40 protein-coding genes and 18 pseudogenes (2 of these 58 running past the window's edge) are annotated in these 57671 nt (G+C 61.2%); 43 read left to right on the forward strand and 15 right to left on the reverse strand.

The window, feature by feature from the left end; genetic code table 11:
* Together NKH29_RS19005 and NKH29_RS19010 are read left to right on the forward strand one after the other, a co-directional pair.
* Positions 1-138, forward strand: a pseudogene (locus tag NKH29_RS19005) (tyrosine-type recombinase/integrase) (it extends 468 nt beyond the left edge of the window).
* 3 nt (positions 139-141) lie between these two features.
* Positions 142-704 (forward strand): annotated as a pseudogene (locus NKH29_RS19010) (IS91 family transposase); the annotation flags it as partial.
* A gap of 157 nt (positions 705-861) precedes the next feature.
* Here NKH29_RS19010 and NKH29_RS19015 read toward each other — a convergent pair.
* From NKH29_RS19015 to NKH29_RS19030, 4 genes are all read right to left on the reverse strand, one after another.
* Positions 862-1482 (reverse strand): hypothetical protein, encoded by a 621-nt coding sequence (locus tag NKH29_RS19015; RefSeq protein ID WP_353000342.1) that lies wholly within the window; start codon positions 1480-1482, stop codon positions 862-864.
* A complete protein-coding gene (locus tag NKH29_RS19020; protein ID WP_353000344.1) occupies positions 1418-2086 on the reverse strand; it encodes a hypothetical protein in 669 nt (222 codons plus the stop codon). The genes NKH29_RS19015 and NKH29_RS19020 overlap by 65 nt, the downstream gene beginning before the upstream one ends.
* 185 nt (positions 2087-2271) lie before the next feature.
* The gene (locus tag NKH29_RS19025) at positions 2272-2667 is read right to left on the reverse strand and encodes an XRE family transcriptional regulator (RefSeq protein WP_352921927.1); all 396 of its coding nucleotides are present in this window, start codon (positions 2665-2667) and stop codon (positions 2272-2274) included.
* Positions 2667-3038 (reverse strand): type II toxin-antitoxin system RelE/ParE family toxin, encoded by a 372-nt coding sequence (locus NKH29_RS19030; protein ID WP_353000346.1) that lies wholly within the window; start codon positions 3036-3038, stop codon positions 2667-2669. Before NKH29_RS19030 ends, NKH29_RS19025 begins: the two co-directional genes overlap by 1 nt.
* Before the next feature lie 63 nt (positions 3039-3101).
* Between NKH29_RS19030 and NKH29_RS19035 the strand changes: the two genes are divergently transcribed.
* On the forward strand, positions 3102-3293 hold the full coding sequence (locus tag NKH29_RS19035; RefSeq protein WP_352921925.1) for a group II intron maturase-specific domain-containing protein: 192 nt from the start codon (positions 3102-3104) through the stop codon (positions 3291-3293).
* Between the two features lie 365 nt (positions 3294-3658).
* On the opposite strand, the gene NKH29_RS19045 is transcribed toward NKH29_RS19035, so the two are convergent.
* From NKH29_RS19045 to NKH29_RS19055, 3 genes are all read right to left on the reverse strand, one after another.
* Entirely contained in the window at positions 3659-4876 is a 1218-nt protein-coding gene (locus NKH29_RS19045; RefSeq protein ID WP_353000347.1) for an MFS transporter, read from the reverse strand.
* Positions 4877-4933: 57 nt separating this feature from the next.
* Entirely contained in the window at positions 4934-6370 is a 1437-nt protein-coding gene (gene rpoN, locus NKH29_RS19050) for an RNA polymerase factor sigma-54 (RefSeq protein ID WP_352921921.1), read from the reverse strand.
* Positions 6371-6440: 70 nt separating this feature from the next.
* Positions 6441-6974, reverse strand: coding sequence for a peroxiredoxin (locus NKH29_RS19055; protein WP_352781647.1), 534 nt, complete (start codon positions 6972-6974; stop codon positions 6441-6443).
* Between the two features lie 1332 nt (positions 6975-8306).
* Here NKH29_RS19055 and nifH (NKH29_RS19060) point away from each other — a divergent pair.
* From nifH (NKH29_RS19060) to NKH29_RS19165, 22 genes and pseudogenes are all read left to right on the forward strand, one after another.
* A pseudogene (gene nifH / locus NKH29_RS19060) lies at positions 8307-8497 on the forward strand (nitrogenase reductase); the annotation flags it as partial.
* 154 nt (positions 8498-8651) lie between these two features.
* Positions 8652-9854, forward strand: coding sequence for a cytochrome P450 (locus NKH29_RS19065; protein WP_353000349.1), 1203 nt, complete (start codon positions 8652-8654; stop codon positions 9852-9854).
* A 94-nt stretch (positions 9855-9948) separates the two neighbouring features.
* Positions 9949-11238: a cytochrome P450 gene (locus NKH29_RS19070; protein ID WP_353000351.1), complete on the forward strand. Its 1290-nt coding sequence runs from the start codon at positions 9949-9951 to the stop codon at positions 11236-11238.
* Between the two features lies 1 nt (position 11239).
* Positions 11240-11365: pseudogene (locus NKH29_RS19075) on the forward strand (ferredoxin); the annotation flags it as partial.
* Between the two features lie 168 nt (positions 11366-11533).
* Positions 11534-12376 (forward strand): SDR family oxidoreductase, encoded by an 843-nt coding sequence (locus NKH29_RS19080; RefSeq protein WP_352472457.1) that lies wholly within the window; start codon positions 11534-11536, stop codon positions 12374-12376.
* Positions 12376-13719, forward strand: a complete 1344-nt coding sequence (locus NKH29_RS19085) for a cytochrome P450 (protein ID WP_353000352.1) — start codon at positions 12376-12378, stop codon at positions 13717-13719. The genes NKH29_RS19080 and NKH29_RS19085 overlap by 1 nt, the downstream gene beginning before the upstream one ends.
* A 154-nt stretch (positions 13720-13873) precedes the next feature.
* On the forward strand, positions 13874-14866 hold the full coding sequence (locus NKH29_RS19090) for a polyprenyl synthetase family protein (protein ID WP_353000422.1): 993 nt from the start codon (positions 13874-13876) through the stop codon (positions 14864-14866).
* Positions 14867-15013: 147 nt separating this feature from the next.
* Positions 15014-16564, forward strand: coding sequence for a hypothetical protein (locus tag NKH29_RS19095; protein WP_353000353.1), 1551 nt, complete (start codon positions 15014-15016; stop codon positions 16562-16564).
* A complete protein-coding gene (locus tag NKH29_RS19100; RefSeq protein WP_353000355.1) occupies positions 16561-17463 on the forward strand; it encodes a terpene synthase family protein in 903 nt (300 codons plus the stop codon). Before NKH29_RS19095 ends, NKH29_RS19100 begins: the two co-directional genes overlap by 4 nt.
* Before the next feature lie 70 nt (positions 17464-17533).
* Positions 17534-18598: a type 2 isopentenyl-diphosphate Delta-isomerase gene (fni, locus tag NKH29_RS19105; RefSeq protein WP_502911286.1), complete on the forward strand. Its 1065-nt coding sequence runs from the start codon at positions 17534-17536 to the stop codon at positions 18596-18598.
* Between the two features lie 54 nt (positions 18599-18652).
* Positions 18653-19819, forward strand: coding sequence for an NAD(P)/FAD-dependent oxidoreductase (locus NKH29_RS19110; RefSeq protein ID WP_353000358.1), 1167 nt, complete (start codon positions 18653-18655; stop codon positions 19817-19819).
* 384 nt (positions 19820-20203) lie between these two features.
* Positions 20204-20539, forward strand: a complete 336-nt coding sequence (locus NKH29_RS32670; protein WP_502911283.1) for a hypothetical protein — start codon at positions 20204-20206, stop codon at positions 20537-20539.
* Positions 20540-20660: 121 nt separating this feature from the next.
* Positions 20661-20990 carry a helix-turn-helix domain-containing protein gene (locus NKH29_RS19120; RefSeq protein ID WP_353000360.1) on the forward strand — a complete coding sequence of 110 codons (330 nt, stop codon included), beginning with the start codon at positions 20661-20663 and terminating at the stop codon, positions 20988-20990.
* A complete protein-coding gene (locus NKH29_RS19125; protein WP_353000361.1) occupies positions 20965-22221 on the forward strand; it encodes a type II toxin-antitoxin system HipA family toxin in 1257 nt (418 codons plus the stop codon). Before NKH29_RS19120 ends, NKH29_RS19125 begins: the two co-directional genes overlap by 26 nt.
* A gap of 478 nt (positions 22222-22699) precedes the next feature.
* A complete protein-coding gene (gene nifH, locus NKH29_RS19130; RefSeq protein ID WP_352571098.1) occupies positions 22700-23593 on the forward strand; it encodes a nitrogenase iron protein in 894 nt (297 codons plus the stop codon).
* Positions 23594-23691: 98 nt separating this feature from the next.
* Positions 23692-25194: a nitrogenase molybdenum-iron protein alpha chain gene (gene nifD, locus NKH29_RS19135; protein ID WP_352706817.1), complete on the forward strand. Its 1503-nt coding sequence runs from the start codon at positions 23692-23694 to the stop codon at positions 25192-25194.
* Positions 25195-25323: 129 nt separating this feature from the next.
* Positions 25324-26865 carry a nitrogenase molybdenum-iron protein subunit beta gene (gene nifK, locus NKH29_RS19140; protein WP_353000362.1) on the forward strand — a complete coding sequence of 514 codons (1542 nt, stop codon included), beginning with the start codon at positions 25324-25326 and terminating at the stop codon, positions 26863-26865.
* Positions 26866-26928: 63 nt separating this feature from the next.
* On the forward strand, positions 26929-28419 hold the full coding sequence (nifE, locus tag NKH29_RS19145) for a nitrogenase iron-molybdenum cofactor biosynthesis protein NifE (protein ID WP_353000363.1): 1491 nt from the start codon (positions 26929-26931) through the stop codon (positions 28417-28419).
* Between the two features lie 8 nt (positions 28420-28427).
* On the forward strand, positions 28428-29810 hold the full coding sequence (gene nifN / locus NKH29_RS19150) for a nitrogenase iron-molybdenum cofactor biosynthesis protein NifN (RefSeq protein ID WP_353000365.1): 1383 nt from the start codon (positions 28428-28430) through the stop codon (positions 29808-29810).
* The gene (gene nifX, locus NKH29_RS19155) at positions 29776-30270 is read left to right on the forward strand and encodes a nitrogen fixation protein NifX (RefSeq protein ID WP_353000366.1); all 495 of its coding nucleotides are present in this window, start codon (positions 29776-29778) and stop codon (positions 30268-30270) included. Before nifN ends, nifX begins: the two co-directional genes overlap by 35 nt.
* Before the next feature lie 17 nt (positions 30271-30287).
* Positions 30288-30767: a NifX-associated nitrogen fixation protein gene (locus NKH29_RS19160; protein ID WP_353000368.1), complete on the forward strand. Its 480-nt coding sequence runs from the start codon at positions 30288-30290 to the stop codon at positions 30765-30767.
* 27 nt (positions 30768-30794) lie between these two features.
* Positions 30795-31580 carry a response regulator transcription factor gene (locus NKH29_RS19165; RefSeq protein WP_353000370.1) on the forward strand — a complete coding sequence of 262 codons (786 nt, stop codon included), beginning with the start codon at positions 30795-30797 and terminating at the stop codon, positions 31578-31580.
* A gap of 767 nt (positions 31581-32347) precedes the next feature.
* Here NKH29_RS19165 and NKH29_RS19170 read toward each other — a convergent pair.
* A pseudogene (locus NKH29_RS19170) lies at positions 32348-33010 on the reverse strand (transposase); the annotation flags it as partial.
* A gap of 677 nt (positions 33011-33687) precedes the next feature.
* Here NKH29_RS19170 and NKH29_RS19175 point away from each other — a divergent pair.
* The 6 genes and pseudogenes from NKH29_RS19175 to NKH29_RS19200 all read left to right on the forward strand — a co-directional run bounded on the left by NKH29_RS19175 (position 33688) and on the right by NKH29_RS19200 (position 41802).
* Positions 33688-33942, forward strand: a complete 255-nt coding sequence (locus NKH29_RS19175; protein WP_353000424.1) for an Lrp/AsnC ligand binding domain-containing protein — start codon at positions 33688-33690, stop codon at positions 33940-33942.
* 582 nt (positions 33943-34524) lie between these two features.
* Positions 34525-35526 (forward strand): GHMP family kinase ATP-binding protein, encoded by a 1002-nt coding sequence (locus NKH29_RS19180; RefSeq protein ID WP_353000371.1) that lies wholly within the window; start codon positions 34525-34527, stop codon positions 35524-35526.
* A 10-nt stretch (positions 35527-35536) separates the two neighbouring features.
* The gene (locus tag NKH29_RS19185; RefSeq protein ID WP_353000373.1) at positions 35537-36592 is read left to right on the forward strand and encodes a cysteine synthase family protein; all 1056 of its coding nucleotides are present in this window, start codon (positions 35537-35539) and stop codon (positions 36590-36592) included.
* Positions 36526-39294, forward strand: coding sequence for a lyase family protein (locus tag NKH29_RS19190; protein ID WP_353000375.1), 2769 nt, complete (start codon positions 36526-36528; stop codon positions 39292-39294). The genes NKH29_RS19185 and NKH29_RS19190 overlap by 67 nt, the downstream gene beginning before the upstream one ends.
* 335 nt (positions 39295-39629) lie before the next feature.
* A pseudogene (locus NKH29_RS19195) lies at positions 39630-40731 on the forward strand (IS110 family RNA-guided transposase).
* Between the two features lie 522 nt (positions 40732-41253).
* Positions 41254-41802, forward strand: a complete 549-nt coding sequence (locus NKH29_RS19200) for a GNAT family N-acetyltransferase (protein WP_353000426.1) — start codon at positions 41254-41256, stop codon at positions 41800-41802.
* 405 nt (positions 41803-42207) lie between these two features.
* Here the strand turns inward: NKH29_RS19200 and NKH29_RS19205 are convergent.
* Positions 42208-43253 (reverse strand): annotated as a pseudogene (locus NKH29_RS19205) (transposase); the annotation flags it as partial.
* Positions 43254-43593: 340 nt separating this feature from the next.
* On the opposite strand from NKH29_RS19205, the pseudogene istA reads away from it, so the two are divergent.
* The 3 pseudogenes from istA to NKH29_RS19220 all read left to right on the forward strand — a co-directional run.
* Positions 43594-44879: pseudogene (istA, locus tag NKH29_RS19210) on the forward strand (IS21 family transposase).
* Positions 44880-44896: 17 nt separating this feature from the next.
* Positions 44897-45438, forward strand: a pseudogene (locus NKH29_RS19215) (ATP-binding protein); the annotation flags it as partial.
* Positions 45439-45647: 209 nt separating this feature from the next.
* A pseudogene (locus tag NKH29_RS19220) lies at positions 45648-45807 on the forward strand (transposase); the annotation flags it as partial.
* Positions 45808-45858: 51 nt separating this feature from the next.
* Here NKH29_RS19220 and NKH29_RS19225 read toward each other — a convergent pair.
* From NKH29_RS19225 to NKH29_RS19240, 4 genes and pseudogenes are all read right to left on the reverse strand, one after another.
* Positions 45859-47148 carry an ATP-grasp domain-containing protein gene (locus tag NKH29_RS19225; protein WP_353000376.1) on the reverse strand — a complete coding sequence of 430 codons (1290 nt, stop codon included), beginning with the start codon at positions 47146-47148 and terminating at the stop codon, positions 45859-45861.
* A gap of 333 nt (positions 47149-47481) precedes the next feature.
* Positions 47482-47966, reverse strand: a pseudogene (locus tag NKH29_RS19230) (transposase); the annotation flags it as partial.
* Between the two features lie 228 nt (positions 47967-48194).
* Positions 48195-48692, reverse strand: a complete 498-nt coding sequence (locus NKH29_RS19235) for a reverse transcriptase/maturase family protein (protein WP_502911287.1) — start codon at positions 48690-48692, stop codon at positions 48195-48197.
* A pseudogene (locus NKH29_RS19240) lies at positions 48586-49514 on the reverse strand (DDE-type integrase/transposase/recombinase). Before NKH29_RS19240 ends, NKH29_RS19235 begins: the two are co-directional and overlap by 107 nt.
* A 238-nt stretch (positions 49515-49752) precedes the next feature.
* On the opposite strand from NKH29_RS19240, the pseudogene NKH29_RS19245 reads away from it, so the two are divergent.
* Positions 49753-49940 (forward strand): annotated as a pseudogene (locus NKH29_RS19245) (transposase); the annotation flags it as partial.
* A 3-nt stretch (positions 49941-49943) separates the two neighbouring features.
* Here NKH29_RS19245 and NKH29_RS32675 read toward each other — a convergent pair.
* Complete coding sequence (locus NKH29_RS32675; protein WP_502911285.1) at positions 49944-50153, reverse strand: hypothetical protein; 210 nt, start codon at positions 50151-50153, stop codon at positions 49944-49946.
* 304 nt (positions 50154-50457) lie between these two features.
* Between NKH29_RS32675 and NKH29_RS19255 the strand changes: the two are divergent.
* The 5 genes and pseudogenes from NKH29_RS19255 to NKH29_RS19275 all read left to right on the forward strand — a co-directional run.
* Positions 50458-50517: pseudogene (locus tag NKH29_RS19255) on the forward strand (hypothetical protein); the annotation flags it as partial.
* A 793-nt stretch (positions 50518-51310) separates the two neighbouring features.
* Positions 51311-52684, forward strand: coding sequence for a hypothetical protein (locus NKH29_RS19260; protein WP_353000380.1), 1374 nt, complete (start codon positions 51311-51313; stop codon positions 52682-52684).
* A gap of 71 nt (positions 52685-52755) precedes the next feature.
* Positions 52756-53028, forward strand: a complete 273-nt coding sequence (locus NKH29_RS19265) for a hypothetical protein (RefSeq protein WP_353000428.1) — start codon at positions 52756-52758, stop codon at positions 53026-53028.
* Between the two features lie 182 nt (positions 53029-53210).
* A pseudogene (locus tag NKH29_RS19270) lies at positions 53211-54312 on the forward strand (IS110 family RNA-guided transposase).
* Between the two features lie 300 nt (positions 54313-54612).
* Positions 54613-54915 (forward strand): annotated as a pseudogene (locus NKH29_RS19275) (transposase); the annotation flags it as partial.
* 249 nt (positions 54916-55164) lie between these two features.
* Here NKH29_RS19275 and NKH29_RS19285 read toward each other — a convergent pair.
* Positions 55165-55840, reverse strand: a pseudogene (locus NKH29_RS19285) (transposase family protein); the annotation flags it as partial.
* 273 nt (positions 55841-56113) lie between these two features.
* On the opposite strand from NKH29_RS19285, the pseudogene NKH29_RS19290 reads away from it, so the two are divergent.
* The 3 genes and pseudogenes from NKH29_RS19290 to NKH29_RS19300 form a co-directional block, all read left to right on the forward strand.
* Positions 56114-56416, forward strand: a pseudogene (locus NKH29_RS19290) (leucine zipper domain-containing protein); the annotation flags it as partial.
* Between the two features lie 305 nt (positions 56417-56721).
* A complete protein-coding gene (locus NKH29_RS19295; RefSeq protein WP_353000381.1) occupies positions 56722-56928 on the forward strand; it encodes a hypothetical protein in 207 nt (68 codons plus the stop codon).
* Positions 56929-57343: 415 nt separating this feature from the next.
* Positions 57344-57671, forward strand: partial view of a hydantoinase/carbamoylase family amidase gene (locus NKH29_RS19300; protein WP_353000383.1) — the 5' portion only. The gene runs 905 nt beyond the window's last position; the window shows 328 of its 1233 coding nt (coding positions 1-328); its start codon is at positions 57344-57346; its stop codon lies beyond the right edge, outside the window.

The raw sequence follows: 57671 nt of genomic DNA on the forward strand, positions 1-57671 counted from the left end.
ATCCAGGTGCTGCTCGGGCACAGCAAGCTCCATACGACCGCGCTCTACACCAAGGTCTCGACCCGGACGATCCACGCGGTCGCAGGGCCGCTCGACCGGCTGATGGCGCTAATGGAAGGCAAGACGCCGCCCGGCTGAGCCGTGCACATCTCTGTTGAGGTCGCCGACATCTTCCGTGCTGCCGGCCCCGCCTATCGGGCCGCCCATGCAGGTCACCTGAGCCTCATCCAGCTCAAGGTGATGTCGGCGATCGAGCATTGCCGCACCGCGGCGCTCGGCGGTCACGTCGAGGCCTGCGAAGACTGCGGCCAGTGGCGCATCGCCTCGCGGCCGCGCGTATATGGCTCGCCGAGCGGGAGGCCGACCTGCTGCCGGTCGGCTACTTCCATGTCGTGTTCACGCTGCCCGCCGAGGTCGCCGCCATCGCGTTCGGCAACAAGGCGCTGGTCTATGACCTGCTGTTCAAGGCGGCATCGGAGACGATGCTGACGATCGCGGCGGATCCCAAGCACCTCGGCGCGCGCATCGGCATCACTGCCGTGCTCCACATATCGGGATCTGACCCACCATCCCCATATCCACATGATCGTGCCGGGCGGCGGCATTGCGCCGGACGGACGCCGGTGGATATCGTCGCGGCGGCCTTCCTTCTCCCAGTGAGAGTACTGGGCAAGCTGTTCCGCCGTCTGTTCCTGACCCGGCTGGTCGCGGACAAGAAGGCCGACGCCTTGGCGACGGGATCTGATCCCGGGGGTTCTTCCTCGTTCAACCTCGCCGTCCTCTTTTTGCGAACCAGCGGGTTGCCGGTCACCTACATACAGTAGTCCAGGGGCGAAACAGGGTCAGCGGGAACGCAGCGAATCAAGGCTTAGGAACCCATTTTGCGTAAAGGCTCTTCGAGGCCGTGGGAACCGTCTTGGCGTCAACGAGAGCGACGAGCGAGCGGAACCGCTTCTCGCAGCCGCTGTTCGAGTTGATGCGACTTGCGACGAGGGTCGAGGCCTTCGGTAGATCCAGCATCAGCTTGACCTCGTTTGGCGAGAACGACTTGACCATCTCATTGTAGGATGGCGACGCCGCGTTCGAGACGCCGTATGAGTTGCCAGTCGCTGCCGTCACGACTGCCTCCACAAAAGTGGCCTGCGCTGTTTCCGGAACGCGGTTTTTCCGCGACAGCTTGAGGAGCCGATCGGCGAAGGGCGGCTCGTTGTGGAAGTTATCCCAGCCATTGCGCACACTTAAGAGCTTCCTACTCGCTGATGTGAAGATACTGTGAACCTCGGCTTCGCTCAGCAGCGACAACTGGCCCAGCGTCTCGAAGAACTGCAGCGAAGCCTTCTGACGGGCTTCGTCGCCTTTTGCCTTATAGTCCTGGTGTCGATCCACCAGCGCCGACCTGGTCCGGGGGCTAAGGTCGTTACTGAACGATTCGCAGATTGCGATGGCGTTCAGGCGGGCTTCCTCTCCCGACGCTGGGGTCACAGTAGATGCCGTGTAACATGACGAAGATCAGCTCGCGCTGGGCCTCGAATGTTTCCTGGATACGGCGTTCCCATTCTTGTCGTTGATCCTTCTTGAACTTCGTTGCTTTCAGCGCGGCGAGCAGGGACTTTGTGTCCACCCCCTTAGGCTTGTGGGCGCTCGAGAGCGCATGCTTCTGGCAGCGGCTTAGGAAACTCAGGAACTCGTCTTCGTCGACCGTCCCCGCAGCTGGGTGTGCGATAGAGAAACTGTTGCGTGTGGCCCTGCACTGGTCGAGGAAAAAGAAGTCGTCGTCACCGATCAGGTTGAGCTTACGGCAGAGGTCGAGCAGCTCGGCGTCCTTGAGGTCGAGGAGCGTGTCCTCGTCGAAGGACTTGTCGTCGAGGATCTGAGGGACGACGTTGATGCCGAACCGTCGCACCTTGTCACGCAGTTCCACCACGGCCGCGTTCCAAACGTAGTTGATGGCTGCGTCGAACAGACCGCTGGCGACGGCGACACACATTTTGACGATCCGCTCATCGCGCAGGTGCGGAGGGATCTTCTTGATCAGGCGTGGGAGCTGGGACCAAGCATGGGCGATCTGGTGGTCCTCGGCGAGCACATTGCGGGAGACTCCCAACGCGGCGGTCAGTTGGGCTAGCATGGGCGAGGAGAGAGGGGTCACGTCGGGCAGTGTGGGGCGGGCAGGTCGGTCTTTGGCTTAACTAGGACGTTGCTCATACCTACTCCTTGCATCGACGAGACCATCTCGCACCATCGGTAGTCTTTAGCCGAAACAGAGTGAGGTCAGCCGGCGCGTGCGGCCTTTGTGCGATTACGTCCACCTGCCGCTCTTTTAACGCTACGCACGGAGACGGCTTTGGGAGCCACGACGTCGCCGAGCCGCTCTATACGGAGGGGCGCGCGCGAGGGAAGGCGAACGACGAGTTCGAGTTGCCCCCCGATCGCCTCGACGTAGCTTTTAAGAGTAGACAAGTACATGTCGGCTTGTTTCTCGATCTTCGAGACCGAAGGCTGCTTGATCTTGAGGACCGAAGCGATTTCGGCCTGGGCCTTTCCAGCGGCACGCCGCAAATCGCCGAGACTCTCCACTTCTCCCCTTAAGTCTTCGAAACGCGCGTCGACCCGCTCCCGACGATCCTCGGGGAGCGCAGCGATTAGGTCGTCAAGCTTGCGTCCCATCACTTCTTCTCCTTCTTCGCCGCCGCCAAACGGTCGAGATGCCCTTGATAGCGCTTGCCCGCCTTGGCGATCAGACTTTTATAGAAGCGCTTCTCACTCACGCCCGACTTATCGCCGGCGACGAGCAGGATCGCCTTCCGCTTCCGGTCGAATGCGAAGGCAACCCGCCAGACACCATCATCAGCGTCGAAGCGAAGTTCTTTCATGTTCGCGAACGACGAGTCATTCAAGGTATCCGCATGCGGTCGCACCAGCTGGGGCCCGAACACACCGAGCAGCTTAGCCGAGGCCAATAGGTCATCTTGGACTGTCTGGGGCAACGCCTCGAACTCCCCATCGAACTCATCGCCAAAAACGACTTCCCAAGTCATATATAGCTCCTAGGCTATGTGGTCAACATCACACCAGCGGTCAGTTCCTCGGCGCTGAAAGCAATGCGGGAAAAGATCAGGGACTTGCACATCCGCCGACAGACGCAGCTCTCGTTGAACGACATCGCCCGGCTGATCAATCCGCTCCTCAGGGGGTGGATCAGAGGCGCGCAAGCGTTTCCGCTACTCGCCAACAGCATCAAGCTGCCGAACGATAGTCTGCGGCCGAAACAAGGTACGCGCGGTCGACGATAATCCGGCCGCCGTTGACACGACTGGCAATTCGCGACCTGTCTGCGCTATCGAGCGGCATCGTCACCGGCGTTCTGACGGGCATGGCCGGCGCGTAGCTGTCGCTTGCCCAGAATCCCGGCTTGTCGTGAAGGATATGACCGCCAGCAAGGGTTCCATCGCGCCGGCAGCGCTCATCGTCGCCAAATAGAAACCGGTGCCGGCGAGGTTCGCGTGTCTGACGGCGAAGGTCGCCATCCGCCCGGAGGTGAAGCCGGCGAGGCGCTGGCGCTGGTCGATACGTAATCATGCGGAGGATCGCGCCGCGCCGTGCATGCGACTGCATCTCTCGTCCCGCTGCGCTGCTGAGGCCTCTTCTGTCAGGCGGTCTAGGTTTCGCGCTTCGGGCCGAGCAGGAACACTGTCAGGGCGGCGAGGAACGTGGCAACAGCACTGTAGGCAATGGCACTGGTAATCCCGGCATTGTCCACCAATAGTCCGCCGAAAATCGCGCCGGCTGCGATTGCCACTTGGAACGCTACGACCATCAGCACACCGGCGCTTTCGGCGTGCTCGGGGACGGCCCGCCGCACCATCCACGTCTGCAATCCTACCGGCACCGCGCCGAAGGCAAAGCCCCACGCGGCAACCGCAATCGCCGAGGCCAAAGCCGATGCTCCCGCCGTCAGCAGCGAAACAGCGGCTATCGCTATGAGCAGCGGTGCAAGGGCCGCGACTGCCTTGAGACTGTACTCGGCCAGAAGCCCGCCGGCCAAATTGCCGAAGAATCCGCCGATGCCGAAAGCAAGCAACACAAGCGAGATCGTTTCGACATCCAGTGCGGGAATCTTCTCGAGGAAGGCGCGAATATAGGTGATTCCGGCGAAGTGGCCGGAAGCGACCAACAGGACGACCAAAAGCGCAACTTTGACCATCGGAATCTTAGCCACATCCAGCAGGCTGCGGACGCTAGCCACTCCAATCGGAGGCAGCCTCGGAATGGTTATGAGTTGCACCAGCAGTGTAGCGGCGCCGCCGGCTGCGGCGAGCATGAAGGCGCTTCGCCATCCCCAGATATCGCCCACATAAGCGCCAATTGGAGCTGCGCAAACGGTAGCCACGGAAACGCCGGTGAGGATGACCGACATGGCGCGCGGCAGGAGGTGGCTTGGAACGAGCCGCATCGCCAGTGCTGCCGACATCGACCAGAAGCCGCCGAGCGCTATGCCGAGCACAACGCGTGCAGTGAGGAGAACCGTCAGCGACCACGCGCCGGCCGCCAGAACGTCCGACAGTATCAGCAGCAGTGTCATCGTCCACATGACGATCCTGCGGTCCAGGCGCTTTGTGATGATGGCCACCGTCGGCGCCGAAATGGCCCCGACGATAGCGGTAGCCGTCATCGCCTGTCCAGCCGCTCCCTCGGTGATACCGAGATCATGCGCGAGCGGCGTGAGCAGGCTGACAGGAAGAAACTCTGCCGTCACCAGACCGAAGGTACCCAAGGAAAGCGAAATGACCGCACCCCATGCGGGACCAGACGGTGGGACGGGCCTTTCTGGGTCGTGCAGAACAGCGTCCATAACGCCTGCTGCGGATTGGGTCATGAACGAAGTCTCCACTTTGATGCAATGCAACGTGATGTTGGCTGCCTTGACCCAAATCTAAAAACACAAGCGCATTTCCCGGCGGCGTTGCACGGAGGAGGGGATGTTCATTGCTTCGCGATATTTTGTGACGGTGCGGCGCGCAACATGGATGCCGGTTTCCTTCAGCCGGACAGCGATGTCATCGTCGGAAAGCACGTCGCCGGGAGATTCTGCGGCAATCATCGCTTTGATCCGATGGCGGACAGCTTCGGCGGAGTGCGCATCGCCGCCTTGGCAGGACGCGATCGCGACGGTGAAAAAATACTTCAGTTCAAAGACTCCGCGCGGGGTAAGCATGTACTTGTTCGAGGTCACCCGGCTTACCGTCGACTCGTGCACGCCGATCGCGTCAGCGACGGTTCTGAGATTGAGAGGCCGCAGGTGGGCGACGCCATGTTCCAAAAAGGCATCCTGCTGGCGCACGATTTCAGCCGCAACCTTAACAATCGTCTTGGCGCGCTGATCGAGGCTGCGGATTAGCCAGTTCGCGTTTTGCAAGCATTCGTTGAGAAATGCTTGATCTTTCGGATTTTGGACAGTTTGACGCGACACTTCGGCATAGTAGGTTTGGTTGATCAGCAGCTTGGGCAGTGTGGCCGGATCAAGTTCGATCTGCCACCCGCCTTCCGGCGAGGGCGTGACCCAGACGTCGGGTATGATTGATTCAGACGCACCGGATTGGAATCGGTTTCCAGGCTTCGGATCGAGCGCCCGAATCTCATGCATCATGTCGAGAAGGTCGTCTTCATCGACGCCGCAATGCTGCTTCAGTGCCTGAAAATCGCGTCGCGCAAGCATTTCAAGATTGGCAACCAAAGCTGCCATTGCCGGGTCGAACCGGTCTCGCTGGCGTAACTGGATTTCGAGGCATTCTCCGAGAGTTCGCGCAAAAATTCCCGGTGGATCAAAGTGCTGCAAGGTTCCGAGAACCCGTTCCACATCAGCCTCCCGGACATTCAGGCTCTCGGCCAACTCCAAAAGGTTTGCCCGAAGATAGCCAGTGTCTTCCAGATCGGCGGCAAGCTGGCCAGCGATCAGCCGCTCCTGTGGTGTGAACGCAGTGAGGGCGATCTGACGAGCGACATGGTCGTGCAATGTCTCGGCGAGGCTGGCAAACTCGTCGAGGGAAGGGCCATTACCCGGCGGGTTGTTGGTCGTGTTGCGAAGTGATTTCCATTGCCCGAGCCGTTCAGGCGACCCGGCCCCGGTCGGTCCGTCAACGGCGTTTGCGCGTGGGCCGACAGGCTGATCCGCTCCCGAAATCGAAACATCGCCAAAAGGCCCGCCATCGTTTGGCGCAGGTTCCAAGAGCGGGTTCTTTTCGATTTCCCGCTCCACGAACTGATGCAGTTCAGTATGCGCCAGTTGCAGCAAGCGAATCGACTCAATGAGTTGAGGCGATGCGACCATCGATTGCTTCTGGCGCTGAAGCAGGCTTGCTGAGGATTGCATGGTGAGCGCGATAATCCTGTCGAGGGAGCCTCTTGGGGCGGGCAATGGCACCAGTGAGACGTATTCTAGGTCATGCGGCGGCTTTCAGCGTTTCGAGAACGTTTTGCGGGGACGAGACGCCATAGGGGTCGGCCTCGCAGTTGTCGGAGAAACCTTCCTCCTCGAACCACTGCTCCACCACGCCATTGTTGATCAGGGCGGCGTAGCGCCAGGAGCGCATCCCGAAGCCGAGATTGTCCTTGGCGACCAGCATGCCCATCTTGCGTGTGAACTCGCCCGAGCCATCGGGGATGAGCTCGACCTGCTTTAGGCCCAAGGACTTCCCCCACGCATTCATGACGAAGGCATCGTTGACTGAGAGGCAGTAAATCGCGTCAATTCCCTGCTTCACAAACTCATCATAGAGCTCTTCGAACTTGGGCAGTTGGTAGGTGGAGCAGGTCGGGGTGAAGGCGCCAGGCAGCGAGAACAGGATGACCCGCTTGCCGGCAAAGTAGTCGTCAGATGTCTTTTCTTGCCAGCGATATGGATTTGGCCCCTGGACTGACCTATCGTGAACACGCGTGAGAAAGGTGACGAAGGGAACTTTCTTTTGAACTGTCATCAAGTTGCTCCTAAAGAAGAAAACTGGCGCTGAATTCTGGCAGAGGCTGGCGCAATACCGAGCAAAGGCTCGGATGCCCGGCACGGAATGAGGACCTTGCGGCTCGCAACCTCCGTTTTCCCTCCCGATGTATGGGAACGTCTTGGCGGCTGCTCTTGGCCACCCGAACGCAATCGATCTGAGCGAGCTTGAGACCGTCGAGCTGCTTGCTTTCCACGGCTATGGCGCCGGAAGCGGGATCGGTCACTCGCGATCGTGCGTTTGGAAAAGGGATAGCGGCCGGAAGTAGCCAATATCGCAAGCATGTGGAGGCCTCAAATGTGACTTCACGCAACAGACCCGCGTCACTGAACTGGTTCAGCGTGTTGCCGATGTGTGGCAGTGACCCGCCGACCTTGGCTTGGGTGACCCTTTGATGGGGCTCTTGGGCACTCACACGCTGAACAGAACCGGTAGACGGCAATTGCGTGAGCGCCACGTGTTGGCGTGCCGGCATCGGACCAGCCATGCGCAAAGCGGCTGCCGAGCACGGACCTCCGGAGGAGACGATGTCCCGATGTTCAGCGGGAACGGGCACCGTCTCCTCAGGCCACGGTCTAGAGCTTCGCGTGTCGGGCATCGTGCAAGTCGCTTTCATCGTGATTTGATGGGCTCTAACCAGGAGCAGCAAGCGGCGTGCCATTTCAAATAGGAGATGCTTTTGGACCGCTCCCTTTCTCTCGGAGGCCGTGTCTTCGCCGAGATCGGGCGCGCGCTATAACTGCCTCGTCACCACACTTGACGACGGTGCTGTATGGTGCGGAGATTCGGCGCTTCCGCACCGGCTGGGCAAAGACGAACCGGAAGCCGAGCCGATGCACTACTCACACCGGCGGGGACTGCAGCGATTGCGTAGCGTCTGCCCGCTAGCGTGTTCTTGGGTGCGCAGGCACGCTTATCGCGAACACGCGCCTGTCGCAGCAACCATGAGCGTGCGGTCTTGGGCAAGCGCCCTGGTTCCGAGAGGATCGCATTCCCCAAGCATGTCTATTTGCAACTGTCTATGTTTGAAACTGGACCAGAATGTCGCAAGCCCGACCGAAAGGTCGCCCAGCGCGTACTATCCGATACTGTTCTGTCGCCTTTGTTGGTCCGCGACACCGGCCTATTTCGCCGAGCTCTTGTCCGGCGTCAGGCTAATCCACTGAAAAGCAATCATAATTCTTTTTCTTCTGCTGGTTCGGCCAAATTGGCACGAGTTTTGATGCTCCTTCGTTGCGGGCCGGGAGCTGCCGACCGACCTTCGTTTCGTGGATGACACCGCGATCGATGGAACGAAGAAAGAAAAGCAAAATGTCAAATCCGCGTCAGATAGCATTCTGTGGGAAGGGGGCCTCGGCGAAACCCCCTACCAAACAGGCTCGCCGCCCTTGTCGACCCTTGCGCAGGAAATCTTGATGGCCGGCTGCGACTCAAAGGCCCGCCACACTCGCCTTATCCTGAACTCGAAGGCGCAGGATAACGTTCTGCATCTCGCTGCGCGGTATGCCTAGGCAGTTAGACGTTGGCCGATCTTGATAATCGAGTCGGGCTACGCCGCGGAGGACGTCGTCTACATGCCGTCTTACGTCATTCGCTGCCCGCAGCGCCTGCCGGTCACCTTCCGCTCTTCCATCGCTTAGAGAGTGAAGTGCCACCATGTCTGAACATCCCTTGCCAACGCTGCCGATGTGGCGCGTCGATCACATCGAGCCCTCGCCAGAGATGTTGGCGCAACGCGCCAACGGTCCGATCCACCGCGTGCGCTTCCCGTCCGGGCACGAAGGCTGGTGGGTGACAGGCTACGATGAAGCCAAGGCGGTGCTGTCCGACGCGGCGTTCCGGCCCTCGGGAATGCCGCCGGCCACATTCACCCCGGATTCGGTGATTCTCGGCTCGCCGGGGTGGCTGGTCTCGCACGAGGGGGGCGAGCATGCCCGGTTACGCACGATCGTGGCGCCGGCCTTCACCAACCGCAGGGTGAAGCTGCTCGAGCAGCAAGTCGAGGTGATCGCCGCGCAGTTGTTCGAGACACTGGCGGCCCAGCCCCAGCCCGCCGACCTGCGGCGCCACCTCTCCTTTCCGCTTCCGGCCATGGTCATCAGCGCGCTGATGGGCGTGCTCTACGAGGATCACGCCTTTTTCGCCGGGCTGTCCGACGAGGTGATGACGCATCAGCATGAAAGCGGCCCGCGCAGCGCATCGCGCCTGGCCTGGGAAGAACTGCGCGCCTACATTCGCGGCAAGATGCGGGACAAGCGCCAGGATCCTGGCGACAACCTGCTGACGGATCTGCTCGCGGCGGTCGAACAGGGCCAGGCGACCGAGGAAGAGGCGATCGGCCTGGCCGCGGGCATGCTGGTGGCGGGGCACGAGAGCACCGTGGCGCAGATCGAATTCGGCCTGCTGGCCATGTTCCGCCACCCGCAACAGCGCGAACGCCTGGTCGGCGATCCATCCCTGGTGAACAAGGCGGTGGAGGAAATCCTGCGCATGTACCCGCCGGGCGCCGGCTGGGACGGCATCATGCGTTATCCGAGGACCGACGTGACCATCGCGGGCGTGCATGTTCCCGCGGAGAGCAAGGTGCTGGTCGGCCTGCCGGCGACGTCGTTCGATCCGCGCCATTTCGACGACCCGGAAATCTTCGACATCGGACGTGACGAAAACCCGCACCTGGCGTTCTCCTACGGGCCGCACTACTGCATCGGCGCGGCGCTGGCCAGGCTGGAACTCAAGGTGGTGTTCGGTTCGATCTTCCAGCGCTTTCCCGCGCTGCGCCTGGCCTTGGCGCCCGAAGAACTGAAGTTGCGCAAGGAGATCATCACTGGCGGGTTCGAGGAGTTCCCGGTGCTCTGGTGATCCGCGGACACCGCCGGGAATCGCGATCTTCTCCGCAATTTGCCGGCGCGCCTGGCGCGCGCCGGTCAGATCAGCCAGCCAACAGGTGACCAAGATGGACGTGCAAGAAACCACGGCAGCATGCCGGGACGCCTTCGCCGAACTGGCCTCGCCAGCGTGCATTCAGGACCCGTACCCATTCATGCGGTGGTTGCGCGAGCACGATCCGGTACATCGCGCGGCGTCGGGCCTCTTTCTGTTGAGCCGCCACGCCGACATATACTGGGCGCTCAAGGCCACGGGCGATGCTTTTCGGGGGCCGGCACCAGGCGAACTGGCACGCTATTTCCCGCGTGCGGCGACCAGCCTGTCGCTAAGTTTGCTGGCGTCCACTTTAGCGATGAAGGAACCTCCAACGCATACGCGTCTGCGCCGGCTGATCTCGCGCGATTTCACCATCGGCCAGATCGACAACCTGAGGCCGACCATCGCTCGCATTGTCGCAGCGCGCCTGGACGGCATGGCGCCCGCACTGGAGCGCGGGGAGGCAGTGGACCTGCATCAGGAATTCGCGCTTGCCTTGCCCATGCTGGTTTTCGGCGAACTGTTCGGCATGCCCCGGGACGACATGTTCGCGCTCGTCGCCGGAATCAGCGCCATTCTGGAAGGTCTAAGCCCGCACGCCAGCGATCCCCAACTCGCTGCGGGGGACGCGGCCAGCGCCAGGGTGCAGGCCTACTTCGGCGACCTCATACAGCGCAAGCGCACCGATGCTCGCCACGACATCGTGTCAATGCTGGTTGGCGCACACGACGACGATGCCGAGATGCTGTCGGATGCGGAATTGGTCAGCATGCTCTGGGGCATGCTGCTGGGCGGCTTCGCCACCTCTGCCGCGGCCATCGGCCATGCGGTCCTGGCGATGCTGGCGTATCCCGAACAGCGGCACTGGCTGAAGGGAGATGCCGTGGGGGTGAAGGCATTCGTCGAAGAAGCCCTGCGCTACGACGCGCCCGCCATGTTCAGCTCCATTCCGCGTATCGCCCAGCGCGACATCGAACTGGGCGGCGTGGTGATCCCGAAGAACGCGGACGTGCGCGTGCTGATCGCGGCCGGCAATCGCGACCCGGACGCCTTCGCCGATCCCGACCGCTTCGATCCCGTGCGGTTCTACGGCACCAGTCCTGGCATGTCGATCGACGGGAAGATCATGCTGACCTTCGGCCACGGCATCCACTTCTGCCTGGGTGCGCAACTGGCCCGAGTGCAGTTGGCCGAGAGCCTGCCGCGGATCCAGGCGCGCTTCCCCGCGCTGGCATTGGCCGAGCAGCCGACCCGGGAGCCCTCCGCGTTCCTTAGGACGTTCCGCGCGCTGCCGGTGCGGCTGCATGGGCAGGAGGGCTGAGATGCGCGTCCTGGTCGATCAGGATCTGTGCGGAACTACCGGGCAGTGCGTGCTGACGCTGCCGGGCACCTTTCGCCAGCGCGAACCGGACGGCGTGGCCGAAGTGTGCGTGGCGACGGTCCCGCAGGCGCTGCACGCCGCCGTGCGGCTTGCGGCCAACCAGTGCCCGGTCGGCGCCATTCGGGTCATCGAAAGCGACGCTGGCCATGACGAGCGCGCCGGCGCCGACCCTGCGCCCTCTCCGGCGGATGCCGAGCGGCATGCCGCGAAAGACCAATGCAATTCAGGAGACACGATGGGACGGTTTGAAGGCAAGGTGGCCGTGGTGACCGGCGCCGGCGCCGGCATCGGCAAGGCATGCGCTCTCGCCATCGCGCGGGAGGGGGGCAGAGTGGTGGTGGCCGACATTGATGGCTCGGCGGCCATCGCCTGCACCGCGCAGATCGCGGCCGAAGCAGGCCACGCGCTGCCCATAGCCATGGATATCGCCGATGAGCAGGCGGTGGCAGCGCTGTTCGAGACGGCGGAGCGGCACTTCGGGGGGGTCGACCTGCTGGTGAACAATGCGAGCGCCATGCATCTGACCCCGCGCGACCGCGCGATCCTCGACCTGGACCTGGCAGTCTGGGACCAGACCATGGCGACCAATCTGCGCGGCACGCTGCTCTGCTGCCGGCAGGCCATCCCACGGATGATCGCCCGCGGCGGTGGCGCGATCGTCAACATGTCGTCGTGCCAGGGGCTCAGCGGTGACACGGCGCAGACGTCCTACGCCGCGTCGAAGGCGGCGATGAACATGCTCTCGGCTTCGCTCGCCACCCAATACGGTCATGCGCAGATCCGCTGCAACGCCGTTGCGCCGGGTCTCGTCATGACCGAGCGTCTCCTCGCCAAGCTGGACGAGTGCATGCAACGGCATCTGCGCCGGCACCAGCTCCTGCAGCGCGTCGGCCGCCCCGAGGACGTGGCCGCGCTCGTGGCGTTCCTGCTCTCCGACGATGCTGCGTTTATCACAGGCCAGGTCGTGTGCATCGATGGCGGCATGCTGGCGCATGTGCCGACATACGCCGACGGTGGCAACAGCTGCGCCGCGCGCCCTGCCGGCGACACCGAATCGGCGGCGGCGGCGCGCTGCTGATGGACATGCTGCTCAACCCACTCAACCGTCGGCACCGGCTGCGATGCGACATCCCGGTCATGCCTGGCGCTTTCCCCCTGGTCGGGCATCTTCCCGCCATTGTCTGCGACCTGCCGCGCCTGCTGCAGCGCGCAGAACGGACGCTGGGCAGCCACTTCTGGCTGGATTTCGGCCCTGCCGGACATCTGATGACCTGCGTGGATCCGGACGCATTCTCACTGCTCAAGCACAAGGACGTGTCCTCGGCGCTGATCGAAGAGATCGCGCCCGAATTGCTTGGCGGAACGTTGGTTGCCCAGGACGGCGGCGCACACCGGCAGGCGCGCGATGCGATCAAGGCGGCGTTCCTGCCCAAGGGGCTGACCCAGGCCGGCATCGGCGACCTGTTCGCGCCCGTCATCTGTGCGCGGGTGCAGGCGTGGCGCGACCGCGGCGACGTAACCATCCTGCGCGAAACCGGCGACCTGATGCTCAAGCTCATCTTCAGCCTCATGGGAATCCGCGCGCAGGACCTGCCGGGATGGCATCGCAAGTACCGGCAACTGCTGCAGTTGATCGTCGCGCCCCCGGTCGACCTGCCCGGACTGCCCTTGCGGCGGGGCCGCGCCGCCCGAGACTGGATCGACGCGCAGTTGCGCCAGTTCGTCCGCGACGCGCGCGCGCATGCCGCGCGCACCGGGTTGATCAACGACATGGTGAGCGCCTTCGACCGCAGCGACGATGCGCTTTCCGATGACGTCCTGGTCGCCAATATCCGCTTGCTGCTGCTTGCCGGTCACGACACCACTGCCTCGACGATGGCCTGGATGGTGATCGAGCTGGCGCGGCAGCCTGTGCTGTGGGACGCCCTGGTCGAGGAGGCGCAACGCGTGGGCGCGGTGCCGACCCGGCACGCGGACTTGGCGGAGTGTCCGGTCGCCGAGGCGCTGTTCCGCGAGACACTGCGCCTGCATCCGGCGACCACGCTCCTGCCGCGTCGCGCGCTGCAGGAATTGCAACTCGGCCAACGGCGCATTCCCGCGGGCACCAATCTATGCATCCCGCTGCTGCATTTCTCGACCTCGGCGCTGCTGCACGAGGCGCCTGATCAGTTCCGCCTGGCGCGGTGGCTGCAACGTACGCAGCCGATCCGGCCCGTGGACATGCTGCAGTTCGGTACCGGCCCACACGTCTGCATCGGCTACCACCTGGTATGGCTGGAAATGGTGCAGTTCTGCATCGCCTTGGCGCTGACCATGCACAAGGCCGGGGTGCGGCCGCGGTTGCTGAGCGACGTCGAAAAAGGCCGGCGCTATTACCCGACCGCACATCCGTCCATGGCAATCCGCATAGGCTTCTCATGAGCTGGCATCGCATGCCCCGTCTTGCGAGGCAGCGGCGCCGGCGACGCGCGGCATTGCTGCACTCGGCGCGCGCGCTCGGTGCGACGCCGGCAACACTGCGGCGGCTTGGCGCTCGCCGTGGCCATCTCGTGTCAGGTACAAGGACATGAAGAACATGCAGACCGGTTCCACGCTACACGACGACCGAACTGGCGTTTCCGCCCTCGGCGGATTGGGTGCGCAGGCGCGCGGCGCATCCGGCAGGCTGCTGCCGGAGATCTGGATGCAGGACGGCGCAAAGCGGGTCGAACAGGCGCTGGCGCGTCTTCTCTGCGCCGAATACGACGGTGAGACTGAGCTGATGGCGGCGATGCGCTACGCCACCTTGCATGGCGGGAAGCGCACCCGCGCCTTGCTCTGTTTGGCTGCCGGCGCACTGGCCGATACGCCGGCGCACATGCTCGACGACGTCGGCGCCGCCATCGAGATGATGCACGCCTGTACCCTGGTTCACGACGACCTGCCCGCGATGGACGACGACGTGCTTCGCCGCGGCCTTCCGACCGTGCACGTCAAGTTCGGCGAAGCCACTGCGATCCTGGTCGGCGATGCGCTGCAGGCGCACGCCTTCCTGACCCTGGCGAGCCTGGATGCGCCGGGCGACAACCGTATCGCGCTCGTGCGCGAACTGGCGCAGGCGGTGTCCGCTGAGGGTGCCGCAGGCGGGCAGGCCATGGATCTGTCACTGGTCGGAAAACACGTCGAGCTGGACAGGATCGTGGCGATGCACCGGAAGAAGAGCGGAGCGCTAGTGCGCGCGTCCGTTCGCATGGGCGCGCTATACTCCATCGCGGAGGATGCCGCGCACGCTGCGCTGTACTGTGCGCTCGATCGCTACACCGCCTGTTTCGGCCTGGCGTTGCAGGTGGTCGACGACATTCTCGACGCGACAGCGGATACCGCGACGCTGGGCAAGACCCCCGGCAAGGACGCGGCGGCGCAGAAGCCGACCTGCGCGTCGATCATGGGGCTGCAGGCAGCGCGCCAGTTCGCGCTGGATTTGTTGCGCGACGCCGGGGAGGCCATCGTCCCGCTGGGGCCGCGTGCGGAACGGTTGGCGCAGATGCTGCAGCGGGCCAACGTGTATCTGTCCGCGCCATACGCATGAGCGCGCCCGTCCGCATGGACTCGCCCCTGTGGCCGTGCGGTCGGCCGGCGGGCGGTGCATGCTGCACTGTGTCCGAGTCGGCGGGGACGTGCGCGGCGTCTGCCGGATCCTGGTTCTCGTTAATCCTCTGCAGAAGGAACATCCCGCGTGAACGCGCTGTCCGAACAGATCCTTTCCGAATTGCGCCACCTGCTGAGCGAGATGAGCGACGGCGGCAGCGTCGGTCCGTCCGTCTACGACACGGCGCGAGCTCTGCATTTCCACGGCAACGGCACCGGTCGGCAGGACGCATACGGGTGGCTCATCGCGCAGCAACAGGCCGATGGCGGGTGGGGAAGTGCGGACTTCCCGCTGTTCCGCCATGCGCCCACGTGGGCGGCGTTGCTTGCATTGCAGCGTGCCGATCCCCTTCCCGGCGCTGCCGACGCAGTCGAGGCTGCAACCCGGTTCATCGAGCGCCAGCCCGATCCCTACGCGCATGCGGTGCCAGAAGACGCGCCCATCGGCGCGGAGCTGATCCTGCCGCAGTTGTGCGACGAGGCCGCATCCTTGCTGGGCGGCTTAGCGTTTCCGCGCCACCCGGCGCTGTTGCCGTTGCGGCAAGCACGCCTGGTCAAGCTGGGGGCTGTGGCGAGGTTGCCGAGAGGCCATCCGTTGCTGCACTCCTGGGAAGCCTGGGGGACGTCGCCGGCCACCGCATGCCCGGACGACGACGGCAGCATCGGCATCAGTCCGGCGGCCACCGCCGCGTGGCGTGCGCACGCCGTGACACAGGGAAGAACGCCGCAGGTCGGGCGCACCGACGGGTATCTGCAGGCGGCATCGCGGGCGACGCGCACCGGCATTGAAGGTGTCGTTCCCAATGTCTGGCCGATCAATGTGTTCGAGCCATGCTGGTCGCTGTACACCCTGCATCTGGCGGGTCTGTTCGCGCATCCCGCGCTCGCCGAGGCGGTGCAAGTGATCGTCGCGCAGCTCGACGCCCGCCTCGGCGTGCGCGGTCTGGGCCCGGCCTTGCACTTCGCGGCCGATGCGGACGACACCGCCGTTGCGTTGTGCGTCCTTCGCCTTGCAGGCCGCGACCCGGCGGTCGATGCATTGCGCCATTTCGAAATCGGCGAGCTGTTCGTCACCTTCCCCGGCGAGCGCAATGCCTCGGTGTCGACCAACATCCATGCCCTGCATGCGTTGCGACTGTTGGGAAGGCCCGCAATTGGGACCAGCGCCTACGTCGAGGCCAATCGCAACCCGCACGGTCTATGGGACAACGAAAAATGGCACGTTTCGTGGCTGTATCCCACCGCGCATGCGGTCGCTGCGCTGGCGCAAGGCAAGCCCCAGTGGCGCGACGAGCGCGCGCTGGCGGCGCTGCTGCAGGCGCAGCGCGGCGACGGCGGCTGGGGCGCCGGTCGCGCGTCCACATTCGAGGAAACCGCCTATGCGCTGTTCGCGTTGCACGTCATGGATGGGAGCGAAGAGCCGACAGGGCGCCGGCGCATCGCGCAGGCGGTGGCGCGTGCGCTGGAGTGGATGCTCGCCCGCCATGCGGCGCATGCATTGCCGCAGACGCCGCTGTGGATCGGCAAGGAACTGTATTGCCCCACCCGGGTGGTGCGCGTGGCCGAACTCGCCGGGTTGTGGCTGGCGGTTCGTTGGAGGCGGCGCGTCCTGGCCGAGGGAGCAGGAGCGGCGCCATGATCCAGACCGAACGCGCGCTGCAGCAGGTGCTGGAGTGGGGGCGTTCCCTGACCGGGTTCGCCGACGAGCATGCCGTGGAAGCGGTCAGGGGCGGCCAGTACATCCTGCAGCGCATCTACCCGAGCCTGCGCGACACCAGCGCCCGCACCGGCCGCGATCCGCAGGACGAAACGCTGATCGTGGCGTTCTATCGCGAACTGGCGCTGCTGTTCTGGCTCGACGATTGCAACGATCTTGGCCTGATCGCGCCGGAGCAGCTCGCCGCGGTGGAGCAGGCGCTGGCGCAGAGCGAGCCGGGCGCGCTCCCCGGATTCGAGGGCTGCGCTGTGCTGCGCGCTTCGCTGGCCGCGCTTGCCTACGATCGTCGCGACTATGCTCAGCTTCTCGACGATACCCGGTGCTACTGCGCGGCGCTGCGCGCCGGACACGCGCAGGCGGCAGGGGCGGAACGCTGGTCCTACGCCGAGTACCTGAACAACGGCATCGATTCGATCGCCTACACGAACGTGTTCTGTTGCCTGTCGTTGCTGTGGGGGCTGGACATGGCGACATTGCGCGCGCGTCCGGCGTTTCGCCAGGTCCTGCGGCTCATCTCCGCGATAGGGCGCCTGCAGAACGATCTGCATGGACGCGACAAGGACAGGTCGGCCGGCGAGGCCGACAACGCGGCGATCCTGCTGCTGCAGCGCTATCCGGCTATGCCTGTGGTGGAGTTCCTTAACGACGAGCTGGCCGGCCATACGCGCATGCTGCACCAGGTAATGGCGAAAGAACGCTTTCCCGCGCCGTGGGAACCGTTGATCGAGGCCATGGCGGCCATCCGCGCGCAGTACTACCAGACCTCGACCAGCCGCTACCGCAGCGGCGCTGCGGGGGGAGGCCAGCGTGCGCCGGCCTGAACGCGCGGGAGGCGGCGGCGTGCGCGCGCTGCAGTCGGTCCGATCCGACGCAACGCCGTCGCCCGATGCGATGGATGGAGCGAGCATGAGCGACACCAACCTGAGCCGGCGCAAGGACGACCACCTGGACATCGTGCTGGATCGGCGAACGGCGCCGGCCAAGGCCGCCGCCGGCTGGGAGTACATCCGTTTCGAACACTGCGCATTGCCCGAGTTGGACCTGACGCAGATCGACCTGCGCGCCTCGCTGCTGGGCAAGACCGTGCGCGCGCCGCTGCTGATCAGCTCCATGACCGGCGGCATGCCACGCGCCGAGGCCATCAACCGGCATCTGAGCGAGGCAGCGCAAGCCTTGGGGATCGCCATGTGCGTCGGTTCGCAGCGCGTGAGCCTGCAATCCCGCAACTCCCAGGGGCTGACGCGCGCGCTGCGCCGCCTGGCCCCAGACATTCCCTTGCTGGCCAATATCGGCGCCGCGCAACTGCGCGAGGCCGACGGCCTGGACCTCGCGCGCCGGGCGGTGGATGCGCTGGAGGCCGATGGACTCATCGTCCATCTCAATCCGCTGCAGGAAGCGGTACAGCCGGAGGGCGACCGCGACTGGCGCGGCGTCCTGGCGCAGATCGCTCGCGCCGCGCGAAGCGTGGGCGTGCCGATCGTGGCCAAGGAAGTAGGGTCGGGCCTGTCCGCCTCGGTGGCCTGTGCGCTCGTTGAGACGGGCGTGGCGGCGATCGATGTCGCCGGCGCCGGCGGCACCAGTTGGGCCGCGGTGGAGGGCGAGCGCGCCCGCGATGCCGCCGACCGCGCAGTGGCGATGGCGTTCGCCGATTGGGGGATTCCGACCCCGGCCAGCGTGCAGGCGGTACGTCGGGCGCTGCCAAGGGTGAAGCTGATCGCGTCGGGCGGGATCCGCGACGGCGTCGACGTGGCCAAGGCCATCCGCCTGGGCGCGGACATCGCCGGGCAGGCGGCCGGCGTGCTGTGCGCGGCTACGGTATCCACCGAGGCGGTTGTCGCGCATTTCGAGATCGTCATCCGCCAGTTGGCCGTCGCCTGCTTCTGCACCGGCTCGGCTGATCTGGCGGCGTTGCGTCAGGCGCGCTTGTTGCCCTCCGCACATCTGCCCGCCGGTTGATGCCGGCGTCGCCCGCACGTGGCGGCGGGCACCTAGAACTGGAGAAGCGAAAAAGTGCGCTACGACATCATCATCATCGGCGGAGCCATCGTCGGCTCCTCGGTCGCCTGTTATCTGCGCGAGGAAGCATTTTCGGGCTCAATCGCGCTGATCGAGCGCGACCCGCAATTTTCCCGCGCCGCGACCACGCTGTCCTGCGCCTCCATCCGCCAGCAGTTTTCGATCCCGGAAAACATCCGTCTGTCGCAGTTCACGCTGAAACTGTTCCGGCGGCTCAGGGAAGAGTTTGGCGCGGACGCCGATATCGGCTTTCGCGAAGGCGGTTATCTCATCCTTGCCGGCGAAAACGGGCTGCCTATCCTGCGGGCCAACCACGAAGCGCAGATGGCCGAGGGCGCCGACATCCTGCTCGAGGATGCGGAGGCGCTCGTCCGCCGCTTTCCGTGGCTGTCGGTCGAGGGCATTTCTGCCGGCGCCTATGGCCGCAGCGGCGAAGGCTGGTTCGACGCGCATGCGATGCTGATGCTGTTCCGCAAGGCACTGCGGACGAAGAACGTCGACTTTATCACGGCGTCGGTGACCGGTATCGAGCGGCTAGGCGGCCGCGTCACTGGTGTATTTCTGGACAATGGCGAGCGGCTCGAGGCCGGCACCGTCGTCAACGCCGCCGGGCCGAATGCCGGCAAGGTGGCGGCAATGGCCGGGCTGGCGCTGCCAGTGGAGCCGCGCAAGCGCAACGTCTTCGTCTTCGAGGCGCGAGAGAAATATGAGGACATGCCGCTGCTGGTCGACCCGAGCGGCATCTATGTCCGGCCGGAGGGCTCGGTCTACATCACCGGCGGCGCCGAGCCGGAAGAGGGCGAAGGACCGGCCGATCCCGCCGACTTCGACCCCGACTGGCCGCTGTTCGAAGAGGTGATCTGGCCGGTGCTGGCGACCCGCATTCCAGCCTTCGAGGCGATCAAGCCGACGCGCGCCTGGGTCGGCCATTACGACTACAACACGCTCGACCAGAACGCGGTGATCGGTTCGCATCCGGAGGTCGGCAATTTCCTCTTCGCCAACGGTTTTTCCGGCCATGGCTTGCAGCAGGCTCCGGCGGTCGGCAAGGCGCTGGCCGAACTGATCGTGCATGGCGGCTATCGCACGGTGGATTGCTCGGCGTTCGGGTACAGCCGGATCGCCGACGGGCGGCCGTTTCGGGAACTGAATGTGATTTGAGCAGGAAGGGCGGGTGCGCCGCGACCGTCCTTTTGATGCTGGAGGGACAGAGGGGCGCGAAGGAACGCGACAGGCGGTCGATGGCCCAAAGCTGGCGAAAACAGCCGGCCAGGGCCTGCCGCGAACGGAATGATTTTGTGATGATCGTGGCGCTCGATCCGCCGCATTTCCGGACGATCAGCGACTTCCCCAAGCGGCATTTGAAGGCGCTCGAGGCGCTGTTCGTGCAGGTTCTGAAGCTGTGTGAGACGGCAGGATTGGTCAAACTCGGCCATGTCGCGCTGGATGGCAAGAAGATCAAGGCGAACGCGTCGAAACACAAGGCGATGAGTTATGAGCGCATGAAGAAGCGCGAGCTGGAATTGGAAAGCCGAGGTCGCTCGCATGCTGACGGCGGCCGAGGCCGCGGATGCCGAGGAGGACGTGACTTTCGGCAAGGACAAGCGCGGCGACGAGATGCCGGATTGGGCCGGCGACAAGCAGAACCGGCTGGCCAAGATCCAGCAGGTGTCGCTGGAAGCCGAGGCCAAGCTGGCGGCGCAAGAAGAGCGCCGGACCGAGGCCGAAAAAGAAGAGCAGCGCCAGGCCGCAGGCCGCAAGAAGCCGGGCAAACCGGCGGCAGCGCCATCAGAGGAGCCCGGTGGCCATAGCAGCTGGTCTCGGAGGAACGCCGTTCGCTGTGCGGCGCTAAAGCCTGAGAGATCCTCCAAGAAGGATTGATCTCTTTGCATATCATTATCTTCATATATGATACGCGAACAGATCATAAAAGTTTTGACTTGCTCGCTGGATGAGGTACCTTTGCGTATCATCGCGCATTGGAATGGATCGTATAGGTCTCATGATCGACTCTGAGTCGGAAATTCTGCGCGAAATCGGTGGGCTTTTCAGGCAGGCGAGGCTGGCCGCTGCCATGACGCAGGAGCAGGTCGCTGACTTGGCGGGTATATCCCGTCCCCGCTATCGCGACATCGAAAAGGGAGCCGCAGCGGCGCGTGCGACGACGCTCATGAATATCGCTCGCGCACTCGGTCTGGAAATGATGATGGTTCCGCAAGTCATGGTGCCGGCTGTCCAGGCTCTATTGCGTCCGAATGATGATGACGATCGACCCGCTTTTGTTCCTCAACCTGACGATGACGATCATGGCTCCAGTTTTTCGCGCACCTAAGACGATCCCGTCGCTGGACGTGCTCTTGAACGCACTGAAGGTCGGCACAATCGTTAGGACGCCGGGCGATTTCAATGCCTTCAACTTCGATGAGGCCTACCGCGCGACGGGCGGCTTTCCGGTTTTCAGCCTGTCGTTCCGGGCAGCGACGGGAGGATTGCGGAAAGATCCGAAGCCTCTGGCGGGCGCCTTGCCCGCTTTCTTCGCGAACCTCCTGCCGGAGGAGAAATTGCGCGAGGCGATGGAAAAGCACCACGAAGGCAATGTTCGGCCAGGCAATGATTTCGATCTTTTAGCGGCGCTGGGCGCCGATCTGCCGGGAGCCGTACGGGCGTTGCCCAGTGACGGCGCGATAGCGGTTTCGCAGGATGCTTCAAAAGATAAGCCCAAGGCACGGTTCTCACTTGCCGGCGTGCAGATGAAGCTGTCGGTCATGAAGAACACTGGAAAAGGCGGTGGCCTTACCTTGCCGATGGACGACGAGCAGGGCCGGTACATCGCCAAGTTCCCTTCGGCGGCGTTTCCGGGCGTTTCCGAGAACGAATTCGCCAACCTGGCGCTGGCTGCAGCGATCGGCATGGAGGTTCCTGAATGCGAACTGGTCGAGAAGTCCGATTTTGAGGGCGTTCCCGAAGAATTCAACACGCTGTCGGAGGGCAAGGTCCTTCTCGTCAAACGCTTCGATCGCGGCGCCGATGGCGAGAGGATACACATCGAGGATTTCGCTCAGGTCTTCGGTGTCTATCCCTCGCGCAAAAATGAGGGGGCCGCTTATCACGACATAGCCTTGGCCCTTGGCGTAGCCGTCTCGCCTACGGCGGCTCTCGAATTCGTCCGCCGCCTGGCGCTGACGGTCATCACCGGCCATGGCGACATGCACCTGAAGAACTGGTCTTTGATTTATCCCGGCAACGGCGACAAGCCGGTGCTTGCACCAATCTACGACGTTCTGTCGACCGTGCCATATATTCCCGCCGACGCCATGGCGCTTTCGCTTGGAGGGGAGCGCTCGTTCAAGGCGCTAGCAGCACCGCGATGGAAAGCATTCGCGAACCGTGCAAGGCTTCCGGAGCCGGCAGTCCTGAAGGCAGTGGTCGAGACCGTCGAACTCGTCAACGAGCATTGGTGGCATCTGCCTGAGCGCGACGTTGTCGCGGCGAAAGTGCTCGAGCGGATCGACGAACATGTGAAGGCGATGACGCCGATACTGAACTCCTGCGCCAATAAGTGAGCCGAGCCTCTTGGGTTGATGATATTGCGGATGATCGCCCGCAGCCCCGAATTGATGGCGGTGGCTCGCAGGTATGCCAGCGTGGCGCAAGATTCCGCGCACTGTCGATGAGGGCACGCGAGACCAAGCACGTCAGCTCGCCGGAACAGGAGAGTTCGCAGCATCCCGCAAAAACGCAAGAGGGTCGAGATGCTGTTCGCCCACCTCAACACAACGATGCGGTTCGAACGAATGCGTGACTGGGGATCGCGATCCGCGCTTTGTGTCGCCATTGTCGGGTCCGCTACACGGCTTGTTCCGACGATCCTTTCTGCAGCTTCAAGCTAAATACCTGAAAAACAACCACAAAATTATTCTTCGATTCGACGAGCCAAATTGGCACGAGTCTTGAAACCTTGAGTGCGAGGCGGCGACAGCTGCCCGACCGGCATTCGTGTCGCGGCAGCCGCGATGAATGGAACGAAGGAAGGAAAGCTACATGTCAGGTTTGCGTCAGATCGCCTTTTACGGCAAGGGCGGCATCGGCAAGTCCACCACCTCCCAAAATACCCTCGCCGCCCTTGTCGACCTCGGGCAGAGAATCCTCATCGTCGGCTGCGACCCCAAAGCCGACTCCACCCGCCTGATCCTGAACGCGAAGGCGCAGGATACGGTCCTGCACCTCGCGGCAGAGGAAGGTTCGGTGGAAGACCTCGAACTCCAGGATGTGCTCAAGGTCGGCTACAAAGGCATCAAATGCGTGGAGTCGGGCGGCCCCGAGCCGGGTGTCGGCTGCGCCGGTCGCGGCGTGATCACCTCGATCAACTTCCTCGAGGAGAACGGCGCCTATGACGATGTCGACTATGTCTCCTACGACGTGCTCGGGGATGTAGTGTGCGGCGGTTTCGCGATGCCGATCCGCGAGAACAAGGCTCAGGAAATCTACATCGTCATGTCCGGCGAGATGATGGCGCTCTATGCCGCCAACAACATTGCCAAGGGTATCCTGAAATACGCTCATTCGGGTGGCGTGCGGCTCGGCGGCCTGATCTGCAACGAGCGCCAAACCGACCGCGAGCTCGACCTCGCCGAAGCGCTGGCTTCCAGGCTCAATTCCAAGCTCATCCACTTCGTGCCGCGCGACAACATCGTCCAGCACGCCGAGCTCAGGAAGATGTCTGTGATCCAGTATGCGCCGGACTCCAAGCAGGCCGGGGAATACAGAGCGCTGGCCGAGAAGATCCATAACAATTCGGGCCAGGGCACCATCCCCACCCCGATCACCATGGAGGAGCTCGAGGACATGCTGCTCGACTTCGGCATCATGAAGACGGACGAGCAGATGCTTGCCGAGCTTCAGGTCAAGGAAGCGGCGAAGGCGGCCGCACAGTAACGACCGCTACTGACTGGTGGCGCGGCCTGACGTGGCGCGCCTTTCAAAGAACGGCGCCTCGTTGGTGAGGCGTCACCCTGAACCTTGAAAGGGGTCTCATGAGCCTGGAATACGAGAATGACGGCGCCCTACATGCGAAGCTTATCGAGGAGGTGCTGTCGCAATATCCTGACAAGGCGGCGAAGCGCCGCAAAAAGCACCTCAGCGTCGCAAAGAGCGGCGACGAGGCTGGCGAGGAAAGCGAGGTCCTTTCCGAATGCGAGGTCAAATCGAATATCAAGTCCATCCCCGGAGTAATGACGATTCGCGGCTGCGCCTATGCCGGCTCGAAAGGCGTGGTCTGGGGTCCAGTCAAGGATATGGTCCATATCTCGCACGGCCCGGTCGGCTGCGGGCAATATTCCTGGTCGCAACGCCGCAACTACTACGTCGGCACGACCGGCATCGACACGTTCGTCACGATGCAGTTCACCTCCGATTTCCAGGAGAAGGACATTGTTTTCGGCGGCGACAAGAAGCTGGAACGGATCATCGACGAGATCGAGGAACTGTTTCCGCTGAACAAGGGCATGAGTGTGCAATCCGAATGCCCGATCGGCCTGATTGGCGACGACACCGAAGCGGTGTCCCGCAACAAGGCCAAGGAGCACGAAAAGACGATCGTGCCGGTGCGCTGCGAGGGCTTCCGCGGCGTCTCGCAATCACTCGGCCACCACATCGCCAACGACGCGATCCGCGACTGGGTGTTCGAGAAGAAGGACGTCGAGTTCGAGGCCAGCCCGTACGATGTCAATGTGATCGGCGACTACAATATCGGGGGCGACGCCTGGGCTTCGCGCATCCTGCTCGAGGAGATGGGCCTGCGCGTGGTCGGCAACTGGTCGGGCGACGCTACGCTGGCCGAAATAGAGCGAGCGCCAAAGGCCAAGCTCAATCTCATCCATTGCTACAGGTCGATGAACTACATCTGCCGGCATATGGAGGAAAAGTATGGCATCGCCTGGATGGAGTACAATTTCTTCGGCCCCTCCCAGACTGAAGCCTCTCTGCGCAAGATAGCCAAGCATTTCGGACCGGAAATCGAGGCCAAGGCCGAGGCGGTCATCGCCAAATACCGGCCCCTGGTCGATGCGGTCATAGCCAAGTACCGGCCGCGCCTCGAAGGCAGGACGGTGATGCTCTATGTCGGCGGGCTGCGCCCCCGTCACGTTGTCACGGCATATGAGGACCTGGGCATGGTTATTGTCGGCACTGGCTACGAATTTGGCCATAACGACGATTATCAGCGCACCGGCCATTACGTGAAGAAGGGCACGCTGATCTATGACGACGTGACTGGTTACGAGCTGGAGAAGTTCATCGAGGGGATCCGTCCTGATCTCGTGGGCTCCGGCATCAAAGAGAAGTACCCGGTCCAGAAGATGGGCATACCGTTCCGTCAAATGCATTCCTGGGATTATTCCGGCCCGTATCACGGCTACGACGGCTTCGCCATCTTCGCCCGCGACATGGATCTGGCCATCAACAACCCGGTCTGGGGCCTCTACGACGCTCCCTGGAAGAAAAAAGCCGAGCCGTCGGCGGCGATCGCAGCCGAATGAAAAACCTGGCCTCCCGGAAGCCGGGAGGCCGTTGAACGCCTGTGGCCCTTTGTCCGCGGGAGACCTGAAACGTTTCGACGTCCCTGTGCCGCCGTATGGCGCGGCCAGATGGAGAAGAGGTAACCACCCATGCCGCAGTCGGCTGAAAAAGTTCTCGACCACGCGCCCCTGTTCCGCGAGTCGGAATACAGGCAGATGCTCGCCGAGAAGAGGCTGAATTTCGAATGTCCGCACCCGGACCAGGTCGTTACCGACCAACGCGAATTCACCAAGACGTGGGAATACCGCGAAAAGAACCTTGCTCGCGAAGCGCTTGTCGTGAACCCCGCCAAAGCTTGCCAGCCGCTCGGCGCGGTGTTCGCGGCTGCGGGCTTCGAGCGAACGATGTCCTTCGTCCACGGCAGCCAGGGCTGCGTGGCCTATTACCGCTCGCACCTGTCGCGCCATTTCAAGGAGCCTGCTTCGGCAGTTTCCTCCTCGATGACCGAGGACGCGGCAGTGTTCGGCGGACTGAAGAACATGGTCGACGGGCTCGCCAACACGTACCAACTCTACGACCCGAAGATGATCGCCGTCTCGACCACTTGTATGGCGGAGGTCATTGGCGACGACCTGCACAGCTTCATCGAGAATGCCAAGGACCAAGGCTCGGTCCCACGCGATTTCCACGTGCCTTTCGCCCACACGCCGGCCTTCGTCGGCAGCCATGTCGACGGCTACGACGTCACAGTCAAGGGCATTTTGGAGCATTTCTGGAAAGGCGAGGAGCGAACGGAAGCCGAGGGGACCATCAACGTCATTCCGGGTTTCGACGGCTTCTGTGTTGGCAACAACCGGGAACTCAAGCGCCTGCTTGATCTGATAGGCGTGTCCTATACCTTCATCCAAGACGCCTCTGACCAGTTCGACACGCCGTCCGACGGCGAATACCGCATGTATGACGGCGGCACGAAGATCGAAGACGTGAGGGAGGCACTCAACGCCGAGGCGACGCTGTCGCTGCAGCATTACAACACCCGCAAAACATTGGAGTATTGCGAGGGAGTGGGGCAGGCGACTGCCTCGTTCCATTACCCGCTCGGAGTCAAGGCTACCGACGACTTCCTGATGGAGGTCTCCGCGATTTCCGGCAAGCAAATCCCCGAGGCACTCCGCCTCGAACGCGGCCGACTTGTTGACGCCATGGCGGACAGCCAATCCTGGTTGCACGGTAAGAAATACGCCATCTACGGCGATCCGGACTTTGTCTACGGCATGGCCCGCTTCATCATGGAGACGGGCGGCGAGCCGACCCATTGCCTCGCCACCAACGGCACCTCGGCATGGGAAGCCGAGTTGAAGGAACTGCTTGCATCATCGCCCTTCGGCAAGGATGCTCAAGTCTGGGCGGGCAAGGACCTCTGGGCGATGCGCTCGCTGCTCTTCACCGAGCCGGTGGACCTGCTGATCGGCAACTCCTATGGCAAGTATCTGGAGCGCGACACCGGCACGCCGCTGATCCGGCTGACGTTTCCGATCTTCGACCGCCACCATCACCATCGCTTTGCGCTCATGGGCTACCAAGGCGGGTTGCGCGTCCTGACGACCATCCTCGACAAGATCTTCGACAAGCTCGATCGCGAGACAAGCGAGACGGGCGTGACGGACTATTCGTATGACCTCACCCGCTAAGCGTGGCGGCCGGCTCTTCGGTGAGGCCGGTCGTCTTCTCGAGGGACTTTGGAGACCGACGCAATGTCCTCGCTCAGAGCCAAAATCCAAGATGTCTTCAACGAGCCCGCCTGCGAGCAGAACCGCGGCAAGGATGCCAAGGCGCGCAAAAAGGGCTGTTCGAAGCCACTGACCCCCGGGGCGGCGGCCGGCGGCTGTGCCTTCGATGGTGCCAAGATCGTGCTGCAGCCGATCACCGACGTTGCGCATTTGATCCATGCGCCGCTCGCCTGCGAGGGCAATTCCTGGGACAACCGCGGTGCGGCTTCGTCCGGGCCAACGCTGTGGCGCACTAGCTTCACCACCGATCTCAGCGAACTCGATGTTGTGATGGGGCAGGGCGAGCGGAAGCTCTTCAAAGCGATCCGCGAGATCAAGGAAGCGTATGGGCCGCCGGCTATCTTCGTCTATCCGACCTGCGTGACGGCGCTGATCGGCGACGACATCGAGGCCGTGTGCAAGCGCGCTGCGGAAAAGTTCGGCCTACCGGTGGTGCCGGTCAATGCGCCGGGCTTCGTCGGCTCCAAGAATCTCGGCAACAAGCTTGCCGGCGAGGCGTTGCTCGAGCATGTCATCGGCGCGGTGGAGCCCGGCGATGCCGGCCCTTACGACATCAACATTCTTGGCGAATTCAACCTCTCGGGCGAATTTTGGCTGGTGAAGCCGCTGCTGGATCGGCTCGGCATCCGGGTGCGCGCCTGCATTCCGGGCGACGCGCGTTACTTCGACATTGCCTGCGCGCACCGCGCCCGGGCGGCTATGATGGTGTGCTCGACCGCGCTCATCAATCTCGCCCGCAAGATGGAGCAGCGCTGGGACATCCCGTTCTTCGAGGGCTCCTTCTACGGCATCACCGACACCTCGGAAGCACTCCGGCAGATCTCTCAGCTGCTCGTGAAGAAGGGTGCCGATCCGGAGATCCTCGGCCGCACCGAGGCATTGATTGCAGAGGAGGAGGCGATCGCTTGGAAGAAGCTCGCGGCCTACCGGCCGAGGCTCGAAGGCAAGCGCGTGCTGCTCAACACCGGCGGTGTGAAGTCCTGGTCGGTTGTCCATGCGCTGATGGAGATCGGCATCGAGATCGTCGGCACCTCTGTCAAGAAGTCGACCGTCGAAGACAAGGAGCGCATCAAGCAGATACTCAAGGACGACAACCACATATTCGAGCAGATGGCGCCGCGCGAGCTTTACGCCATGCTCTCAGAACACAAGGCCGATATCATGCTGTCGGGCGGGCGCACGCAGTTCATCGCGCTGAAGGCCAAGACACCCTGGCTCGATATCAACCAGGAGCGCCAACATCCTTACGCCGGCTATGACGGCATGGTGGAACTCGTACGCCAGATCGACCTCGCCATTCATAACCCGATCTGGCGCCAGGTGCGGGAACCGGCACCATGGGATCGCCAGCCTGCGGTGAGGGAGGAACTGCCGAGCACGAAAAGCGAGACCGCGACCTTGCATGTTGTCCAGGAATTCGCCGGCACGACGGCCGACGATTTCGGCGAGTGTTGAGGAAGCCGATGGTCCGCATCCTTCCCCAGACCAAAGCGGCGGCGGTCAATCCGCTGAAGTCATCGCAGCCGCTGGGTGCCGCCTTGGCCTTTCTTGGCGTCGACGGCGCGATGCCGTTGTTCCACGGCAGCCAGGGGTGCACCAGCTTCGCGCTCGTGCTCTTCGTGCGGCATTTCAAGGAAGCCATCCCCTTGCAGACAACTGCGATGGACGAGGTGGCGACGATTCTCGGCGGGGCAGACCATCTGGAAGAGGCGGTCCTCAACCTCAAGGCCCGCGCAAAGCCAACGCTGATCGGGGTCTGCACGACGGCGCTGGTGGAAACCCGGGGCGAAGACTGCGCAGGAGATATCGCCAATATCAGGCTGAAGCGCACGGAAGAACTCGCGGGTACGGAGGTGGTGCTAGCCAACACACCGGATTTCGACGGCGCGATCGAAGAGGGCTGGGCCAAGGCTGTCACCGCGATGATCGAAAGGATTACGCGTCCCGGCGAGCAGGCGCGGCAGTCGAAGAAGATCGTGATCCTGCCTGGCTGGAACCTCACTGTGGCTGATATCGAGCATTTGCGTGAGATGGTTGAAAGCTTTGGACTGAAGCCCGTGATCCTGCCGGACATCTCCGGCTCGCTCGACGGTACGGTGCCCGACCGCTGGGTCACGACCACCTATGGCGGCACCAGTGTCGAGGACATCCGCGAGCTTGGCACGGCCGAGCAATGCATCGTCATCGGTGAGCATATGCGCCGCCCGGCCGAGCTGCTGCAGAGGCTGACTGGCGTGCCTTACGTGCTGTTCCGGTCGCTGACTGGATTGAAGGACGCCGACCGCTTCGTCTCGCTGCTGTCCGCGGTTTCGGGCGCGGCGGCCCCGGCTGGGGTGCGCCGTCGGCGGGCGCAGTTGCAGGACGCGTTGCTCGACGGACATTTCCACTTTGGAGGCAAGAAAATTGCGATCGCTGCTGAACCAGACCAACTCTACCAACTCGCGAGCTTCTTCATCGGAATGGGCTCCGAAATCGCGGCGGCGGTCACCACGACCGATATGTCGAAAATTTTGGAGGAAGTACCGGCGCAGTCGGTTCAAATCGGGGATCTCGGCGATTTGGAAGCTCTCGGCGCCAGCGCTGATCTTTTCGTTACTCATTCCCACGGCCGCCAGGCGACGCAGCGCCTCGGCATTCCGCTCATGCGGGTCGGCTTCCCGATCTTCGACCGGCTCGGGGGCCAGCACAAGCTCACAATCCTCTACCAGGGGACCCGCGACCTGATCTTCGAGGTTGCCAACATTTTTGAAGCCGACCGGCACGCGCCGACGCCTGAGGCACTTGACCCACTCCGTAAGCGAGAAATCCCAGATGAGCTCCGTCCGTCGCCTCTCGCTCGTCACTGACGAGGTTCACGCACCGACGCCGGAACGCCAAGCCGGCGCAGTGCGCGTGGCGATCGCCACGCAGGACATGAAGAACCTCAACGCCCATTTCGGTTCGGCCAGGCGCTTTGCTGTCTACGACGTGGGACGCGAGGAGTGGAATCTCATCGAAGCCGTAGCCTTCGATGACTTTTCCGACGAGAGCGGAAAGCACCCTGAGGGCGATGACCGCATCACCGCGAAGGTGGAGGCGCTGAAGGGTTGTCATCTGCTGTTTTGTCTGGCGATCGGCGGACCTTCGGCAGCCAAACTTGTTTCCGCAAAGATCCATCCGATCAGAGTGCCGCAGCCCCAGACCATCCAAGAGGTGCTGGTGCGCACGCAGATGATGCTCAGGAGGTGTCCTCCCCCTTGGCTGCTCAAGGTGCTGGCGCAGGCAGGTATCGCCGAACAGAAACCGTCCTTCGAGGACGAGGACTGAAATGAGGAGTGGGCGAAATGTCTGACGCCGTGGTTAGCCCTGCTGTCGCGGAAGAGGAGGCGGCCCTTGCCACCCCGTTCGTCAAATGCCTCGTGCGGCTGGTCCGGGCTCATGATTCCCACGGGTCTTGGGAAGGCAAATCGGACGTCGAGCTGCTGGGCGACTTCATCATCACCAGGGAACAGCGCCGTGCGATCCCGATCATCGGCGATCCCGATCCGGACGTGCTGTGGAGGCTCCAGATGTTTTACACCGCCGTCGGGCTTGCGATCGAGGAGCGCTCCGGCTTGATGGCATCGCCGATGATGGAGATGAGCCATGAGGGCTTCGGGCGCGTGCTTCTCACGGCCGGGCGGTTGGTCGTTCTGTCGAAGACCCTGCGCGACGTCCATCGGTTCGGCTTCGAGACGTTCTGGAAACTCGCCGCGGCAGGTACCCAACTGGCCGGCGATGCCACCGCAGCCATTGAGGCTTATCCCAAGGTGGCGCGGGCGTGATGAAACCTATTTTCGATCAAGGGGATCATGTCAGGCCTTGAGGACATGCGATGGCCAGCCCTCTCAATCGAGGCGGTCGAGGCCGATGTGGCTCTTGGGGTAGCGCTGATGAAGCCACTGGTACTGATCTGTTCGCAAGATGCTGAGTTGTATCTGTTCCTCAGCCACATTCTGGGAGTGGACGGCTTCACGAGTGAGCCGGCAGGCGGCGTGAAGGAAGCACTTGCATTGGCCGATGAACGGGAGCTCCAGGCGGTAGTGCTGGACTGCGGGCCAGCAAGCGCGACAGGCTCCACAATCTGCGCCCGGTTCAAGGGGGAGCCCCGGACCGGCGGCCTGCCCGTCATTGCGTTGATCGCGCCCGGCGCCGAGAACCAGCACCTCGATCTCTTGAAGGCAGGTATTGACGAGAGCTTTGTGCGGCCCTTCGCGCCGGCCAAGCTGCTTGACTGTCTACGCACGAAGCTGGCGCTGCCACAGCCGGGTTCAAACGGGATAGAAAACGGCAGCTGGCTCTGCTGCGGCACGCTTGAGATGAAGCTCGATGCTCACCGGGTTCGAGGTAATGGCCACGACATCCATCTCGGACCTCTCGAATTCAACCTGCTGCGGCAATTTCTTGAGGCTCCCGGCAAGGTCTTCAGCCGAGACGAGCTGATCGACGCGGCCTGGCCGAACAATATCCATATCGGTGAACGCACTGTCGACGTCCATATCAGCCGGATCAGAAAGGCGCTGAAGGCGGCCTCGCCAGGTAGCGTCATCCGCACCGTCAGGTCGGCCGGCTACTCGCTGGAGAAGCCGGACGACTAGATTGGGCAGGGGGGGTGCCACTCCCTATCTGCGTCGTGGTGCAGGTCGTGCGGCTTCGAAACCCGCTAAGGGCGCGACATACTCAGGGAGAAGCAGTCAGATGGCCTTCAAAAGCCTACTCAGTGTAGCAGGACCTGACCACTCCGATCGGGACGTCAGAACAGCTGCCGGCTTGTGCGCCGAGGTCGGCGCATATCTGTCCGTCCTGATTATGTCGCCTCCGCTGGTCGTTATGTCGCCTCCGCCCGCTAGGCGATGGCATCCCCGAATGGCTTGAACAATACGCAAAAGGCGATTGCCAGATTTGAAAAACGGTACAGGCAAATCGAGACATTTTCACAGGACACAGCCAGCCTGGAAAAAACATCCAGGGAAATTCACAAACTGCTGAGAGCCACGTGGCGGTGCTATGATGTCGATATTGTCAAGTGCGATCAGGCCAGCGTCGGTGACGCGGTGCAACAGCGGGCGATCTGCAACGACCTGACAATCGTCGGCCCCGCACTGTCGCAAAGAACACTCCCCGGACGGCTCTAACGCGCGCTCGGGGGTCTGCTCGCCGGACGATCCGTAACGCGCAGACCAACGGCCCGGCAAAGGCCCAGGCGTCCTCAATGCGCTCAAAACACCGATACTCGAGCCGGCGTCAGGTCGAGGAAGAGAGTCGTTTCAGCGCGGCAGGCCGCGTTCGGACCGAAGCCGCATCGTATCACGATTCCCTCACCACTGGCCGGGAGCTGAACACCGCAACTGCGCGCTGGTTTGCCGGCGATCCATTTCTGGTTTGGCGCCGATGCCTCGAAGGCGCGGTTAAGGAGGTTGTCCGACACTGCCGAGCGCTCGCCAGTATCTTTCGGCAGTCCGCGGCCTCGCGGCCGGGCACGTAGCCCATTCTCCCGCATGAGCCGCTCAATGCGATGCAGGCCGCAGGACAGACCCTCGGCCAGCACGTCATGCCAGACGCGCTTGGCGCCGTAGGTTCGGTCGCTGCTCTTGAAACTGCGGTCGATCCTGGACACGAGGATCTCGTCGTGCCGGGAACGAGCGCTGGGACTGCGGTTGGAGCCAAGCAGGAAGCCTGAGCGCGACACATCCAGAGCCTCGCACAGCCATGCCACCGGCCAGATGTTCCGGTGCCTCGCGATAAAAGCGAACCTCATGTCACTTCCCTCGCGAAGTAGGCTGCGGCCTTTTTTAGAATGTCGCTCCGCCTGCCTTGCGCAGCCGATCGATCTCGATCTGCTCAGGCTTCATCTGCCCATGACCGGGAAACCCATGCTGCGGATCGGCCGATAGCTGGCGCACCCATTTACGCAGCACATTCTCGTGGACATCGAGATCGCGAGCAGCCTAACCCACAGCAACGCCCCGATCCTTGATCAATCTCACCGCTCAAGCTTGAACTCGCGGCTGAACTTCCTTCTTTGCATTCCCACTCTCCAATTCCGTCAAACACCTTATCTCGGTCTCCACGAAACCGGCAGCAGGCCACTTCTTCGTCCGGAACACTCTCGGAGACCCCACCGAACTGGAACACCACGCCGATTGAGCCTTCCGGGGCAGGGGACTCTTCGAGGAGAGTTTTTGCGAAGAAGTAGCCCGCTTCGATAAGGATTCACGTTAGGTGCTAGCGGGAAGCTGAAGAACGTCTGCCGAATAGGCCAGGAGTGTTCGCGCTAAAGCCCATCAGCCATTGTCCGGAGCTCGACAGCTTTATCAGAGATCCTACCAACATTGTTTGTCTCAAGTCTTACCCAAGACGAAATTCAAGAGCTGTCTGCTCGGCACGGTACTTGCATATCCCCCCGACTGAAACACGTCCGATGTAGTGCGCAGGCGGTTGAACTGACTTGCATTTCGCTTTTGACGCGCGCTAGCCAGCAGCGGCGCGCCTCCAACTGGAAGGAGCATCAGGTGAGCGCATGGCTCTCCGGGGCCGCCACGGTTTGATGATCGCCCAAACGATCCCCGTGTTACGGTCTGCCATGCCGACCTAGCTTGAGGCGTTGGGGCGGCAAAGATCTTGAGCTTCCTGCAACGTCGCTTCTGAAATCGGCAAGCTTTGGTCCTAGGTCGAAAGGTTCGTTGTAAATTGATCACGGTTATAGTGCTCGTAGAGCTTGATCGAATATGTCTCGAGCTTGTCGAAAGATTCAAGCGCTTGATGCAAGCCGCTACGGAGGTGACCGAGTGCTACCTGACCACGGGCAGCGCCGATTTCGTCCTAGTCCTGGCTGTGGATGACGTCGAGGCTTTCAAGGCGTTTGTTAATACGAAGCTAAACACCGATTCGAACGTGCGGAAATTCAAGAGCATGATTGCGCTTGACCTTGTCAAAGTAAAGCGACGGGCCACGCCATAGCTTTCGCCGGACTGCGCTGACGTAACCGCTCATGCAGAAGGCACACGTAGCCAACCATGACCAAATCGCGTCTGATGAGCAAAATGGCCGTTTCGCCTTGCCGACGCGACAGAGCGTAAGCTGACGTAATCCGGGGTAGCTTCTAACCCTTTCACCGGCTGTCTCCGAAGTCTGCCTCCTTCGGCGAAGGAGGCAGACCTGCACGTTGGATAGGCTCTTCAGAACTTGGTGCACCGTTGCCGATCAGATTAAGGGCAAAGCAGGACCACTGATTGGTTGAAGCGGCGCCCCCGCGGGCGCCCAACGCGTTTCGTCGGTTGCTCCATGCCTCGCCCGCTGACAATAAAGCGCAACAGATCTTACAAGTGATTTCACAGAAGCTTTGCGAACAAAACGCGCTGCCAATGCTACGTTCACCGAACGGGCCGTAGGTGCCTAGGTAATCAAAGTATCCGAACCGAAACGCGCGCCAATTCTGATGAGTTTCGGCCGTGCCATGCTAGACGCACATTCAATGCACCTGACAAGAATATGACAAACCAAAAGTCTACATATGCCATCCCTTCTGGAAGCGACCCAAGCATGTCGACGAGAGAACTTCTCGAAGCGGCCGCCGATGAAGTCTGGGGCCCATATATGTGTCACCAGACGTTCGATGGCGCAGACGCAGCCCAGATTATCGCCGAGGATGCGCAGCGGCCGAGGGTTCGTTCCGGCGAGGCTCTTTGTTGCGGCACATTCGGCGAGTTGCTGCAAGGCCAGCTGCCAGCGGGCTCCGTTCCCCGGGACCCTCACTTCCTGGTCACGATGCCGATCGCACTCTTTGCGAGGGCACACTTCATGCCGATTGCGGGCACAAAATCAGTGACCGTTTATCCGTCACATAAAGTCAAAGCAAAACGACTGGCTGAGAATCTTGTGATTGCGCTCGAGGCCTCAGGAGGAATTCTGCTTTTGCAATCGGAACTCCCCGAAGGCAAAGGACTGGCGAGTTCGTCTGCGGATCTTGTTGCGACGGCACGGTCAATCGCGCGCTGCTTTAAGCGTAGGATTCGCACTTCATTGATCGAAAAACTGATGTCGGAGATCGAGCCTTCGGACGGGGTGATGTACCCAGGGGTGGTTGCATATCAGCAGCGATCATGTCGCCTTCTCTCCTTCCTTGGGCAAATGCCGCCGCTTGCAGTCGTAGGTATCGATGAAGGAGGGACGGTCGAGACCGTGGACTATGATCAACGGCGAGGTGAAATCTCCGCCAATCAACGGGCAGAATATCACGAATTACTCGACCGCGCACGGACAGCGATTCCACAGGGTGACACGGCCACAATAGGCAAAATAGCCACGGCCAGCGCGCTCCTGCATCAGGAGCGGGCTCCGAAGCAGCGTCTGAACTCCATGCTGAAAGCATCCGAGGCTACTGACGCTCTCGGGGTCATAGTCGCCCACAGCGGCACAATGATCGGAATTCTGCTTGATCGAATGGCGGCTGACTTTCCACTCAAACTCCAGTCCGTGCTCGCCGATGTATCGGTGTTCGACGAGTCGGCAAAAATACATCTGACCATGGCTGGCTGTCAGTGAGGTGAGCAGGATGAACGCTTTCCGCAAACGCGTGCCATTCTCCGGCTATTCTGATGCCTATGTTCTTCCCAGCGTCATAAGGTGTGAAACAAACCTATATGTTGCGCAGTTCGCGTTCATGAAGCTTCTTCCCGCCAAGTACATCATTGAGCATGCCCTGGCCCGCGGGACTTTGACGCACGGCATGAAAGTGCTCGAGACTTCCAGCGGAACCTTCGCACTGGGCTTAGCGGTAGTGTGCCGCGAACGTGGATTCCAACTTGAGATCTTCACAGACCCAGTGATGGACAAGGGTCTGGAAAACAGGCTGAATTCGTTGGGGGTCAAAGTCTTCATAATAACCGAAAAGGCGAAGCAGGGTGGCTATCAAAGAAGCCGTCTTGATGCGTTAGAGGCCAGGATGAGACAGTCGGGCCGCTCCTGTTTCTGGCCCCGGCAGTACGAAACACCGGATAACCCAGCAGCCTATAAGCTCTTCGCCGACCAAATATCGGAGATGTTGGGCCCGGACATAACATTGGTCGGGTCTGTAGGGTCAGGCGGTTCTACTTGCGGGACGATAGAGCGACTCCGCCAAAAGGCGCCTGGCGCACGCCTGATCGGAGTGGACACCTTCAATAGCGTAATTTTCGGCCAAACGGATGGCGAACGGAAACTGCGGGGGCTGGGGAACAGTCTTGTCCCCAAGAATGTGAAGCATGAACTTTATGACGAGGTGCATCTCATCTCGGCTCCTCTCGCATTTGCTGCCACACGAACCCTCCACGAGCGGCACGCCGTCTTCGCCGGTCCGACGTCCGGGGCGAGTTACATCGTGGGGCGGTGGCGCGCTCGGCAGTATCCAGAAGAGACCATAGTCGTCATTTGTCCGGATGAAGGCCACCGCTACGTCGAAGCTGCGTACGACCGCGAGTGGCTCAAGCAGAACGGATGTCTAAACGAAGGTGATCCGCTGGATGCGCCGGCGACCGAAAATCATCCGTCGACGGCTCTCCCACCATGGAACCGATATCTTTGGAGACGGAAAAGCCGGGAAGCTGTCTTAAACGTTCTGGAGCAAGTTTGATGAGCCGAGGTAGCTTCCTTTTCGTAGAAAGCAACACGACGGGCACTGGCGAATTATTATTGAAGCGGGCCCGAGCCTTGGGTTTTGAACCGTATCTCGTTGTACGCAATCGAGCGCGCTACCCGTTTCTAAAAGACTCCGCGGCGCCTCAAGTGATCGAAGCTGAAACTCGCAATCCGGATGACGTTATCGGGGTGGCTAGCAAAATAGCAAGGCTGAAGGGAATATACTCATCGTCGGATTATTTCATGGAAACTACGTCACGTGCCGCGACCGCAATGGGGTTACCAGCAGTCAGTCCAGAGGCCATAGTCACATGCCGAAATAAATGGAAGCAAGCGCTCGAGTTGCAGCGACAATCATTCGCGATTCCTGCAACTCGGCTAGCCACATCCATCTCAGACATTGAGAACATTCTTACCCAAGTCACTCTGCCCGTCGTCGTGAAACCAGTCTCCGGAAGCGGTAGTAGCGGCGTGCGGCTGTGCCATAGTGCCACAGCCGCCATCAAAGCGTTTGAGGGCGCAAAGAACGCACTCTTAGATCAAGTGGAGCTCACCAGTCCCGACATACTCATTCAGCAATACGTGGAAGGGAAAGAATACTCTGCAGAGATAATTGCCCACGACAGGGAGCTGCACTGCCTTGGAATTCTTGCAAAGCACAAGGGGCCCACTCCCTGCTTCGTCGAAGTAGGGCACGACTTCCCGGCTCCCCTTCCTGAGCCATCCCTTAAAGAACTGGCCTCTTTTGCGGCGGGCGCCGTGTCGGCCCTGGGCCTGGAGTTCGGACCGGCTCATGTAGAGTTCGTGATAGCAGAGTCGGGCCCAATCATCATCGAGGTCAATCCCAGGCTGGCCGGAGGAATGATCCCAGTCATGCTCTCGCACGCGGTGGGTACGTCAGTCCTGGACATGGTAATCGAACTTTACGCAGGGCAAGCGTTCACGCCCCTCCGAGCGAGCACAAGAGCGGGAGCCATCCGTTTCCGCCTTGCTGATAAGCCCGGCAGGCTCAAATACCTTAGCTTTTCGCAAGATCCAGATGCGACAGTCCCTGAGGCGGGACTTTTGAAATCTGAAGGAGAGGAACTTCAAATAAATGGCGATTTTAGAGACCGAGTAGCCTACGCCATAGGGGTTGCGGATGAACTCAATGCCGCCGCAATGGCGGCTGAACGGATGATCGATTCCATTGTGATCGATATTGAGGCGGCTGCTTGCGAAGCGGACAACGACAAAGTCGTTGGGTCAAGCCAGAGCAAGTGGAACCTGCATCCCGAAGCGATGAAGTTGCTCGCTCCGCCGATCGAAATCGCGCGGGACGGCCGCCTTCTGCGGCACCAAGCGTCCATAGACGAAGCACATCTGGTGATGCTTGCCGACCAGGGCTTGGTCAGCCAAGCAGTGGCTGCCGATCTCCTCAAGCATATCTTGGCACTTCAGGACGAGCGCTTTCAGTGTTTGGAGGGCCGCGTTGCTCCCCGTGGTGTCTATCTAGCTTATGAGGCAGAACTTACCGCGAGAGCTGGCCCCGAAAGGGCCGGCTGGCTGCACCTTGCGAGATCCCGCAACGACTTGAACGCGGCCATTTCTCTCCTGGTGCTTCGGGAAGCTGCGTGTTCCATCTCGCAACAGATAGGAACTGTGCAAGATGTCATGCTTCAACGAGTGGAGGAAGCATCGAGACTTGTGGCTCCGTTGTACAGTCAGTACCAGATCGCACTTCCTGGATCGCCAGGGCACTATCTGCTTGGCGTGTTCTTCGCTCTGGGGCGCGAGCGCCAGCGCCTCCATTGCCTGCTGGAAGACATCCGGAACTGCCCTATGGGGGCAGGTGCCGGCGGAGGCACCAGCATGGCTATAGATCCCACAAAGACAGCAAATCTTCTGGGATTCGAACTGCCATCAATCAACTCACTTGATGCTGTTGCGAGCCGTGACCATCACCTACAAGCGCTTTCGCTCTTCGCTGGTATTTCGATTTTGCTCAGCCGTGTGGCCCAGGACCTGCAAGTTTGGACAACGCGGGAGTTTGCGCTTATCGACATCCCTAACAATCTTGCTGGCGGCTCTTCCATGCTGCCGCAAAAAAAGAACCCATTTCTGCTTGAACACATCAAAGGGTCGGCAAGCACCGTAATTGGCGCGTACGTTTCTGCAGCGACGGCAACATCCAAAGCACCTTTCAGTAACTCAATCGAGGTAAGCAACTACGGATGCTCTTCACTGAGCCTTGCAGAAGAAGCGCTGAAGCGATCCGTAACCCTCACGTCGCTAATCTTGAAGTTTATGTCGTTCAACATTCGGTCGATGCGTGACAATCTGGAAGACGGCTCAGCGATGACGACCGTTGCTGCCGAACGGATGGCGTCGCGAGGCATTCCTTTCAGGAGTGCCCACACACTAATTGGCGAGATCGCGGAACGCCTGGCTCAGGATGGCTGCGTGGCGGAGCGCCGAAGTGAGCTGGCTAGGCATCTCGCTGATGCGTTGCCGGCGAGTCTTGAAGAGTGCAGGGACGTTCTGCGGTTCGGAGGAGGGCCCGCTAAAAGATCAACCGACGACCAGATTTCAGTAGCAAAAACGCTGTTTCGGGACACGGATCTGGCATGCGCGGACATACGGCAACGCTGGATGCGCGCCGAGATGCACCGCAAACTGAGAGTGAAGGAACTTATTGATGGGCACTTGTTTGCCTGAAGAAGTCTATGTGAGGACAAAGTCAATGGTGTTGGCGCGTTGATTTGGCAATGTGTCGGTCCTGGGGTAGTGCTCGAAGCGAGCAGCGATGGTTTAGGGTCGTGTCCCATCAGGTGGTGTAGCTCGGCGGTTACGAAGCCGCTCGCGAGCGCGCCGTTAGTAGCGCTGTAGCGAGCGAGCGGCGTGTCGGTGGTCATCGGCGCTTTCCGGTAGGGCAGGTGCCAGGCGGCAACGATCAAACTGGCGAACTGTTCAGATCCTATGAGGAGGGTGGATAGCGACCTGGGCTGTGGCAAAGTGAGGTCGCGTAATCAACACCTTACCCTGGAGGCAGCATGCCCGTAGCAGCTTACGAATCCAAAGCGCCGACCGCTATCCGCACCGATCTTGGCGCAATTTTCGTCTCGTTGAAATTGAGTCGCTCGAAATGGTTGATCACCTCGCTGTCGCCGGGTGGCGGCGAGAAGATGTCGAGACATGCGGTGGCGGCCGGCGATGTCGCCGGCATGCTGGCGCGATTTGCCGAGCTCAACAGGAAGGCGCAAGCGCGGACCGGGCGGCACTTTCCGATCATCGTGATCCAAGAGGTCGGGCTCGACGGCTTCTGGATCCATCGCGTGCTGCAGGCCGAAGGAATCAAAAGTCACGTCCTCGATCCGGCCTCGATTGCGACCTCGCGCCGGCGGCGCCGGGCAAAGACCGACAAGGTCGACGGCGAGGCGCTGGTCCGGGCGTTGCTGGCCTACAGGCGAGGCGAGCCGCGGGTGTGTGCGATGCTCCGAGTGCTTACACCCGAAGAAGAGGACCGTCACCGCATCACGCGTGAGCGCAAGGCCTTGACCAACGAGCGCGTGCGACACGTCAATCGCGTCAAAGGCCTGCTGTTCGCCCAGGGCGTGTCCGGCTACGAGCCGTTGCGCCGCGACAGGCGGAAGAGATTGGAGGCGCTCAAGACCGGCGACGGCCGACCCTTGCCGGCCCATCTGCAGGCGCAAGTCGGCCGGGAACTTGACAGGCTCGAACTTCTGCTCGAGCAGATCAAGGCAGTCGAGACCGAGCGCGATGCCATGCTCGCTGTCACGCAGGTTGTCTCGCCGGCACCGGCGATGCTGCTCGACCTGAAGGGGATCGGGCCGGAGTTTGCCGCTGTCCTGTGGTCGGAGGGGCTGTCGCGTCACTTCGACAACCGACGACAGGTTGCCGCTATGCGGGCCTCGCGCCGACACCTTGGCAGAGCGGCTCGGTCGATCACGAGCGGGGGTGTCGAAATCCGGCAATCCAACGCTGCGAACGACACTGGTCCAGATGGCCTGGCTATGGGTGCGCCATCAGCGCGCTCAGCGCTCACCTTATGGTTCAAGGAACGTGTGAAGCAGAACAACGAAATACGTCAACGCCGGCGTTGTCATCGAGGGCGCGATCGTGTCGGTTGCCTGATGCGCTACACCTATCGAATTCTGCCATCTTCCAGGACCTGATCAGTCCTGGCGGATCCAAGGGGGACGAACCGGCACGTAGCGTGGCTTTAAATGCCGTTGTCTCAGAATGGTCTCGTCCTCCTGAGTCTTGTCCGCCGCAAGCGCGATGTTGGTGCAACTGTTGCGAACAGCGACCGTATATAAGTTGGATCTGGCTCGGGGAACGAGCAGCGTCATGCAATCAGGCTCAGACCATGGATACCGCAAAACCAACGGACCCAAAAAGCGGAGCCCTAAAAGCCCTTGACACTCCTCATATAAGCTACGTGGATCTCAAGGCGCGGGTGCGGGCGCGATCATCCGCTGCGCCGTGTTCGGGCGATTGTGAACGAGGCCCTTGCGGCCCACTCACGCCGCCGACCCGAACCAGTGAAGACCTCCAGCCGACGGAACGGCTCCTCGTCCCTGGACTCTGTCGAAGCCCTCAAAGGCGTCGAGCATCGTCCCTTACATCCACGCGCGAAAGGTGCCGCCGGTGATGATGCTAACAACATGCCGTCTGATATTGCGTCCCTGGGAGGACAAAGACCGGAGCCGAATGGCAACGATTTACGGTGATCCTTACGTCAGACGTTTCTATCCCAAAGTGCTGACGGCGGAGGAAGCGAATGTCGAGATTGAGGTTGCAATTGAGCGTGCCCGAACCAACGGCTTTGATTTTCAGGCGGCGGAGCTGAAGGGCAGCGGCGAGCTTATCGGTATGATCGGGCTCGGCTTACTCCCGCAGGCGAGGCAGGCGGCAAATCCCGGCCAGCCACGCGTCGAAATCGGATGGGTGCTCGCAAAGGAGCATTGGGGCAAAGGGCTCGCCTCGGAGGGCGCGCGCGCATGGCTCGACTACGCTTGGTCAATCGGTCTGCCGGAGGTCTCAGCTTTCACGGCCAAGGAGAACGAGCCGAGCCAAAAAGTCATGCAGAGGATCGGCATGATCTATGATCCGGTGAGCGATTATGAGAACCCGCAGTTCGGCGAGGGCCACTGGCTGCGGTCTCACGTGGTCTATCGCAAACGAAATCCGATGCGTCGCTGAACGACTTTGGCGTGGGCGATGCCAGCCGAGCATCTCTCGCTATTACCGGCGGCTCTCAGGTCATTGACCGGCCGGAGCTTGAGAAGAGACATTCGTTGCATCAGACCAATTGTCCGGTCGATCGGGTCAGGGTGGCCGCGGGTGCTGTCGGTCGGGCGGTCATGGCAGGCTGGTGGTGTTCAACGTCACCTGATTCCCACGAAGGAACGCCACTGACCAAGACTGAAAGTAAGACCGCCAGCTTCCTACATTTGATCCGAGACAACGGCGGCCTTGATGTTAGAACTCCCGGATGCCCGTGTCAGGTCTCGTCAACCAGATTCAGAGGTGCATCAACAGCAACAATCCCGGGAATTGGTCAAACAAAGCGGCAACGGGGTCCGGATTCCACGGTCATTGACACCATCGGATCGCTCGGGCCAGGCCGTGCCAGTTCTTCGCCTCGCCATGGAAGCCTTCCGAGCGCCACCGGTGGCGTTGGTAGAGACGTTGATCCTCCACCATCACTCTCGACGCCTGCGCGCTCTCAACAGCGCGGGATAACCGTCACCCACAACAACCGCTTTGTTGACGCGCCCCTTGGAAAGACACAGGGAGGCAAGGTCGCAACCGGCGCACTCACTGGAGCGCGAATAGAAGAAGCGGCCGTGTTTCACCGGCCTAGTCGGACGTAGGATCTTTCCCCGCAGACACCTTCAATATGTTGTGCTTGGCATTGCAGCGGAAGCGGCGAAGCGGTACCGGGCTACGGATCGGCTCTGCCTTGGCCGGGATCAACGCATCAATGCCGCGACGCTCGAACGCTCCCAAGACTTTCGCGTAGGCATAGCCGGCGTCGGCAGTGACGGTGCTAACAGATAATCCGGTCGACACCATGGCGGGACGATCATCTGTGCCTCGTTTATCTCCCCGGTGGTCATGGCAACATCGAGAACTACCCCGCGCAGATCATCGACGATGGTATGCTGTTTGTAGGCGGGCTCCAGACGGCGGTTCCGGGCGTTAGTGCTCGCATCCGGATCGTGATGCAGACTTTTTTGAACTTTCCTGTCTTGCGGCTTTTTTCTGATCGCTGCCTCCGCATCTGCATTCGCTGTCGCTCACCGCCTCAAGATGGCGCACCGCCAAGCTATCCCAGCTGACGTCGGCGCGGATTAGCGAAGCATCGACATGAATGACTTCGCCCTTGGCGATTTTGGCGTGGATACAGGCTTGTACAGTGCGCTCAAAGATCCGCTGGAACCGTTCTTCACCCCAGCGCTGGCGGATTCTCGTCAACGAAGAATGATCGGGCAATGCCTCATGGAGGCCGTAGCCGACAAACCACCGGATCGCGATGTTGACGTGCGCCTCCCGGCATCAGCCGGGCGATCATGCACAATTCCAAGCAGGAAACCCGCGAGCATCAGGTGGACAGCCACCTCGGGATCGATGCCGGGGCGGCCATTGTTCGGCTCAGGTGAGCTTGTTTTCTTCGTCCCGGCCCACAGGATTTCCCGTGCGAGCGTGTCGAGACGCAGTCAAGGCTGGCAGTGCGATGGCGGCACGGCCGGCTGCGAGGTTTCCAGGCCACGCCTTGACTGCGTGGAGCACGGCGCCAGTTTGGAGCGGACCGAGGCGGCGGTCGTGCCGGCACATTCCTTATGCTATATTTGTCCGGCACGGACGATCACGTCCTCTCATCGGAAAACCGAGACCTCAGGCAGAAAGCCGCTGGCGTGGTGTCGGCCGAATTGAGAAACTGACCCCCTGACGAAATGAAGAACTGACCCCTCGGTTATGAGAGGAGGCATGGATGGCGATTGCGATTGGGCGATTCCTGCATTGTCGAGAACGATGCAGGGAGAGCAGATCCTTCAGCCTGAAGAGGTGGCAGCGATGCTGCCGCTGCATGAGCTTGGCTGGGGAACCGACGGGCGAACGAATTCGGGTGCGCTCGCAACACGGTGCCTCGGTATCTAAGCGAGGGCGGGACTGTTCCGTTTCGCAAGCCTGTGCGGCCGACCGCGTTTGACGGACTGGACGATTGGCTGCGGGAGCGCTTCTTCCGCTATGGCGGCAATGCCGATGTGATGCGCCAGGAACTGGAGAGCGAACATGGATCGTCATAGGGCTTCGTTCGGTGGAGCTCCGGGTGCAGGGTTGGCGTCGGGAGTTGAGGGCGCAGAAGCGCACGACGGTTCGGTTTGAGACGGCGCCGGGACATCAGATGCAGATCGACTTTGACGACACGCGGGCGTGGATCGGCGGCGAGCGTTTTCGTGTGCACCTGTTTGTAGCAACGCTGGGTTACTCGCGTCGGCTGCATATCCGTCCCTCGCTTCGGGAGCGCCAGGCGGACTGGTTCGAGGGGATCGAAGGAGCCTTCCTTCGCTTCGGCGGGGTTCCAGCGGAAGTACCGTTCGACAACCCGAAGGCGCTGGTCGAACATCACGATACGACGACGCGGGAGGTGCGGTTCAACATGCGGCTGCACGCCTTTGCCCGCTACTGGGGATTTACGCCGCGGGCTTGTGCGCCGTACCGGGCGCGTACGAAGGGGAAGGACGAACGCGAGGTCGGCTACGTCAAGCGCAATGCGATTGCTGGCCGCCGGTTCGAGAACTGGGCGGCGTTCGAGGCGCATCTGGACCGGTGGACGCGCGAGATTGCCGATCAGCGTGTGCATGGCACGACCGGCGTGGCTCCTGCGGAGCGCTTTGCCGAAGAGGCTGGGGCGCTTCGCCCTCTGGGCGGACGGGGGCGCCGTTTGGGGCAGCTGCGTGATCTCGTGCGCAAGGTCCAGGCGGCCTGCGCAATCGACCTGGACACGAACAGTTACTCGGTTCCCTCGCGGCTGATCGGGGAGAGCGTCCAAGTCGTGGTGTTGGGCGGCCGCGTTATCGTGCGTGACGCGGGCGAGGTGGTGGCGGATCATGCCTTGTGCGGGGGACGTCGCCAACGGATCGAGCGCGCGGCATCTTGCCGGCCTGGTCGGCGCTGCTGCGCTGGTACAATCGGCGGAGATCGTTGCGCCTTCCGCTCTGTTGCGGCCACTGGCCGAATATGAGGCACTGGTGGGAGGCAGCTGGGGTTAACGGCGGTCGATCACGAGATGTTGGCAGCTCAACTCGACCAGCTGAAGCTGACCGCAATCCGGGATCTGCTCGATACGCTGCTGGACGAAGCGGCGCGTTCGCAAATGACCTTGCGCGAGGCTTTGGCCTTCCTGGTGATGCGCGAGATCGCGAGGCGCGACGAGCGGCGCATCTCCATGGCAGGCAAGATCGCGCAGTTCCCGTTTGTGCGCGAACTCGACGGCTTCGACTTCGACGCGCAGCCGTCGCTGGATCAGCGCCAAATCCGGGAGCTGGCGACCTGCCGCTGGATTGCTCATGGCGACACGGTCCTGTTGCTTGGACCTCCGGGTACGGGCAAGACACATCTGGGGTGGCTCTCGGGCGCGAGGCGATCCCGCAGAACCCTAGCGTCCAGTTCGTCACGGCGGCCACGCTCGTGCCGATACTGGCCAAGGCCCATGACGACGGCTCACTCGAAAAGCAGCTGACGACCCTGTCGCGGCCGAAACTGTTGATCATCGACGAGCTCGGCTATCTCCCGTTCGAAGCCAATGCCGCGCATCTGTTCTTCCAACTGGTGTCGCGGCGTCATGAGCGGGGATCGATCCTGATCACCTCCAATCGCTCGGTGTCGAATCGGGCAGCGTGTTTGGCGATCCCGTGGTGGCAACCGCGATCCTTGATCGCCTGCTTCATCATTCGACAGTGATCACCATCCGCGGTGATAGCTCCCGGCTTCGCGAAAAGCGTCGTTCCGGCTTTGGCACCGTCATGATCATACGATGCGAACGCCTCAACGAGGAAATCCGCCGGCGCACCTATGTCGTGCGGATACTCCCCAACGCCCAAAGCTGCCTGCGCCTGAAAACTGGGGAGGCCAACCGCTACACCAATATGGATAATCTGCGCGAGCACAAGAAAGCTCGCTCTGCGTCAAGCCGCATGACCAGTACCATGGCCGCCCCTTTTTGCAGAACTTGACGCACACGACCAACGATCAGCCCTTCCCTAGCGCCGCCAGTGCTGGAGATGAGAGGGTTTGGCCCGAAGAATCTTCCTGTTCGCCATGGGTCAGAAATGGTATGATCGACCAGTTGATTGAATCGACGGCCCCCTGAAGTATCGCCTCGGTCCGAGCACGGCTGGGTGCAGCGGCCACGATATATCCGAGCTTGTCTCGGTAATCGCCGTTCCTGACGATCGGCATCTTGGGTTCAACAAAGAATTTCACCTCGGCGACACCTGATAAAGCAGCCGCTCGGCTCTCGCCATCGATCCAATCGAGGATGCCATCGCGATCAGGAAGTAGGCTCCGCACAGCCGCAGTGTGAAAACGCCTTTTGCGCAAATCCCATTCGTCGCCGATGACAAGCTTGATGTGCTCGGCGATGAGGTCGACACCGTAAGCCAGCTGAACGAGGTGGGGATGGGGGGCGCCGGCAAGACGCGGGTTAACTTCGATGACGACTGGGCCACGCTTCGTCCACCGGAGTTCAATATTGGTTGGCCCCCAGCCAAGGCCGAGGCCTCGCAAACAGCTCACAGACACATCGGCGATACGTTTATGCTCGTCATCAGTCAGCGTGGCCGGCAGGATGGTCTCACGACAGACGAAATACGGTGGGGGCTGAAATTCGGCAGCGCTAATCCCAATGACCTCATTTCCCATTGTATAAGCGTTATAAAGCGGGCCTTGTGCGAACTCTTCGACCAGTATCCTAGGCAAAGACCGCCATATGTGCTTCCCGCCCAACAGATAGTTCGTATGTTCGGCCACTTCATCGGCGTTACGGCACAATCGGACACCTGTGCTGCCTGCGCCCACGGCCGGCTTGAGAACCACCGGCCAGCCGATCTCCGCGGCAGAGCTTTGTACGTGCGCCGAATTCGCTGCCAAGCGATAAGCAGGTATTGGAATGCCGGCCTCCGCAAGGAACTGACGTTGACTGAATTTGTCGCAGCATCGTTCGATTGATCTGGGGTTCGGGCCCGGTAGATCGAAATACTCACAGAGCTTGCCAGTTGTCGCATAGAACGCCTCCAAGGAGGAAGTAATGCCAGCAATGTCATATGTGGCCCCTAGACGGGAACATTCACGGATCAGCGCATCAATATCGTCTGTGTCGACACGGATTGCTTCAGTGTTTTCCGCCGCAATATACTCGTACTGGGCTGGTTCGGCCGACAGGGTAATTGGATGAAGACCAAGACGGTGGGCCGCTTGGATAAAGAGGAGGCCATTCCCCGTCGGATCGCTTTCGACCAGAATGAGTGCTCTCGTCGTCATTGTTTGATTCTACTTTGCGTGTTGTGCGTCAGAGCTATTAGTCGTGCGACATAAGACATGGCAGTGATCGTAGCATTTGTGAGTGACGTGCAGGCGCAAAGATCCTGCAAATTTATTTAACGGTTTCGTTGCAAGTAGTTTGCGAGCTGCTGATCAGGCTGCCAGACTGCATCTGATCGACATCAGGCGCCCATAGCGATTTGGAATCGAGCCGCCGTCCGCGATTCCATTGTTGTAGGTAACAAGAGCCCTCTCTGATTGGGCCGTTTTGCTCAAGATGTCCTGCAATTTTTCTGGACCGTTCCGTGGGTTACTCGCTTCTCTTCGCGGTCGGCGCTTGGGCGCGCCGCATGGTGGGGTCAGGAGAGGGAGGCGCCTCTCTGTCGCAAGCAGCGGCTCGACCATCGCCATCATCTCGGCGTCAGCGCCCGTTAACTCACGCACGCGGCCGGCCAACGCGCAGCGCGACGGCAGGCCCAGCTTGAAGGCAGCCTCGCACAGGACCGCCCGAACTAAGTTCTCAATCGAACGCATCTCTTTCAGCACCGTGCGGCGGGCAACCAGCACGAACGCCATAGCCGGCACTGCCTGCTCTTGACATGCATCTGCCGATACCAGCCAGTGCGCATGATCTGCGCCAGCGCGCGGCGTCACTGCGATCGGTCTTGTTCGGCATGGTCTTTTCGACGCATTGGCAGCCCGCGTCTGATGCAGATCGCCGGCAAGCCTTCGGCGAGCAATATCATGAAGCCAAGCCGTCGCGAGCACCCTTCCAGCCCGATGCGCTCCAGCGCAGGCCTGACTTTGCGCTGCGCTTTGCTCTCTCGAACCCGCTTGTCATGGCCGTGACCTTCGTCTTTCCGGCGACAACTCAAGGCCTGTGGTCCGGCGCAAGTAGTCCGTCAGCGCGGTCTTCTCCGCGAGAGCATCCTCCTGCGTACCGGACACCAGCACCACAAAATCATCGACGTAGCGCACAGGCAGGAACACACAGGCGACCAGCCATGCGATCCCAGTAGTGCGCTCTGCCTGCCGCGGTCCTCCCGTCACATTGACGGTCGGCATGAGCCTTGGTGTGCTGATACACCCACCGTGCGTACCGTTCTTCGATCGCGCTGAGCGCGGTTGGCAAGCAGTGGTGAGATAATCCAGCCCTGAGGGGTTCCGGCCTCTGTACGAAGGAACTGACCCTCCGAGAGAACACCGGCTTTCAGGAACTGCCCGATCAGCCTCGTCACCCTCCGGTCAGCGACGCGCTTGCGTAGCTTGTCCAACAGATGATGATGGCTGATGTTGTCGAAGCAGCCCTTGATGTCGCCCTCGATGGCCCGTGGATACGGCATCCGACTCCGCGGGGTGTCCCTATCGCGTTTATGCGGGAGGGCAGCCCGTCGGATATACTCCAAGGCGCCATGCGTGCTCCGTCCGGGGCTAAACTCATAGGAGACATGCCAGAACTGCGCCTCGAAGATTGGCTCCAGAAGTGTCTTGACCGCGCCTTGGAAGACGCGATCCTTGACCGTGGGAATGCCCAGGGTCGGAATTGCCCTGGTTTGCCGGCCTTGGGGATGAGCTTGCGCGCCAATCCTCCAACTTTTCGGCGGCGTCGGCAAGGGTCAGGAACCAATGGGCGTTCAGGCACTCCGCCCTGAAACGGCCGTTAAAGGTTTCGAAGGTAGGCGTTGTCGGTGGGCTTCCCGGCCTGCTGAAGTCGGAGCGTCACGCCTTTCGCGTAGGCCCATAGGTCGACGTCGCGGGAGACGAACTCGGAGCCTTGGTCGACGCGGATCGTCTTCGGCTAGCCGATCTTCGGACAGACCTGTTCGAGTGCCCTGCCACATCCTCCGCCCGATAGAGCGGGTGAACGTGTCAACGACCGTCAGCACACCGATCTTCTTGCCCGTCGCGAGCTGATCGTGGACGAAGTCCATCGCCCAGACGTCGTTCGGGCCGACGGCTTCTCCCGGCCTTCCCGCAGCTTCGCCTTCACACGCCGCTTCGGCGTCTTGTTCCTGAGCTGCAGGTCCAAGTCCCTGTAATTCGATAGGCGCTTCATGTTGATATCCCAGCCCTCGCGCGTGAGCATTACGTGCACGCGCCGGTAGCCGTAGCGGACCCGTGTGGCGCAGGTGTCCTTGATCCGAGCTTCGATGCCGGCCTGATCGCGGGCGGGACTTGATAGGTCGACCTGTCGAACTCCAGAACCCGGCATGCCCGCCGGATCGACACATTCTACTCATCACACAGTTGAAGTACGTCGCCTGGCTGATTCTCGCCCGCCAACAGATCTCGGCAACAGGAACCCCGTCCGCTCCCTGCTTCAGAATGAACGCCTTCTGCGCGTCCGAAAACTTCGATGCCTTCATCGTCTTCCGCTCCTCCCAGCCAAGGGATGTTACCGCAGAAAACTCCACTTTCGAACAATCCAGGTTTCAGGGGTCAGAGCAACATTCGGCAGGATGGAAGGGAAAGTCAGTGGAAGGAAATACGAGGAATCCGTTCGCGAGTTCTGCGCGGGTGTGCCTAGGCGCCGTCTGTCCGCGCACGCATTGAGCAAGAAATCAGAACGTTGGAGGAGTACCTTCTCGGGTTCGCCAAACACAGGATCCTTGCCGCTGGTTGATGACGGTGCCCGGCATTGGTGTCTTGACGGCCGTCAGCTTCGCCACGGCGGTGGATGATCCTGCGCGCTTTGTCCGCTCATCGGGTGTGGGTGCCTACTTCGGCTTGACGCCGAGACGGTGCCAACGGGAGAAGTCGATCGTGACGGGTCTGTGTCAAAATGCGGTGATGCCTCACACACCCGGGAGATGTCCAGGCACGGTCATGAGGGGAATCTGATCGCGCCGCAATTTGTAAAGCCTTTCGTAAAGCGCCCGAAGAACGATGTCGCCGATGCCGAGGGATTTCATTGCGGCCCAGCGGCCGGAGATGCGAATCGTCGAGCCGAAATCGAACAGCAGGCCCGGGCAGTGTTGTTCCGAGCTCGCCAGCGGCTCGTCCATCACCGATCTGGTGAATGCATTGCGTGCCATTCTGTACGAATACGGCCACGTCGTCGCGGCAAGGCATCCACCACCTCACTCGCATTGAGAAATTGTTGAGGAACCAAAGAGCAATCTGCCCAAACTGGTCCACTACGAATGCCGGGACCTTGTTGACCAAATCGCATGGAAGACGGATCGGATCGAGGCCAAGACGGTGTAGATCAGGAAGCTGGCGACAGAGACCGAAAGCAGTGCGGCGGCTGCAGACCATGCCGGGAGTTGGCCCGCTGACCGCGCTCGCGGTTGAACATTCGCATCGGACATGGCCAGATTCAAACGCGGCCGGGACTTCGCGGCTTGGTTGGGCCGTGTCCCACGGCAGCATTCCTTTGGAGGTAAAGAACGCCTCGGGCGGGTTTCGAGGAGGACGAGCCGACATTCGCCAATTGCTCATCGAGGCCATGTCACGTTTGAACTGGCTAGGTCGGATCTCCAACGCATTTTTGGCCGGCGCATATGCTGGCGAGAAAGCCGCGCATGCTCGTGGCGATCGCCCTGGCGAACAAGATGGCGGTGGCGATCTGTGCGATGCTGCGAACGAATGAGGAGGCCTATCGGATTCCGGCATCGGCGGCGGCTGCATGACGACCTTCAGCAAACAGACCGGCGCCAGTAAAGGGGGTCTGAGAAGGCGACCACCCGAATGGGCATCGAACAGATCTGGATTACGAAAACCAGTTGGAGCCAAAGAGCCAATGTGCTCGATGTTGAGAATTGGACCTGATCTGCAGATCACCACACCGGCCAGCGGCTTCGGGGAAATGCCGCACATGAAGGCCTGACAGAAGACCGCACTCGATCGCACGTTGAAAAAGGGCCAGAAGCGTCTTGCATTACGGGCGGCAACCACAGAAGCCTCCAACCTACCTTCCGCAGAGGCGAGCCGCACAAGGGTACCGAAGGGCCGCATCGTGGGCAGCGTCAAGCCACCAGAGTTGGCAGTTCCCGAAAAACGCAAAGACAGTATCTTCAAGTCCTGTCAACGAGCGACATACAGAGCTCGGCGGCGCGGTTAGGATGAAAGTTCCACACTCCAGCGATTGCGCTCGACCCATGAATATGTCGGATCGTGCAACCCAACACCAGCAGCCCAGTCGACTATACGGGAAATGCCCATGACAATTGCCGACATGCGTGCAATCAGTAAGACGGATGCACGAATTGAGCGCCGACTTTGCGAGCTTGCAACTTGCGATCCAGCCTCGATGTGGAGGGCCCAAGACGAACTGTCCAGTGCGATCGCAGAGGCAGGCATGCACTTTGAGGGGCGGGCCTATCCCGTATGTCTCCGGCCCTTCGCGATAGATAGCGGTTTGGCAAATCACCTTGGAATAACCGCTGAGGCGGTTATTAAACTCCTTGATGTGGTCGCCGAACTATATTGCGGCGATGAAAAAATACAGAATATGTTTCCATTCTATAAGCATTTACGCCACTGGATTACTAACCTACCAAAGTATAGGCCTATTGCAAGAATATGCAGACTGGATGGCCTCTTCGGTAGCGATGGCTATTATAAGATAATAGAAACGAATACAGAAGCGCCTGGCGGCGTTATCCAGAACGGCCTTGCGGCAAATATCTGGGCACGTATAGCCAACCCGCTGACACATGGTCTGTCGCTCGACGTAAGTAAGCAGCCTTTTGCGAAAGATCCTAGCTGCTTTGTTCAGGAGCTGATGTCTGCTTATTACTCAGCAACCGGGAGTCGGCTGAGAACTGCTGCCGTAGTCAACTTTCGCGGCCGTTATATGAACGAAGTAGATTTAATTGTGAATGGCTTAAGATACGCAGGATCTAAAGCAGAAACATTTGACGCGAGTGTGATGAAGCGAACACATCGTGGATTAATCGGACCTGACGGCGACCTAATCGAGCTTGTGTACAACAAACTCGATCCTAGGGACCTCATCGCAACGAGCGACGCCCGCGACTACTTAGATGCCTGCGCGGCTCAAGAGGTTGTTTCGATAAATCCGTGGATATCCCAGTGGATATTGGCTGACAAGGCGATACTTGCTGTATTAAGCGACGATCAATTCAGCTCGAACTTCAACGCCGAGCAGATCGAACTTATTGCACGCCACATTCCGTGGACGCGTCTGGTTGGGGAGGGAGTAACAACTGACCCCGAGCGGCGTCGGATAGAGCTTATCGGCTACATCCGGAAGAATAAGGCCAATCTTGTTCTGAAGCCGTCTAACGCGACGCGTGGCGAGCATGTTTTGGTTGGGAGTCTTACATCTTCAGAGGTGTGGGAAGAGCACATTGACCGGGCCGCCCGCAACCCCTACGTCGTTCAACAATACGTCGCGCCCGGAGAGGTTACGGCTCTGCATCTGCCGAACCGGTCGATCAAGAAAATGGCTTGCGGAATTGACTGTTACGTATTCGGTGGCCGTCTGGCAGGTTTTCAATCGCGCGCAAGCCTAGATCCTGTGATGAACGTTGGACGAAGCGGCATTCTACTACCGGTCGCTATCGAGTGAATTTTGAGCCAGCGATCCCTACGCTGCCGCCTGTGTGCGTATTTCGCAAAGCCGGACAGGGATTCCGCGAAGTGGCGGACGGGCGTTTCACTATTCTCGGGGTCGAGATCGAGTTGGTCATCGAACCAGGTCTCGCGGCGGCGCAGGACATCGGGGCGCTGCTGTTCGGCGGCGTGCGCCGTCCTACCGCGATGTGCGTTGCATTCCTCTATCGAAACAATTCCGCGCTGCACTGGAGGGCAGCGACCGGGACGAACATGTCTTCGCCCCTGACCCAGTCGCTGGAGCTCTACGACACCTGCCGGCCAAGATGCTCGACTGCGACCGCAAGCAGGAGTCTTTGATGGCGGAGCTGACCAACAAAGCGGCAAAGCCGATCGGCAAGCTATCCAGCCACTGGTGAAGACCAAGCAGGTCAACGCACCGTCGTTGGATGTCAGGGCTCAGATCCTATGAGGAGGGTGGATAGCGACCTGGGCTGTGGCAAAGTGAGGTCGCGTAATCAACACCTTACCCTGGAGGCAGCATGCCCGTAGCAGCTTACGAATCCAAAGCGCCGACCGCTATCCGCACCGATCTTGGCGCAATTTTCGTCTCGTTGAAATTGAGTCGCTCGAAATGGTTGATCACCTCGCTGTCGCCGGGTGGCGGCGAGAAGATGTCGAGACATGCGGTGGCGGCCGGCGATGTCGCCGGCATGCTGGCGCGATTTGCCGAGCTCAACAGGAAGGCGCAAGCGCGGACCGGGCGGCACTTTCCGATCATCGTGATCCAAGAGGTCGGGCTCGACGGCTTCTGGATCCATCGCGTGCTGCAGGCCGAAGGAATCAAAAGTCACGTCCTCGATCCGGCCTCGATTGCGACCTCGCGCCGGCGGCGCCGGGCAAAGACCGACAAGGTCGACGGCGAGGCGCTGGTCCGGGCGTTGCTGGCCTACAGGCGAGGCGAGCCGCGGGTGTGTGCGATGCTCCGAGTGCTTACACCCGAAGAAGAGGACCGTCACCGCATCACGCGTGAGCGCAAGGCCTTGACCAACGAGCGCGTGCGACACGTCAATCGCGTCAAAGGCCTGCTGTTCGCCCAGGGCGTGTCCGGCTACGAGCCGTTGCGCCGCGACAGGCGGAAGAGATTGGAGGCGCTCAAGACCGGCGACGGCCGACCCTTGCCGGCCCATCTGCAGGCGCAAGTCGGCCGGGAACTTGACAGGCTCGAACTTCTGCTCGAGCAGATCAAGGCAGTCGAGACCGAGCGCGATGCCATGCTCGCTGTCACGCAGGTTGTCTCGCCGGCACCGGCGATGCTGCTCGACCTGAAGGGGATCGGGCCGGAGTTTGCCGCTGTCCTGTGGTCGGAGGGGCTGTCGCGTCACTTCGACAACCGACGACAGGTTGCCGCTATGCGGGCCTCGCGCCGACACCTTGGCAGAGCGGCTCGGTCGATCACGAGCGGGGGTGTCGAAATCCGGCAATCCAACGCTGCGAACGACACTGGTCCAGATGGCCTGGCTATGGGTGCGCCATCAGCGCGCTCAGCGCTCACCTTATGGTTCAAGGAACGTGTGAAGCAGAACAACGAAATACGTCAACGCCGGCGTTGTCATCGAGGGCGCGATCGTGTCGGTTGCCTGATGCGCTACACCTATCGAATTCTGCCATCTTCCAGGACCTGATCAGTCCTGGCGGATCCAAGGGGGACGAACCGGCACGTAGCGTGGCTTTAGTCGCCCGTGAAAAACTCGGAACGCTTTGATTCAATTTAGGATTTTCCCCTAACTTCGGCTTTTATTTTGTCGGAAATCGTTGGCCTTTGGCGGTGATTTTCGGCAAAATAATTGCGTCTGCGTTGCGTAATTCGATGGTGTTTTCGGAACCGGAGAGTGGAGCAAAGCGGTACGACCGAAGGAACGGCGGGACAGCGGTCAGGCGGACCTGTTGCGATCCCGGCTCGACCACATCCTCAATATGGACCATGCGCTGGTAACGCTTGCCAAGACGATCCACTGGTGCTTCCTCGAAGAGCGGCTCGGCGCAGTCTATGACGACGATCCCGGCCGACCGCCGCTGCCGACACGGCTGATGGCGGGATTGGCCATCCTGAAAGCGATGCACAACCTGTCGGACGAAAACCTGTGCGAACGCTGGCTGGAGAACCCCTATTATCAGCTGTTCTGCGGCGAGGAGTTCTTTCAGCACCGGCTGCCCTTCGAGCGCACTTCGCTGACGCGCTGGCGGACCGGCACATGCCTACAATATCAAAAGCCACCGGGAAGAAGAGCGCCGCTGGGTGGAGCAGGCCGAAACCGCCTATGCCCGCTTTGTCTCCGGCTGGAATCCACGAGGTCCGAAGAGGGTGCGCACGGGCGCCGCAAATGAGGAGCGACTGTAGAAGCTACGCGGCAGGGCTCTCACCTCGGACCCTGCACTTCGCCACGCGGTCGCCCATGCGCAACAGGAGAATATCGCAAATCCGATCAAAAGGCTCTTGTCGATCACATCAGTAGTCCATGGTTGGTTGGGCTTGGTGAGACGGTGCTCGATGCCATGCGAATAGCAGGCCCGGTCGAAGGGATGGCCGCGCCAGCTCGCAGTAGGGTCATCCCGGTTCTTGGGCAGGTCGGCGAACTGGTTGCCGTTGTCGGTGAGCACGGGGTGGATATTGTAAGGGACGGCTTCGATCAATTCGGTGACGGTGGTCGCCTTCTGCATCAGCCGAGCGAAGGCGAGCTTCGAGGTCCGGTCCACCGCCATGAATAGGTGGAGCTTACCCTCCTCGGTTCGAACCTCGGCGATGTCGATGTGGAAATAGCCGATCGGGTAGCGCTTGAAGGGCTGTTTGGCCGGCTTGTCGCCGGCGACCTCAGCGGCGGCTATCCCGTGGCGCTGACAGCAACGGTGCAAGGACGACCACGTCAAGTGCGGGATCGTCGCTTGCAACGCATAGAGACAGTCATCCAGAGGCAGCAGCGTATGCTTGCGGAAGGCGAAGACCATCGCCTCTTCCTCGGCCGCCAGAACGTGGAGCGTACAGTCTTCGACCCATCGGCGCATCATCGACGAAGGCCCTCTTGGGCCACTTGGCGACGGTCTTCTGATTTAGACCATGCTGCGTTGCGAGTTCCTTTAGCGGAGCCTTCGATCGCTGTATCGCTGCTCGGATGGCGTGCGTGGTCGTGGCGCTGCCGTGGAGTGTTTATCCCTGAATGAAGGATCAGCTTGACCGATCCCCCCACACTCCGGGACCAGACACCTAGTGCAGGCAAGGCGAAGGCCGTAACGGCGACCGCACGCAAAATAATTGCGGTCCTGTTCTATTCCACGGTAACAAGCCGCCAAGCGGGCCGCTCATTTCGCTAGATGTGGGGCATCAACAGGTTGTCCCGGACCGAGGAGACTGGAGTTACCAGGTTTCAGCACTCGTCGGAGCGCCCGAATGAACATTCACAAGAATGCCCGTCTCACGCCGCTGCGTCGGAGGAGATGGCGCTGGCGATGATAGAAGGCGGTTTTTCCAAAGCCCACGCGGGCGTATGGTGTGTCGGCGAAGATCGTGTCGCGCTGGGTCGAGCACTACAAGGCAAGGGCCACGCGGGCATGGCCGACCGCTCGTCCCAGCCCTCCATAATGCCGGGTAGGGCCGAACAGGCCGTGGCCAAGCGCATCATCGCCTTGCGCCGCCCAGCAATTGACCAGCAAGCACATCGCCATAGAGGTCGGCGTCTCGCCAGCCATGGTCGTCTGGGCTTCTTCAGCGATCTCGCCACCTGGCAAAGCCTGATGCTTCGCCTGCTTGCTTGCCGAAGCTAGTCGCAGGCAATGGGTCGTCTTTGCCAAGCCGCCCTTCGGCGTCATCGGCAAGTTCGGCATTTGCGGTGCCCCAATTGTAGGCTCTCAGGACGACTTTGATATCGTCATCAAGGGCAGGGGTCGCCATGCGGTCTCGCCGCATCGAGCCATCGATCCCGTCGTCATCGCAGCCTAGATCAGCATTGGCCTACCAACCTTGGTGTCGCACAAGCGCCCGATCCTGGGGAGTCGCGGGTGATCTTCGTCGCCAAGTTCAACGCCGTGCGGGCCTATAACATCATTCGCCATCAGGTTGAAATCGCCGGAACCGTCAGGATCCTCGCATCGGGCGTGCAAGACTTCACCAAACGTAGATTTCGGCAGCCGCTGAGGGCATTGCGCGCGGTTCATCGGGTATTGGTTGAATCCGGTAGAGGTGCTGGTGCTGACTTAAGTGGTTAAGTTGAAATCAAGTCGATCAGTCACATTTCAAAAAAGCTCTGTTTCGTGCAGCTGGCATTTCACTAGGGGAATGATTTAGGCACGGATCGTCGTCATGAAGAGTTATTCTTCTGATGTGTGGGCTCGAAGAATGCTCTCGTTGGCGCAGCCACGCCTCGCTTGGCGCAAATGAAGGAGTTGCCTGCTAGACCGTTCGTCTTCTGATCTTCGTGCATAGGCTTGGCGAGGTCGGCTGCGAACCTGACCATGAAATCATGGCCATCGCACCGGAATTCGCATCGATGGCGCGATGATGGCATCGCAGGCTGTCGTCGACCTAATGATGGCAGGCCTGGTCATGCGGGTTCGCCACGTCGAAGGATCGTCCAAAGTGTGTCAGCACTGTATATAATTTGAATCTATTCAGGAGGAACTAGTGCCAAAGATCAACGCCGGGCGCTTGCTCTCGGAGCTCAGAAGTTTCGCGCAATTTGGCGCGTATAGGACGGGTGTCCATCGCCCGACCTATTCGAAAGAGGATGTGGACAGTCGACGCTGGCTTGCGGAGCGATACGCAGCCGTAGGGCTTGATGCGCATATCGATGGGGTGGGCAATGTGTTCGGCATCCCTCGGTCGGAACGGCGATCCCTATTGATCGGATCGCATGCAGAGTCCGAGAACCATGCCGGATGGCTCGACGGAGCGATGGGCGTGATGTACGGCCTCGAGATCGCCCGGACCTTCGCAGAAATGCCGGACTGCG

The sequence above is a fragment of the Mesorhizobium sp. M1295 genome, assembly GCF_040318135.1.
Classification (GTDB): Bacteria; Pseudomonadota; Alphaproteobacteria; order Rhizobiales; family Rhizobiaceae; genus Mesorhizobium.

Excerpts from the sequence above, each read along its gene's own strand:
- NKH29_RS19025 (WP_352921927.1), bottom strand. The coding sequence starts at position 2,667 with ATGGGACGCAAGCTTGACGACCTAATCGCTGCGCTCCCCGAGGATCGT.
- NKH29_RS19030 (WP_353000346.1), bottom strand. The coding sequence starts at position 3,038 with ATGACTTGGGAAGTCGTTTTTGGCGATGAGTTCGATGGGGAGTTCGAG.
- NKH29_RS19035 (WP_352921925.1), top strand. The coding sequence starts at position 3,102 with ATGCGGGAAAAGATCAGGGACTTGCACATCCGCCGACAGACGCAGCTC.
- NKH29_RS19045 (WP_353000347.1), bottom strand. The coding sequence starts at position 4,876 with ATGACCCAATCCGCAGCAGGCGTTATGGACGCTGTTCTGCACGACCCA.
- rpoN (WP_352921921.1), bottom strand. The coding sequence starts at position 6,370 with ATGCAATCCTCAGCAAGCCTGCTTCAGCGCCAGAAGCAATCGATGGTC.
- NKH29_RS19055 (WP_352781647.1), bottom strand. The coding sequence starts at position 6,974 with ATGACAGTTCAAAAGAAAGTTCCCTTCGTCACCTTTCTCACGCGTGTT.
- NKH29_RS19065 (WP_353000349.1), top strand. The coding sequence starts at position 8,652 with ATGTCTGAACATCCCTTGCCAACGCTGCCGATGTGGCGCGTCGATCAC.
- NKH29_RS19070 (WP_353000351.1), top strand. The coding sequence starts at position 9,949 with ATGGACGTGCAAGAAACCACGGCAGCATGCCGGGACGCCTTCGCCGAA.
- NKH29_RS19080 (WP_352472457.1), top strand. The coding sequence starts at position 11,534 with ATGGGACGGTTTGAAGGCAAGGTGGCCGTGGTGACCGGCGCCGGCGCC.
- NKH29_RS19085 (WP_353000352.1), top strand. The coding sequence starts at position 12,376 with ATGGACATGCTGCTCAACCCACTCAACCGTCGGCACCGGCTGCGATGC.
- NKH29_RS19090 (WP_353000422.1), top strand. The coding sequence starts at position 13,874 with ATGCAGACCGGTTCCACGCTACACGACGACCGAACTGGCGTTTCCGCC.
- NKH29_RS19100 (WP_353000355.1), top strand. The coding sequence starts at position 16,561 with ATGATCCAGACCGAACGCGCGCTGCAGCAGGTGCTGGAGTGGGGGCGT.
- fni (WP_502911286.1), top strand. The coding sequence starts at position 17,534 with ATGGATGGAGCGAGCATGAGCGACACCAACCTGAGCCGGCGCAAGGAC.
- NKH29_RS32670 (WP_502911283.1), top strand. The coding sequence starts at position 20,204 with ATGCTGACGGCGGCCGAGGCCGCGGATGCCGAGGAGGACGTGACTTTC.
- NKH29_RS19120 (WP_353000360.1), top strand. The coding sequence starts at position 20,661 with ATGATCGACTCTGAGTCGGAAATTCTGCGCGAAATCGGTGGGCTTTTC.
- NKH29_RS19125 (WP_353000361.1), top strand. The coding sequence starts at position 20,965 with ATGGCTCCAGTTTTTCGCGCACCTAAGACGATCCCGTCGCTGGACGTG.
- nifH (WP_352571098.1), top strand. The coding sequence starts at position 22,700 with ATGTCAGGTTTGCGTCAGATCGCCTTTTACGGCAAGGGCGGCATCGGC.
- nifD (WP_352706817.1), top strand. The coding sequence starts at position 23,692 with ATGAGCCTGGAATACGAGAATGACGGCGCCCTACATGCGAAGCTTATC.
- nifK (WP_353000362.1), top strand. The coding sequence starts at position 25,324 with ATGCCGCAGTCGGCTGAAAAAGTTCTCGACCACGCGCCCCTGTTCCGC.
- nifE (WP_353000363.1), top strand. The coding sequence starts at position 26,929 with ATGTCCTCGCTCAGAGCCAAAATCCAAGATGTCTTCAACGAGCCCGCC.
- nifN (WP_353000365.1), top strand. The coding sequence starts at position 28,428 with ATGGTCCGCATCCTTCCCCAGACCAAAGCGGCGGCGGTCAATCCGCTG.
- nifX (WP_353000366.1), top strand. The coding sequence starts at position 29,776 with ATGAGCTCCGTCCGTCGCCTCTCGCTCGTCACTGACGAGGTTCACGCA.
- NKH29_RS19160 (WP_353000368.1), top strand. The coding sequence starts at position 30,288 with ATGTCTGACGCCGTGGTTAGCCCTGCTGTCGCGGAAGAGGAGGCGGCC.
- NKH29_RS19165 (WP_353000370.1), top strand. The coding sequence starts at position 30,795 with ATGTCAGGCCTTGAGGACATGCGATGGCCAGCCCTCTCAATCGAGGCG.
- NKH29_RS19180 (WP_353000371.1), top strand. The coding sequence starts at position 34,525 with ATGTCGACGAGAGAACTTCTCGAAGCGGCCGCCGATGAAGTCTGGGGC.
- NKH29_RS19185 (WP_353000373.1), top strand. The coding sequence starts at position 35,537 with ATGAACGCTTTCCGCAAACGCGTGCCATTCTCCGGCTATTCTGATGCC.
- NKH29_RS19190 (WP_353000375.1), top strand. The coding sequence starts at position 36,526 with ATGGAACCGATATCTTTGGAGACGGAAAAGCCGGGAAGCTGTCTTAAA.
- NKH29_RS19200 (WP_353000426.1), top strand. The coding sequence starts at position 41,254 with ATGCTAACAACATGCCGTCTGATATTGCGTCCCTGGGAGGACAAAGAC.
- NKH29_RS19225 (WP_353000376.1), bottom strand. The coding sequence starts at position 47,148 with ATGACGACGAGAGCACTCATTCTGGTCGAAAGCGATCCGACGGGGAAT.
- NKH29_RS32675 (WP_502911285.1), bottom strand. The coding sequence starts at position 50,153 with ATGGACGAGCCGCTGGCGAGCTCGGAACAACACTGCCCGGGCCTGCTG.
- NKH29_RS19260 (WP_353000380.1), top strand. The coding sequence starts at position 51,311 with ATGACAATTGCCGACATGCGTGCAATCAGTAAGACGGATGCACGAATT.